The sequence below is a fragment of the Streptomyces sp. M92 genome, from assembly GCF_028473745.1.
Classification (GTDB): domain Bacteria; phylum Actinomycetota; class Actinomycetes; order Streptomycetales; family Streptomycetaceae; genus Streptomyces.
Genome location: NZ_CP101137.1, coordinates 740123 through 796928, shown reverse-complemented (window position 1 = coordinate 796928; position 56806 = coordinate 740123). Strand labels below are relative to the sequence as shown.

Annotated in this window: 50 protein-coding genes and 1 pseudogene (1 of these 51 only partly in view); 24 read left to right on the top strand and 27 right to left on the bottom strand. The window is 72.2% G+C overall.

Annotation, left to right across the window (positions count from 1 at the left end):
• The 4 genes from M6G08_RS03630 to M6G08_RS03615 form a co-directional block, all read left to right on the top strand.
• Window positions 1–1694 carry the 3' portion of a S41 family peptidase gene (locus M6G08_RS03630; RefSeq protein ID WP_272585744.1) on the top strand. It extends 1522 nt beyond the left edge of the window, so only the last 1694 of its 3216 coding nucleotides appear in the window; the start codon falls outside the window, past its left edge; it ends in the stop codon at window positions 1692–1694.
• 76 nt (window positions 1695–1770) lie between these two features.
• Window positions 1771–2124, top strand: a complete 354-nt coding sequence (locus tag M6G08_RS03625) for a histidine triad nucleotide-binding protein (RefSeq protein WP_272585743.1) — start codon at window positions 1771–1773, stop codon at window positions 2122–2124.
• Window positions 2125–2139: 15 nt separating this feature from the next.
• Window positions 2140–3045, top strand: coding sequence for a ribonuclease Z (locus tag M6G08_RS03620; RefSeq protein ID WP_272585742.1), 906 nt, complete (start codon window positions 2140–2142; stop codon window positions 3043–3045).
• A gap of 20 nt (window positions 3046–3065) precedes the next feature.
• Window positions 3066–4064, top strand: a complete 999-nt coding sequence (locus tag M6G08_RS03615) for an adenosine deaminase (RefSeq protein ID WP_272585741.1) — start codon at window positions 3066–3068, stop codon at window positions 4062–4064.
• Between the two features lie 3 nt (window positions 4065–4067).
• Here the strand turns inward: M6G08_RS03615 and M6G08_RS03610 are convergent, their stop codons facing one another.
• On the bottom strand, window positions 4068–5447 hold the full coding sequence (locus tag M6G08_RS03610; RefSeq protein ID WP_272585740.1) for an MFS transporter: 1380 nt from the start codon (window positions 5445–5447) through the stop codon (window positions 4068–4070).
• Between the two features lie 375 nt (window positions 5448–5822).
• Between M6G08_RS03610 and M6G08_RS03605 the strand changes: the two genes are divergently transcribed.
• A complete protein-coding gene (locus M6G08_RS03605; protein WP_272591246.1) occupies window positions 5823–6959 on the top strand; it encodes a carbohydrate kinase family protein in 1137 nt (378 codons plus the stop codon).
• A 178-nt stretch (window positions 6960–7137) separates the two neighbouring features.
• Here M6G08_RS03605 and era read toward each other — a convergent pair whose 3' ends face one another.
• The 9 genes from era to M6G08_RS03560 form a co-directional block, all read right to left on the bottom strand.
• On the bottom strand, window positions 7138–8091 hold the full coding sequence (gene era, locus M6G08_RS03600) for a GTPase Era (protein ID WP_272585739.1): 954 nt from the start codon (window positions 8089–8091) through the stop codon (window positions 7138–7140).
• A 116-nt stretch (window positions 8092–8207) separates the two neighbouring features.
• Window positions 8208–8561, bottom strand: coding sequence for a cytidine deaminase-like protein (locus M6G08_RS03595; protein WP_272585738.1), 354 nt, complete (start codon window positions 8559–8561; stop codon window positions 8208–8210).
• Window positions 8562–8598: 37 nt separating this feature from the next.
• A complete protein-coding gene (locus M6G08_RS03590; RefSeq protein WP_272585737.1) occupies window positions 8599–8970 on the bottom strand; it encodes an MmcQ/YjbR family DNA-binding protein in 372 nt (123 codons plus the stop codon).
• Window positions 8967–10271 carry a hemolysin family protein gene (locus M6G08_RS03585; RefSeq protein WP_272585736.1) on the bottom strand — a complete coding sequence of 435 codons (1305 nt, stop codon included), beginning with the start codon at window positions 10269–10271 and terminating at the stop codon, window positions 8967–8969. The genes M6G08_RS03590 and M6G08_RS03585 overlap by 4 nt, the downstream gene beginning before the upstream one ends.
• The gene (ybeY, locus tag M6G08_RS03580; protein WP_073722939.1) at window positions 10268–10765 is read right to left on the bottom strand and encodes an rRNA maturation RNase YbeY; all 498 of its coding nucleotides are present in this window, start codon (window positions 10763–10765) and stop codon (window positions 10268–10270) included. The genes M6G08_RS03585 and ybeY overlap by 4 nt, the downstream gene beginning before the upstream one ends.
• Window positions 10766–10777: 12 nt before the next feature.
• Window positions 10778–11857, bottom strand: coding sequence for a PhoH family protein (locus M6G08_RS03575; protein ID WP_272585734.1), 1080 nt, complete (start codon window positions 11855–11857; stop codon window positions 10778–10780).
• Window positions 11858–11978: 121 nt separating this feature from the next.
• Window positions 11979–13295 carry a GH1 family beta-glucosidase gene (locus tag M6G08_RS03570; protein ID WP_272585733.1) on the bottom strand — a complete coding sequence of 439 codons (1317 nt, stop codon included), beginning with the start codon at window positions 13293–13295 and terminating at the stop codon, window positions 11979–11981.
• 57 nt (window positions 13296–13352) lie between these two features.
• On the bottom strand, window positions 13353–13619 hold the full coding sequence (locus M6G08_RS03565) for a protealysin inhibitor emfourin (protein WP_272585732.1): 267 nt from the start codon (window positions 13617–13619) through the stop codon (window positions 13353–13355).
• Between the two features lie 21 nt (window positions 13620–13640).
• On the bottom strand, window positions 13641–14717 hold the full coding sequence (locus tag M6G08_RS03560; protein WP_272585731.1) for a M4 family metallopeptidase: 1077 nt from the start codon (window positions 14715–14717) through the stop codon (window positions 13641–13643).
• Window positions 14718–15051: 334 nt separating this feature from the next.
• Here M6G08_RS03560 and leuA point away from each other — a divergent pair, with 334 nt between their 5' ends.
• Window positions 15052–16773, top strand: a complete 1722-nt coding sequence (leuA, locus tag M6G08_RS03555; RefSeq protein ID WP_272585730.1) for a 2-isopropylmalate synthase — start codon at window positions 15052–15054, stop codon at window positions 16771–16773.
• A gap of 184 nt (window positions 16774–16957) precedes the next feature.
• Complete coding sequence (locus tag M6G08_RS03550; protein ID WP_272585729.1) at window positions 16958–17653, top strand: TerB family tellurite resistance protein; 696 nt, start codon at window positions 16958–16960, stop codon at window positions 17651–17653.
• Here M6G08_RS03550 and M6G08_RS03545 read toward each other — a convergent pair.
• Window positions 17650–18219 carry a GNAT family N-acetyltransferase gene (locus tag M6G08_RS03545; protein ID WP_272585728.1) on the bottom strand — a complete coding sequence of 190 codons (570 nt, stop codon included), beginning with the start codon at window positions 18217–18219 and terminating at the stop codon, window positions 17650–17652. The genes M6G08_RS03550 and M6G08_RS03545 overlap by 4 nt on opposite strands.
• Before the next feature lie 274 nt (window positions 18220–18493).
• On the opposite strand from M6G08_RS03545, the gene M6G08_RS03540 reads away from it, so the two are divergent.
• The 6 genes from M6G08_RS03540 to M6G08_RS03515 all read left to right on the top strand — a co-directional run bounded on the left by M6G08_RS03540 (window position 18494) and on the right by M6G08_RS03515 (window position 25233).
• Window positions 18494–19264 carry an SCO2525 family SAM-dependent methyltransferase gene (locus M6G08_RS03540; protein ID WP_272585726.1) on the top strand — a complete coding sequence of 257 codons (771 nt, stop codon included), beginning with the start codon at window positions 18494–18496 and terminating at the stop codon, window positions 19262–19264.
• A 53-nt stretch (window positions 19265–19317) separates the two neighbouring features.
• Window positions 19318–21162, top strand: a complete 1845-nt coding sequence (locus M6G08_RS03535) for an SCO2524 family protein (RefSeq protein WP_272585724.1) — start codon at window positions 19318–19320, stop codon at window positions 21160–21162.
• Between the two features lie 2 nt (window positions 21163–21164).
• Complete coding sequence (locus M6G08_RS03530; RefSeq protein ID WP_073722919.1) at window positions 21165–22082, top strand: SCO2523 family variant P-loop protein; 918 nt, start codon at window positions 21165–21167, stop codon at window positions 22080–22082.
• Window positions 22079–23044 carry an SCO2522 family protein gene (locus M6G08_RS03525; RefSeq protein ID WP_272585723.1) on the top strand — a complete coding sequence of 322 codons (966 nt, stop codon included), beginning with the start codon at window positions 22079–22081 and terminating at the stop codon, window positions 23042–23044. The genes M6G08_RS03530 and M6G08_RS03525 overlap by 4 nt, the downstream gene beginning before the upstream one ends.
• A 1-nt stretch (window position 23045) precedes the next feature.
• The gene (locus M6G08_RS03520; RefSeq protein WP_272585722.1) at window positions 23046–24026 is read left to right on the top strand and encodes an SCO2521 family protein; all 981 of its coding nucleotides are present in this window, start codon (window positions 23046–23048) and stop codon (window positions 24024–24026) included.
• A gap of 91 nt (window positions 24027–24117) precedes the next feature.
• The gene (locus M6G08_RS03515) at window positions 24118–25233 is read left to right on the top strand and encodes a hypothetical protein (RefSeq protein ID WP_272585721.1); all 1116 of its coding nucleotides are present in this window, start codon (window positions 24118–24120) and stop codon (window positions 25231–25233) included.
• A 40-nt stretch (window positions 25234–25273) separates the two neighbouring features.
• Here the strand turns inward: M6G08_RS03515 and M6G08_RS03510 are convergent, their stop codons facing one another.
• The 3 genes and pseudogenes from M6G08_RS03510 to M6G08_RS03500 form a co-directional block, all read right to left on the bottom strand.
• Entirely contained in the window at window positions 25274–25753 is a 480-nt protein-coding gene (locus M6G08_RS03510; protein WP_272585719.1) for a cupin domain-containing protein, read from the bottom strand.
• A 773-nt stretch (window positions 25754–26526) separates the two neighbouring features.
• On the bottom strand, window positions 26527–26838 hold the full coding sequence (locus M6G08_RS03505; RefSeq protein WP_272585718.1) for a DUF397 domain-containing protein: 312 nt from the start codon (window positions 26836–26838) through the stop codon (window positions 26527–26529).
• Window positions 26820–27652 (bottom strand): annotated as a pseudogene (locus M6G08_RS03500) (helix-turn-helix domain-containing protein). Before M6G08_RS03500 ends, M6G08_RS03505 begins: the two are co-directional and overlap by 19 nt.
• Before the next feature lie 115 nt (window positions 27653–27767).
• Between M6G08_RS03500 and M6G08_RS03495 the strand changes: the two are divergent.
• From M6G08_RS03495 to M6G08_RS03475, 5 genes are all read left to right on the top strand, one after another.
• Window positions 27768–27974: a hypothetical protein gene (locus tag M6G08_RS03495; protein ID WP_272585717.1), complete on the top strand. Its 207-nt coding sequence runs from the start codon at window positions 27768–27770 to the stop codon at window positions 27972–27974.
• Complete coding sequence (locus tag M6G08_RS03490; RefSeq protein WP_217252033.1) at window positions 27971–28201, top strand: hypothetical protein; 231 nt, start codon at window positions 27971–27973, stop codon at window positions 28199–28201. Before M6G08_RS03495 ends, M6G08_RS03490 begins: the two co-directional genes overlap by 4 nt.
• 22 nt (window positions 28202–28223) lie before the next feature.
• Window positions 28224–28970: a DNA repair protein RecO gene (recO, locus tag M6G08_RS03485; RefSeq protein WP_073723916.1), complete on the top strand. Its 747-nt coding sequence runs from the start codon at window positions 28224–28226 to the stop codon at window positions 28968–28970.
• Between the two features lie 25 nt (window positions 28971–28995).
• Window positions 28996–29826 carry an isoprenyl transferase gene (locus M6G08_RS03480; protein ID WP_272585716.1) on the top strand — a complete coding sequence of 277 codons (831 nt, stop codon included), beginning with the start codon at window positions 28996–28998 and terminating at the stop codon, window positions 29824–29826.
• An 88-nt stretch (window positions 29827–29914) separates the two neighbouring features.
• The gene (locus M6G08_RS03475) at window positions 29915–30646 is read left to right on the top strand and encodes a YoaK family protein (protein WP_272585715.1); all 732 of its coding nucleotides are present in this window, start codon (window positions 29915–29917) and stop codon (window positions 30644–30646) included.
• On the opposite strand, the gene M6G08_RS03470 is transcribed toward M6G08_RS03475, so the two are convergent.
• The 4 genes from M6G08_RS03470 to M6G08_RS03455 form a co-directional block, all read right to left on the bottom strand.
• Window positions 30643–31065 (bottom strand): Fur family transcriptional regulator, encoded by a 423-nt coding sequence (locus tag M6G08_RS03470; RefSeq protein WP_272585714.1) that lies wholly within the window; start codon window positions 31063–31065, stop codon window positions 30643–30645. The genes M6G08_RS03475 and M6G08_RS03470 overlap by 4 nt on opposite strands.
• 61 nt (window positions 31066–31126) lie before the next feature.
• A complete protein-coding gene (locus tag M6G08_RS03465) occupies window positions 31127–32029 on the bottom strand; it encodes a metal ABC transporter permease (RefSeq protein ID WP_272585713.1) in 903 nt (300 codons plus the stop codon).
• On the bottom strand, window positions 32029–32799 hold the full coding sequence (locus M6G08_RS03460; RefSeq protein WP_272585712.1) for a metal ABC transporter ATP-binding protein: 771 nt from the start codon (window positions 32797–32799) through the stop codon (window positions 32029–32031). The genes M6G08_RS03465 and M6G08_RS03460 overlap by 1 nt, the downstream gene beginning before the upstream one ends.
• Window positions 32800–32836: 37 nt before the next feature.
• The gene (locus tag M6G08_RS03455; protein WP_272585711.1) at window positions 32837–33832 is read right to left on the bottom strand and encodes a zinc ABC transporter substrate-binding protein; all 996 of its coding nucleotides are present in this window, start codon (window positions 33830–33832) and stop codon (window positions 32837–32839) included.
• Between the two features lie 226 nt (window positions 33833–34058).
• Between M6G08_RS03455 and M6G08_RS03450 the strand changes: the two genes are divergently transcribed.
• Window positions 34059–35441 (top strand): glycine--tRNA ligase, encoded by a 1383-nt coding sequence (locus M6G08_RS03450; protein ID WP_272585710.1) that lies wholly within the window; start codon window positions 34059–34061, stop codon window positions 35439–35441.
• A gap of 103 nt (window positions 35442–35544) precedes the next feature.
• Here the strand turns inward: M6G08_RS03450 and M6G08_RS03445 are convergent, their stop codons facing one another.
• Both M6G08_RS03445 and M6G08_RS03440 read right to left on the bottom strand, forming a co-directional pair.
• Entirely contained in the window at window positions 35545–36621 is a 1077-nt protein-coding gene (locus tag M6G08_RS03445; protein ID WP_272585709.1) for a chitinase, read from the bottom strand.
• A gap of 119 nt (window positions 36622–36740) precedes the next feature.
• Entirely contained in the window at window positions 36741–37097 is a 357-nt protein-coding gene (locus M6G08_RS03440; protein WP_443049001.1) for a VOC family protein, read from the bottom strand.
• 153 nt (window positions 37098–37250) lie between these two features.
• On the opposite strand from M6G08_RS03440, the gene M6G08_RS35835 reads away from it, so the two are divergent.
• The 3 genes from M6G08_RS35835 to dusB all read left to right on the top strand — a co-directional run bounded on the left by M6G08_RS35835 (window position 37251) and on the right by dusB (window position 43695).
• Complete coding sequence (locus tag M6G08_RS35835; protein WP_336298979.1) at window positions 37251–37958, top strand: hypothetical protein; 708 nt, start codon at window positions 37251–37253, stop codon at window positions 37956–37958.
• Between the two features lie 9 nt (window positions 37959–37967).
• Entirely contained in the window at window positions 37968–42344 is a 4377-nt protein-coding gene (locus M6G08_RS03430) for a cation-translocating P-type ATPase (protein WP_272585707.1), read from the top strand.
• Window positions 42345–42561: 217 nt separating this feature from the next.
• A complete protein-coding gene (gene dusB, locus M6G08_RS03425) occupies window positions 42562–43695 on the top strand; it encodes a tRNA dihydrouridine synthase DusB (protein WP_272585706.1) in 1134 nt (377 codons plus the stop codon).
• Here the strand turns inward: dusB and M6G08_RS03420 are convergent, their stop codons facing one another.
• Window positions 43696–45480: an alkaline phosphatase family protein gene (locus tag M6G08_RS03420; RefSeq protein ID WP_272585705.1), complete on the bottom strand. Its 1785-nt coding sequence runs from the start codon at window positions 45478–45480 to the stop codon at window positions 43696–43698. It lies immediately after the preceding gene.
• Window positions 45481–45962: 482 nt separating this feature from the next.
• Between M6G08_RS03420 and ppdK the strand changes: the two genes are divergently transcribed.
• Window positions 45963–48692, top strand: a complete 2730-nt coding sequence (ppdK, locus tag M6G08_RS03415) for a pyruvate, phosphate dikinase (protein ID WP_272585704.1) — start codon at window positions 45963–45965, stop codon at window positions 48690–48692.
• Between the two features lie 169 nt (window positions 48693–48861).
• Here ppdK and M6G08_RS03410 read toward each other — a convergent pair whose 3' ends face one another.
• The 5 genes from M6G08_RS03410 to M6G08_RS03390 all read right to left on the bottom strand — a co-directional run bounded on the left by M6G08_RS03410 (window position 48862) and on the right by M6G08_RS03390 (window position 55042).
• A complete protein-coding gene (locus M6G08_RS03410) occupies window positions 48862–49329 on the bottom strand; it encodes an excalibur calcium-binding domain-containing protein (protein ID WP_272585703.1) in 468 nt (155 codons plus the stop codon).
• A 151-nt stretch (window positions 49330–49480) separates the two neighbouring features.
• Window positions 49481–50635, bottom strand: a complete 1155-nt coding sequence (locus M6G08_RS03405) for an alkaline phosphatase PhoX (protein WP_272585702.1) — start codon at window positions 50633–50635, stop codon at window positions 49481–49483.
• A gap of 215 nt (window positions 50636–50850) precedes the next feature.
• Window positions 50851–51216, bottom strand: coding sequence for a nitrite reductase small subunit NirD (gene nirD / locus M6G08_RS03400; protein WP_272585701.1), 366 nt, complete (start codon window positions 51214–51216; stop codon window positions 50851–50853).
• Entirely contained in the window at window positions 51213–53825 is a 2613-nt protein-coding gene (nirB, locus tag M6G08_RS03395; protein WP_272585700.1) for a nitrite reductase large subunit NirB, read from the bottom strand. Before nirB ends, nirD begins: the two co-directional genes overlap by 4 nt.
• Window positions 53825–55042: an NAD(P)/FAD-dependent oxidoreductase gene (locus M6G08_RS03390; protein ID WP_272585699.1), complete on the bottom strand. Its 1218-nt coding sequence runs from the start codon at window positions 55040–55042 to the stop codon at window positions 53825–53827. Before M6G08_RS03390 ends, nirB begins: the two co-directional genes overlap by 1 nt.
• A gap of 165 nt (window positions 55043–55207) precedes the next feature.
• Here M6G08_RS03390 and M6G08_RS03385 point away from each other — a divergent pair, with 165 nt between their 5' ends.
• Window positions 55208–55990 carry a sulfite exporter TauE/SafE family protein gene (locus tag M6G08_RS03385; protein WP_272585697.1) on the top strand — a complete coding sequence of 261 codons (783 nt, stop codon included), beginning with the start codon at window positions 55208–55210 and terminating at the stop codon, window positions 55988–55990.
• An 11-nt stretch (window positions 55991–56001) separates the two neighbouring features.
• Here the strand turns inward: M6G08_RS03385 and M6G08_RS03380 are convergent, their stop codons facing one another.
• Window positions 56002–56241, bottom strand: a complete 240-nt coding sequence (locus M6G08_RS03380) for a hypothetical protein (RefSeq protein ID WP_272585696.1) — start codon at window positions 56239–56241, stop codon at window positions 56002–56004.
• Window positions 56242–56806 lie beyond the last annotated feature (565 nt).

The following is a 56806-nucleotide window of genomic DNA, read 5'->3' as shown; positions in this document are numbered from 1 at the left end:
CGTACCTGATCACGCTCGCCGCGACCACCCCGTCGCCCTTCGGCCCGCAGCGCCACGGCCGCCCCTTCGAGACCCCGGACCGGGACGAGACCCCCGACAGCGAGGGCGCCCCCGCCACCCGGATCGACATCGAGGGCCTCGCCGACCGCATCGTGCCCTTCCCGGTGGAGGCCGCCCGCTACTCCGGGCTGCGTGCCGCCAAGGACGGCGTGCTGTGGCTGCGCCATCCCGTCACCGGTGTCCTCGGCGCCTCCCGCGCCACCCCGGACGACCCCGACCCGCACACCGAGCTGGAGCGCTACGACCTCGCCCAGCAGCGGATCGAGCACCTGGCCGCCGACGCCGACCACTTCGAGGTCAGCGGCGACGGCAAGCGGGTGCTGCTGTGGACCGACGGCCGGCTCAAGGTCGTGCCCAGCGACCGGCGGGCCTCCGGCGACGAGGACAGCGACACCAACATCACCGTCGACCTGGCCCGGGTCCGGCAGACCGTCACCCCGGCAGCCGAGTGGCGCCAGATGTTCGACGAGACCGGCCGCATCATGCGGGACCACTTCTGGCGGCCCGACATGAACGGCGTCGACTGGGACGGCGTACTCGACCGCTACCGCCCCGTCCTCGACCGCCTCGCCACCCACGACGACCTCGTCGACCTCCTGTGGGAGGTGCACGGCGAACTCGGCACCTCCCACGCCTACGTCACCCCGCGCGGCGGACACGGCTCCGGCGCCCGGCAGGGACTGCTCGGCGCCGACCTCTCCCGCCACGAGGACGGCACCTGGCGCGTCGACCGCGTCCTGCCCTCGGAGACCTCCGACCCCGAGGCCCGCTCCCCGCTCGCCGCGCCCGGTGTCGCCGTGCGCGCCGGGGACGCGATCCTCGCGGTCGCCGGTCAGCCCGTGGACCCGGTCACCGGACCCGGCCCGCTGCTGGTCGGCACGGCGGGCAAGCCGGTCGAGCTGACCGTCTCCCCGTCCGGCGGCGGTGAACCCCGGCACGCCGTCGTCGTCCCCCTCGCCGACGAGGAGCCGCTGCGCTACCACGCCTGGGTCGCCGACCGCCGCGCCTACGTCCACGAGCGGTCCGGCGGCCGGCTCGGCTACCTGCACGTCCCCGACATGGTGGGCGCCGGCTGGGCCCAGCTCCACCGCGACCTGCGCGTCGAGGTGGCCCGCGAGGGCCTGGTCGTCGACGTCCGCGAGAACCGCGGCGGCCACACCTCCCAGCTGGTGGTGGAGAAGCTGGCCCGGCGGATCGTCGGCTGGGACCTGCCGCGCGGCATGCGGCCGGCCAGCTACCCGCTGGACGCGCCCCGCGGGCCGGTCGTGGCCGTCGCCAACGAGTTCTCCGGCTCCGACGGCGACATCGTCAACGCGGCGATCAAGGCGCTCGGCATCGGCCCGGTCGTCGGCACCCGCACCTGGGGCGGCGTCATCGGCATCGACAGCCGCTACCGGCTGGTCGACGGCACGCTGATCACGCAGCCCAAGTACGCCTTCTGGCTGGAGGGCTACGGGTGGGGCGTGGAGAACCACGGCGTCGACCCGGACGTGGAGGTACCGCAGCGCCCGCAGGACCACGCGGCGGGCCGCGACCCCCAGCTGGACGAGGCGGTCCGGCTGGCGCTGGCGGCGTTGGAGGAGACGCCGGCGAAGACCCCGCCGAGCTTGCCGGAGCTGCCGCCGACCGACTGACACACCGGTCGATACGATGCCCGACAGAAGATCACCGGTGACCCGGTGGTCCCGTGTTCCAGTGTGAGGAGGCCCCATGGCGGGCGAGCCACAGGACGACTGCCTGTTCTGCAAGATCGTCGCAGGCCAGATCCCCGCGACGATCGTCCGCGAGACGGAGACGACCGTCGCCTTCCGCGACATAAACCCCCAGGCCCCCACCCACGTCCTGGTGATCCCCAAGGCCCACTACCGGGACGCCGCCGCCCTCGCGGCCGGCGCCCCGGAGGCCGCCGCCGACGTGCTGCGCGAGACCCAGGCGGTCGCCGACGACGAGAAGCTGGACAGCTACCGCATCATCTTCAACACCGGTTCCGGCGCGGGCCAGACCGTCTGGCACACCCACGCCCACGTCCTGGGCGGCCGCGGCCTCGAATGGCCCCCCGGATAGCGCGGCGCGACCACCATGTCCGTACGTGAACTCGTCGTCCTCGGCACCGCCAGCCAGGTCCCGACCCGGCACCGTAACCACAACGGCTACCTGCTCCGCTGGGACGGCGAGGGCATCCTCTTCGACCCCGGCGAGGGCACGCAGCGCCAGATGCTGCGCGCCGGGGTCGCCGCCCACGACCTGAACCGGATCTGCGTCACCCACTTCCACGGCGACCACAGCCTCGGCCTCGCGGGCGTCATCCAGCGCATCAACCTCGACCAGGTCCCGCACGAGGTCACCGCCCACTACCCGCGCTCCGGGCAGCGCTTCTTCGACCGCCTGCGCTACGCCACCGCCTACCGCGAGACGGTCGCCCTCACCGAGGCCCCGGTCGCCGCCGACGGCCCCCTGGCCGTCACCCCCGCCTACACCCTCGACGCCCGCAAGCTCTCCCACCCCGTCGAGTCCTACGGCTACCGCCTCACCGAGCCGGACGGCCGGCGCATGCTGCCCGACCGCCTGGCCGCGCACGGCATCAAGGGCCCCGACGTGGGCCGCGTCCAGCGCGAGGGCGTCCTGAACGGCGTACCGCTGGACGAGGTCAGCGAGGTCCGCCGCGGCCAGCGGTTCGCGTTCGTCATGGACACCCGGCTGTGCGAGGGCGTGCACGCGCTCGCGGAGGGCTGCGACCTGCTGGTCATCGAGTCGACCTTCCTCGACGAGGACGAGACCCTGGCCACCGACCACGGCCACCTCACGGCGGGCCAGGCCGCACGCGTCGCCCGGGACGCGGGCGTGCGCCACCTGGTCCTGACCCACTTCAGCCAGCGCTACTCCGACCCGGAGGAGTTCGAGCGGCAGGCGAGGGCGGCCGGCTACGAGGGCGAGCTGACCGTGGCCCGCGACCTCACCCGCGTCCCCGTTCCGAAACGTCGGTGAGACCGCCGTACGATGCTCTGATGCCCCTGCCCAAAGCTGAACTGCACCTCCACATCGAAGGCACCCTGGAACCGGAGCTGGCCTTCGAGCTGGCCGCCCGCAACGGCGTGTCCCTGCCGTACGCGGACGAGGACGCCCTGCGCGAGGCGTACCGCTTCGAGGACCTGCAGTCCTTCCTGAACCTGTACTACGAGCTGATGGCCGTCCTGCGCACCGAGCGGGACTTCGAGGACCTCGCGGGCGCCTACCTGGCCCGCGCCGCCGCGCAGGGCGTGCGGCACGCGGAGATCTTCTTCGACCCGCAGGCACACCTGGCCCGGGGTGTGCAGATGGGCACGGTCGTCGAGGGCCTGTGGCGGGCGCTGAGCACCAGCCAGGAGAAGCACGGCGTCTCGACCCGCCTGATCATGTGCTTCCTGCGCGACGAGTCCGCCGAGTCGGCGATGGAGACCCTGGACGCCGCCAAGCCGTACCTCGACCGCATCACCGGTGTCGGCCTGGACTCCGCCGAGGTCGGGCACCCGCCGGTGAAGTTCCGCGAGGTGTACGAGGCCGCCGCCGCCCTCGGGCTGCGCCGCGTCGCGCACGCCGGCGAGGAGGGGCCGCCCGCGTACGTCGTCGAGGCCCTGGACGTCCTCGGCGTCGAGCGGATCGACCACGGCCTGCGCTCGACGGAGGACCCGGCGCTGGTCGAGCGGCTGGTCCGCGACCGCGTCCCGCTGACCCTGTGCCCCCTGTCCAACGTCCGCCTGCGCACGGTCGACACCCTCGCCGACCACCCGCTGCCCGCGATGCTCGACGCCGGGCTGATGTGCACGGTCAACTCCGACGACCCGGCCTACTTCGGCGGCTACGCCGGCGACAACTTCGACGCCGTGCGCCAAGCCCTCGGCCTCACCGAGGACCGGCTGCGGCAGCTGGCCCGCAACTCGTTCCTCGCCTCCTTCCTGGAGGACGACGAGGAACTGCGGGCGCGCTGCCTCGCGGAGGTGGACGCGTACGAGTTCCCGGCGGCGTAGGACTCAGCCCGTCCCGGACCCCGGTGTGGCCGCGGCCTGCCGGGGTCCCGCCGTGTCGTAGGCGCGCTGGACGGCCACCGCCGGGGTGTCCACGTCGATCTCCACGACCGGCTGCTCCACCGCCCCGACCTCCGGGACGGCACCGCTCGGCGTGCCCGTGGCGGCGGCGACCAGCGCGGCCGGGGTGCCGCCGCGGCGGCGGATCGCGCCGGGCAGCAGCGGGCGCCCGCCGGTGTGCAGGGCGACGGCGGTCATCGGCGCGGCGACCAGCAGCAGGCCGGCGGCCAGCACCAGGCCCATGCCCGCGTAACCGGCCTGTGCCGACAGCACCGTCCCGGCCAGCGGCCCGGCAGCCGCCCCCAGCGACGACGCCGAGCCGACGAGCACCGCCCACCGGCCGCGCGCGTCCAGCGAGGCGGCGAGGCCGATCAGGTACGACAGCACCACCGGGTACAGCGTGTTCCAGGCGATCTCCCCGGTCGCGAAGGCGGCGGGGGAGGTCGCCGACGCGGTGAGGGCGATGCAGACGGCGATGACCACGGTCCCCGCCCCGATGGGCATCGCCCGCCCCAGCCGGGGCCCGAGCGCCCCGGCCGCCAGCACACCCACCAGTCCCGCGACCAGCGCGACGGCGAACACGACCCCCAGAGCGGCGTCGCCCAGACCGGCCTGCGTCAGCCCGATCCGGCCGCTGACGCCCCACAGGGAGTTCTGCGCCATGGACCAGCACAGCACCGCGCCGGCGAGGACCAGACCCGAGCGGCGCCGGGGAAGCGGGGCGTCGGTGCCGGTGCTGGTGTCGGTGCTGCTGTCGGTGCCGGTGTCGTGCGCGGCCGGCGAGGCGGCGGTCCCGCCCGGCAGCCGCCCGGTCAGCGGCCACACCGCGAGCGCCGTCAGCGCGATCGCGGCGAGCGGCAGCCCGTGCGCCCGCCCGAGGTGCGGCACCGTCAGGTACACCGCGCCTGCCAGCGCGGACACGGTCAGCAGCCCGGCGGTGGAGGCGCGGTGGGGGTCCTTCTCGGCGGCGATGCGGGTGGCGGCGACCGTCATGGCCGTGCCCGACCCGAAGCCGCCGAGCACCGCGCCGGCGACCACGGCGGGGACGGCGGTGGTGAGCGAGGCGGCGCCGTAGCCGAGGACGGCCAGCGCGAGACCGAGGCGGGCCAGCGTCCGGGCGCCGGTCCGCCGCACCCGGGAGGCGAGCAGGAAGCCCGCGCTCGCCGAACTCAGCAGCAGCGGGCTGCCGACGGCGCCCGCCTGAGTGGTGGTCAGGGGCAGGCTGGTGTCGAGTCTGCCGACGGTGGTGGGCAGCAGATACGGAGGCAGGTACCCGGCCGTGAAAAGGGCGACGAGGGGCCAGGGAGTGGTGCGGGGGGCGAACACGGGCGTTCCCAGGGCATGCGAAAGGAGGGTGGGAAGGGGAGGGGGCGACGACCGTCGACTGACCGGAACGCGCGGGCAATTTGTATCAAGCGCGGGCGGGCGGGAAACAGACGAGGGTGTGTGATCTGAGTCACAAAAGAGTTTGGCTGTTTCAGGGGTGGGTAGCGGAGGTTGCCCGGTCCGGCATACTCCGCCGGCGCCAACCTCCGTGCCGTGCCGGTGACCGAGCGCCCACGGGGGTGTGACGCCGGGGCCGGACACCGCCCCGGCTGTCGGCGGCGTGGTGCACACTGGCGGGGTCCGCACCATGCCAGGGAGCGCACCGTGACAGCGTCCGCCGTGTCCACCGCGTCCGACGTACCCGCCATGCCCGTCATGCCGGCCGACGAGAGGACGCACCGCCACGCCCCGCCCGAGGGGTCGCACCACCGGCCGCAGGTCGATCCGCTCGCCGCCCTGCGCACCCCGCAGGACCCGCCCTGGGACGTGTACCTGACCGGCACCGTCTTCCTCGACGTGATCTTCACCGGGCTCGACTCCGCCCCCGTGCGCGGGACCGAGTCCTGGGCCCGGGGGATGGGGTCGAGCCCGGGCGGCATCGCCAACATGGCGACCGCGCTGGCCCGCCTCGGCCTGCGCACCTCGCTGGCCGCCGCCTTCGGCGACGACCACTACGGCGACTACTGCTGGGACGCCCTGGCCCAGGGCGAGGGCATCGACCTGGGCCCCTCGCGCACCGTGCCCGGCTGGCACTCACCGGTGACGGTCTCGATGGCCTACGAGGGGGAGCGCACGATGGTCTCCCACGGCCACGAACCGCCCCCCGAGGAGCCGTCCCCCGACTGCCCGCCAGGCGCCCGCGCCGCCGTCGCCTCCCTCACGCCCGGCGTCAGCGCCCCCTGGATCGCCGGGGCCGCCGCCCGCGGTACCCGGGTCTTCGCCGACGTCGGCTGGGACGACACCGGAGCCTGGGACCTGGCCGCGCTGCCCGACCTCGCGCACTGCGAGGCGTTCCTGCCGAACGCGGAGGAGGCCATGCGCTACACCGGCGCCCGCTGCCCCCGCGCCGCCGCGCACGCCCTGACCGAGCACGTGCCGCTCGCCGTGGTCACCCTCGGCGCGGACGGCGCCTACGCGGTGGACCGGCGTACGGGGGAGAGCGCCGAGGTCCCGGCGATCGAGGTCGAGGCCCTGGACCCGACCGGTGCCGGGGACGTGTTCGTCGCCGGGTTCGTCACCGGCACCCTGGCCGGCTGGCCGCTCGCCGACCGCCTGGCCTTCGCCGGGCTGACCGCAGCGCTCTCCGTCCAGGAGTTCGGCGGCTCGCTGTCGGCGCCGGGCTGGTGCGAGATCGCCACCTGGTGGCGCAAGGTCCGGTCGCTGGAGGACCAGGACCCGGCTGCCCTCAGCCGCTACGCCTTCCTGGCCGGCCTGGTCCCGGACGACCCGGTGGCCCCCTGGCCCCTGCGCCGCGCGGTCCCGACCATCGGCTTCCGCCCCCCGACGCCCTGACCGCCGTACGGCCCCCCGGGTGTGTTCAGAACCCGAGCCGCCGCGGCTGTTTCGGGTCGCGCTGTCAGTCCTTGGTGACCTGCATGTGCAGGTCGAGGCTGTATCAGTGTGCGGCTGCCGCCGCGTGGCCGGTGTGTCGGTTGGTGCCGGACGTCGGGCGGGGAGGCCCCGGGCGGGTTCAGAACCCGAGCCGCCGCAGCTGTTTCGGGTCGCGCTGCCAGTCCTTGGCGACCTTCACGTGCAGGTCCAGGAAGACGGGCGTACCGAGCAGTGCCTCGATCTGCTTGCGGGACTTGATGCCGACGTCCTTCAGGCGCTTGCCCTTGGGGCCGATGATGATGCCCTTCTGGCTGGGGCGCTCGATGAAGACGTTGGCGTGGATGTCCAGGAGCGGCTTGTCGGCGGGACGGTCCTCGCGCGGGAGCATCTCCTCGACGACCACCGCGATGGAGTGCGGCAGCTCGTCCCGTACGCCCTCCAGCGCGGCCTCCCGGATCAGCTCGGCGACCATGACCTGCTCGGGCTCGTCGGTCAGGTCGCCCTCGGGGTAGAGCGCGGGGCCCTCGGGCAGCAGCGGGGTCAGCAGGTCGGCGAGCAGGTCCACCTGCTTGTTCCCGGTGGCCGACACCGGCACGATCTCCGCCCAGGTGATGCCGAGCTCCTGGCCGAGCTGGTCGACGGCGATCAGCTGCTCGGCCAGTGTCTTGCCGTCCACCAGGTCCGTCTTGGTGACGATCGCGACCTTCGGGGTCTTCTTGATCCCGGCCAGCTCCTTGGCGATGAAGCGGTCGCCGGGGCCCAGCTTCTCGTTGGCCGGCAGGCAGAAGCCGATGACGTCCACCTCGGCCCACGTGGTGCGCACCACGTCGTTGAGCCGCTCGCCCAACAGCGTGCGCGGCTTGTGCAGCCCCGGGGTGTCCACCAGGATCAGCTGGGCGTCCTCGCGGTGCACGATGCCCCGCACGGTGTGCCGGGTGGTCTGCGGACGGTTCGAGGTGATCGCCACCTTCTGCCCGACCAGAGCGTTCGTGAGGGTGGACTTGCCCGCGTTGGGGCGGCCCACGAAGCAGGCGAAGCCGGCCCGGTGAACAGCCTCGGCCGGTTCTTCGGATGACTGGGTACGAACGCTCATGGCGCCCATTGTCCCTGATCCCCGGAGCCCCGCCGCACCACCTCCGCGGCCGGGCCGACGGCACAGCGGTGCCGGCCCGGCGTTCGCCGGTGCGGCGGGCGGGCCCGGAACCGCCGTCAGCCCGCGACGACCGTCTCCCGTACCGTTCCGTCGGGCGCGGCCACCAGCACCGGCGTCCCCGGCCCTCCCAGGTCCCGCACCGCCGCCCGGTCCTCCTCCGAGGCGGTCTCCGCCTCCGTCACCACCGCCGCCGCCTCCAGCGACTTCGCGCCGGACGCCACCGCCATCGCCACCGCCGTACGCAGGGCGCTGAGCCTCAGGGAGTCCAGGGCGACCGTGCCGGCGACGTACGTGCGGCCGGTGTCGTCGCGTACGGCGGCGCCCTCGGGGACGCCGTTGCGGGCCCGGGCGGAGCGGGCCAGGGTGACGATCTTGCGGTCCTCGGGGTCGAGGTCGGGAGTCTCGGTCATGGGGTGAGCATACGTAGCACCGTGGCCCGCCCGGCCCTCAGGGACGGTCGAGACGGAGCCGGTCGGCGCGCGGCAGGCCGGCGGCCACCAGGTCGTACGAGTCCTCGACCAGCTCCCTCACGAGACGGTCCGGGAGCCCGCCGCCGGGTCCGCCGGCCACGGTGACCGTGTTCCAGTGCCGTTTGTTCATGTGCCAGCCCGGGACGATCAGCCCCGGGTGGTCGGCACGCAGCCGGATCGCGTCGTCCGGGTCGCACTTCAGATTGGCGGTGAGCGGGTCCCCGTCCAGGAAGGACAGCGCGAACATCTTCCCCAGCACCTTGAAGACCGAGATCTCCGGGCCGAAGGGGAAGTCCTCCACGGCGGCGTTGAAGGACAGGCAGAAGTCGCGCAGCTCCCCGGGGGTCATTCGGACGCGGCCTCCTCGGCGGGCCGCGCCGCGTCGACCGGCTCCACCAGCACCGTCACGATCTTGTTGCGGCGCCCCGCCGCGGCCTCTGCCGTCAGGCGCAGCTCACGCCCGTCGGGCAGCGCCACGATCGAGGAGGCACCGGCGATCGGCACCCGGCCCAGCGCCTTGGCGAGCAGACCGCCCACCGTCTCCACGTCCTCGTCGTCGAACTCCTCCAGGCCGTACAGCTCGCCCACGTCGCCGATGTCGAGGCGGGCGGTGACCCGGAAGCGGCCCTCGCCCAGCTCCTCGACCGGAGGGAGTTCCCGGTCGTACTCGTCGGTGATCTCGCCGACGATCTCCTCCAGGATGTCCTCGATGGTGACGATGCCGGCCGTGCCGCCGTACTCGTCGATGACGACGGCGACGTGATTGCGGTCCTTCTGCATCTCGCGCAGCAGGTCACCGGCGTTCTTGGTGTCGGGCACGAAGGACGCCGGGCGCATCGCTGTGGAGACCAGGTCGCTCTCCGCCTCCCGGCTGATGTGCGTCCGGCGGGCCAGGTCCTTCAGGTACACGATGCCGACGACGTCGTCCTCGCTGTCCCCGGTGACCGGGATGCGCGAGAAGCCGGAGCGCAGGGCCAGGGTGAGCGCCTGGCGGACGGTCTTGTACCGCTCGATGACGACGAGGTCGGTCCGCGGGACCATGACCTCCCGCACCAGGGTGTCGCCCAGCTCGAACACCGAGTGCACCATGCGGCGCTCCTCGGCCTCGATCAGCGACTCCTTCTCCGCGTAGTCCACCAGCGCCCGCAGCTCCGCCTCGGAGGCGAAGGGACCGCGCCTGAAGCCCTTGCCGGGCGTGAGCGCGTTGCCGATGAGGATCAGCAACGACGGGACGGGACCCATGATCCGGGCCAGCGGCACCAGCACGTACGCCGCCGCCGTCGCCGTGTTCATCGGGTGCTGGCGGCCGATGGTGCGCGGGGACACCCCGACCGCGACGTACGAGACGAGCACCATCACCGCGATGGCGATCAGCAGGGCCTCGGTGGTGTTGGCGAACTCCCTCAGGCAGGCGTACGTGACCAGCGCCGCGGCCGCCATCTCGCAGGCCACGCGGACCAGCAGCGCCACGTTCAGATAGCGCGTCGGGTCGGCGGCGACCTTGGCGAGCTTCGCGCTGCCGCGCCGCCCCGACCGCACGGCCTCCTCGGCGCGGAAGCTGGAGACCCTCGCGAGCCCCGCCTCCGCGCACGCGGCGAGCCAGGCGATCACCACCAGGGCCACCGCGCCGGCGACCAGGGGCAGGCTCATGAGACGGTCGGGGCCGGGGACGGGCCGGTCAGACCCTTCTCCGCGCGCCAGCCGTCCACGATGGCGGCCTGCAGTGAGAACATCTCGGCCTTCTCGTCCGGCTCCTCGTGGTCGTAGCCGAGCAGGTGCAGCACCCCGTGGACGGTGAGCAACTGGAGCTCCTCGTCCATGGAGTGCCCCGTCGGTGCCTCGGTCCCCTGCTTGGCGGCGACCTCCGGGCAGAGCACGATGTCGCCGAGCAGCCCCTGCGGCGGCTCGTCCTCGTCCTTGCCCGGCGGACGCAGCTCGTCCATCGGGAAGGACATGACGTCCGTCGGACCCGGCAGGTCCATCCACTGGATGTGCAGCTGCTCCATGGCGTCGGCGTCCACGACGATCACCGAGAGCTCGGAGAGCGGGTGGATGCGCATCCGCGCGAGCGCGTAGCGGGCGATGTCGAGGATCGCCTGCTCGTCGACCTCGGTTCCGGACTCGTTGTTGACGTCGATCGACATGGTGGTGCTGGTCTACTTCCCCTTGGTGCCCTTGGCACCGGACGCCCTGCCGTGCGGCTTGTGCGCGCCGTTCTCGGTGCCGTGGTCGCTGTCGTACTTCTCGTAGGCGTCGACGATACGGCCCACCAGCCGGTGCCGGACGACGTCCTGCGACGACAGCCGGGAGAAGTGGACGTCCTCGACGCCCTCCAGGATCTCCTGCACCTGCCGCAGTCCCGACTTGGTGCCGCCGGGCAGGTCGACCTGCGTCACGTCACCCGTGATGACGATCTTCGAGTCGAAGCCGAGCCGGGTCAGGAACATCTTCATCTGCTCGGGGCTGGTGTTCTGCGCCTCGTCCAGGATGATGAACGCGTCGTTCAGAGTGCGGCCGCGCATGTACGCCAGCGGCGCCACCTCGATCGTCCCCGCCGCCATCAGCCGCGGGATCGAGTCCGGGTCGAGCATGTCGTGCAGCGCGTCGTACAGCGGGCGCAGGTACGGGTCGATCTTCTCGTAGAGCGTGCCCGGCAGGAAGCCGAGCCGCTCGCCGGCCTCGACCGCCGGGCGGGTCAGGATGATGCGGTTGACCTGCTTGGACTGCAGGGCCTGCACCGCCTTGGCCATCGCCAGGTAGGTCTTGCCGGTGCCCGCGGGGCCGATGCCGAAGACGATGGTGTGCTTGTCGATCGCGTCGACGTACCGCTTCTGGTTCAGCGTCTTGGGGCGGATCGTGCGGCCGCGCGAGGACAGGATGTTCTGCGTGAGCACCTCGGCCGGGGTCTCCTGGCCGTCGCTCTCCCCGTTCTCGCTCGCCTTGAGCATGGCGATCGAGCGTTCCACTGCGTCCTCCGTCATCGGCTGCCCGGTGCGGAGCACCAGCATCATCTCGTCGAACACGCGCTGGACGAGGCCCACGTCGTGGGCGTCGCCGACCGCGCTGATCTCGTTTCCCCGGACATGGATGTCGGCCGCCGGGAAGGCCTTCTCGATCACGCGCAGGAGGGAGTCGCCGGAACCCAGTACGGTCACCATGGGGTGCTGGGCGGGGACGGTGATCTGTGCTCTCGCCTGCCCCTGCGCGGGAGTGTGGGCTGAGGGTGTCTGAGTCATGGGCCGGCGCTCTAGGCCTGCTCGTCCTCCTCTGCGGCATTCGCCGCGTGACGGATGTGTCTGCTGTCTCCAGCGTACGACTCCCCGCCGACAGCACCCAGGGCTTTTGTCGTACGGACGTTCACAGCCGGCCGCGGACCAGGTCCCGGTACCAGCCGTACGACGCCTTGGGCGTGCGTTCCAGCGTCGTGAAGTCCACGTGCACCAGCCCGAACCGGCGCGCGTACCCCTCGGCCCACTCGAAGTTGTCCAGCAGCGACCACACGAAGTAGCCCCGCACGTCCACCCCGGCCGCCAGCGCCCGGTGCAGGGCGCGCACGTGCCCGTCGAGGTAGGCGATCCGGGCGCGGTCGTCGAGCCCGTCGTAGGAGCAGCCGTTCTCGGTGATCACGACGGGCGGGAGCCGGTCGCCGTAGCGGTCGCGGAAGCCGGTCAGCAGCTCCGTCAGGCCCTCGGGGACGACCGGCCAGCCGAAGTCGGTCAGCGGCCGGCCCTCGACGGCGACCACCGAGAACGGCAGCTCCGCGGGCAGCGTCACGCCCCCGGACTCGATCTCCGCACCCCGCGGGGCGGCCACCCGCGTCGGCGCGTAGTAGTTCACGCCGTACCAGTCCAGCGGCTCGGCGATGACGTCCAGGTCGGCGTGCACGTCCCCGGGCATCAGCTCCTCGATGCCCTCCGGGTACCGGCCGGTGAGCACCGGGTCGGCGAACATCCGGTTCAGCAGGACGTCGTAGAACTCCGCCGCCTCCCGGTCGGCCGCCCCGTCGGAGGCGGGCCACGTGGGCCCGTGCGAGTTGGCGATCCCGATGTCGGTGGCGCCGCACGCGCGCAGGGCCCGTACCGCCAGGCCGTGCGCGAGGAGCTGGTGGTGGGCCACGGGCAGGGCGCCGAACAGCAGCCGCTCGCCCGGCGCGTGCACCCCGAGCGCGTGTCCCAGCAGGGTGTGCTCGGCGGGCTCGTTGAGGGTGATCCACTTGCCGACGCGGTCGCCGAGCCGGTCCGCGACCCGTGACACGTACTGCGCGAACCGCGACGCCGTGTCCCGCTCCCGCCAGTCCAGCCCGGCCGGCAGGTCCCAGTGGAAGAGCGTCGGCACCGGGCGGACGCCCGCCGCGCACAGCTCGTCCACCAGCCGGTCGTAGAAGCCGAGGCCGCCGGGGGAGTCCACCCGCGGCCAGGAGACCGAGAAGCGGTAGGCGCCCACGCCCAGGTCCGCCAGTAGCGCCACGTCCTCGCGGTAGCGGTGGTAGTGGTCGCAGGCCACCGCCGCCGTCGAGCCGTCCTTCACCCGCCCGGGTACGGCCGTGAACGCGTCCCACACGGACGGCCCCCGCAGACCGGCCGCGCCCTCGATCTGGTGCGCGGACGTCGACACGCCCCACAGGAAGCCCTCCGGGAACCGCGGCATCGCGTCCGTGCCCGACTCAGTCGCCATGCGCGGATCATCCGTACCGCCGACGAGGGAAGTCAACGCCCGTGCGCGGCAACGGCGTTACGCCCCCTCCTTCAGCACCCGCGAGATCAGCCGCCGCTGCTCCTCGGTCAGCCGGGGATCGGCGGCGTACACCGTCGCGCCGTCCACGGTGATCTGGTAGCTGAACCCGTCGGGCACCCCGACGGGCCGCGTGGTCCGCGCGTCGGCGACCGCCCGCTCGGCCAGGGCGTGCCACTCCGCCGCGTCGGGGCGGCCCGCGGTCTCGACCTCCGCGTGGCGTTCGACGCCCGCGAAGCCTCCTGTGCGCCTCACCTGAATCCGCATGGACCCGTGTCTAGTACGGAACTACAGCGTCCGCACCCCGACCTGTTCCCAGGCCTTGCGCACCGCCTCCAGCTCCTCCGCGTCCCCGTACCGCTCCCGGGCCGCCTTCACCGTGAGCGTCGCGAAGTCCGCGAACAGCGCGTCCTGGGCCAGCTCCCCGCCGGTCAGCACGTCGTACCAGACCAGTCCCGCCCGCTCCCAGGCGTGCCCGCCGAGCGCGGTGGCGACGAGGTAGAAGGCGTGGTTGGGGATGCCGGAGTTGATGTGGACGCCGCCGTTGTCGCGGCCGGTGCGCACGAAGTCGTCCATCGTCGCGGGCTGCGGGTCCTTGCCCAGCACGTCGTCGTCGTAGGCCGTGCCCGGCGCCTTCATGGAGCGCAGCGCCACGCCCGTCACGCGCGGGGCGAGCAGCCCGGCGCCGATCAGCCAGTCGGCCTCGGCGGCGGTCTGGCCGAGCGAGTACTGCTTGATGAGGGCGCCGAAGACGTCGGACACCGACTCGTTGAGGGCGCCCGGCTGGCCGTAGTAGGTCAGGTTGGCGGTGTGCTGGGTGACGCCGTGGGTCAGCTCGTGGCCGATGACGTCGAGGGGGATGGTGAAGTCGAGGAAGATCTCCCCGTCCCCGTCGCCGAAGACCATCTGCTCGCCGTTCCAGAAGGCGTTGTTGTACTCGCGGTCGTAGTGGACCGTGGCGTCCAGCGGCAGTCCGGCGCCGTCGATGGAGTCACGTCCGTACACCTTCAGGAAGTGCTCGAAGGTGGCGCCCAGGCCCGCGTAGGCGCGGTTCACGGTGGCGTCCTTGCCGGGCTCCTCGCCCTCGCCGCGGACCTTCCTGCCCGGCAGGTCGGTGCCGTGCCGGGCGTCGAAGACGGTGCGCTGCGGCTGCCCGGCCTCGGCACCGGCGCCGGGGCGCGGGGCGACGGTGGGGGCGCCGATGACCGTGGTCAGCGACCGGTGGGTGCGCTCGAAGGCGTCGCGCTGGAGGGTGCGGCGGGCGGGTCCGGCGAGCACGGGGTCCTCGTGCTGGGCGAGCTTGTCGAGGACGTGGGGCGGCACGATGGTGCAGAAGACGGGCTCGAAGCCCCCGTATGTCGTCATGTCCGGCACCCTTGCACTGCGTGACACCGCTGTCACGACCCGCAACCGTGATTGGTGAAATCCGCCGCTCGGGCGTCCCTCCAGCCGGGCGCGAGTGGTATGGGGCACTTTTTGTCCCGGTTCTCCCCGTGGTCCCGCATACTGATACGGACCCGCGTGACCGGCGTGACTCGGCTAAGGTGCTGTGCACCATGCGTTTCGGGCTGCTTCTCCTTAGCTGCCGCGGCGAGGGCCTGCAATAGGCCGACTCCCTCCCCGCGGTGCTGAGTGGTGCGCGTCGGCCGTCCTGCCGGACACGCGGACACCGCGTACATCACGAGGAGCCCACGCCATCATGGCCAACCGCCAGCAGCCCAGCCCCATGCCGATCGGCAAGTACCGAGGCTACGAGCAGGTCGACATCGCCGACCGCACCTGGCCGGACCAGCGCATCACCACCGCTCCCCGCTGGCTCTCCACCGACCTGCGCGACGGCAACCAGGCGTTGATCGACCCCATGTCGCCCGCCCGCAAGCGCGCGATGTTCGACCTGCTGGTCAAGATGGGCTACAAGGAGATCGAGGTCGGTTTCCCCGCCTCCGGCCAGACCGACTACGACTTCGTACGCTCCATCATCGAGGAGCCGGGCGCCATCCCCGACGACGTCACCATCTCCGTGCTGACCCAGGCCCGCGAGGACCTGATCGAGCGCACGGTGGAGTCCCTGAAGGGCGCCAAGAGGGCCACCGTCCACCTGTACAACGCGACCGCCCCGGTCTTCCGCCGCGTCGTCTTCCGCGGCTCGCGCGACGACATCAAGCAGATCGCGGTCGACGGCACCCGCCTGGTCATGGAGTACGCCGAGAAACTGCTGGGCCCGGAGACGGCGTTCGGCTACCAGTACAGCCCCGAAATCTTCACCGACACCGAGCTGGACTTCGCCCTGGAGGTCTGCGAGGCGGTGATGGACACCTACCAGCCCGGCCCCGGCCGCGAGATCATCCTCAACCTGCCCGCCACGGTGGAGCGTTCCACGCCGTCCACGCACGCCGACCGCTTCGAGTGGATGGGCCGCAACCTGTCCCGCCGCGAGTACGTCTGCCTGTCCGTCCACCCGCACAACGACCGCGGTACGGCGGTCGCGGCGGCCGAGCTGGCGGTCATGGCCGGCGCCGACCGCGTCGAGGGCTGCCTGTTCGGGCAGGGCGAGCGCACCGGCAACGTCGACCTGGTCACCCTGGGCATGAACCTGTTCTCCCAGGGCGTCGACCCGCAGATCGACTTCTCCGACATCGACGAGATCCGCCGCACGTGGGAGTACTGCAACCAGATGGAGGTCCACCCGCGCCACCCGTACGTGGGCGACCTGGTCTACACGTCCTTCTCCGGCTCCCACCAGGACGCCATCAAGAAGGGCTTCGACGCCATGGAGGCCGACGCGGCGGCTCGCGGGGTCACGGTCGACGACATCGAGTGGGCCGTCCCGTACCTGCCCATCGACCCCAAGGACGTCGGCCGCTCCTACGAGGCGGTCATCCGCGTCAACTCGCAGTCCGGCAAGGGCGGCATCGCCTACGTCCTGAAGAACGACCACAAGCTGGACCTGCCGCGCCGGATGCAGATCGAGTTCTCCAAGCTGATCCAGGCCAAGACGGACGCCGAGGGCGGCGAGATCACGCCCACCGCCATCTGGGACGTCTTCCAGGACGAGTACCTGCCCAACCCCGACAACCCCTGGGGCCGCATCCAGGTCGCCAACGGCCAGACCACCACCGACCGCGACGGCGTCGACACCCTCACCGTCGACGCCACGGTCGACGGCGTCGAGACCACCCTGGTCGGCACCGGCAACGGCCCGATCTCGGCGTTCTTCCACGCGCTGCAGGGCGTCGGCATCGACGTACGGCTGCTGGACTACCAGGAGCACACGATGAGTGAGGGCGCCTCCGCGCAGGCCGCCTCCTACATCGAGTGCGCCATCGGCGACAAGGTGCTGTGGGGCATCGGAATCGACGCGAACACCACGCGCGCGTCGCTGAAGGCGGTCGTCTCCGCCGTCAACCGCGCTACCCGCTGACCAGCCGAAACGGTGGTTCGAGGCCCCGCTCGCCGGAAAACGGCGGGCGGGGCCCCGTCGCATACCGGCCATCTCCCCGTGCAGGTCACGGAAAGGTCTCTTCCCGGGTACTGACTCCACACCGGTGATGTGGCTAACATCACGCAAGCGCGACGATGCTGTCGCGCGGTTACGGAGGTGCGACGTGCTGCCAGGACGGGGACGAAACGGCCGAGCTGCCCGGCTGCCACGCATCCTGGGCACCCGCACCGCGTGGACGCCCGTCGGCGACGGCGAGTTCTTCTGCCCCGGCTGCGGGGGCGACCGCAACTACCAGCGACTGGCAGGCCGCCGCCGCTTCACCTTCCTCGGCGTCCCCGTGCTGCCGCGCGGCGAGTCCGCGCCGACCGTCGAGTGCGCCGCCTGCCGCCGCCACTACGGCACCGACGTCCTCGACCACCCCACCACCACCCGCTTCTCCGCCATGCTCCGCGACGCCGTGCACACCGTCGCCCTCGCCGTCCTCACCGCGGGCGGCACCTGCTCGCGCACCTCGCTGGAGACGGCCGCCGCCGCGGTGCGCGCGGCCGGCTTCGAGGACTGCGACGAGGACCAGCTGAACGCGCTGGTCCAGGCGCTGGAGGCGGACACCGGCCGGGTCCGCGGCGAGCCCTGCGTGCCCGGCCTGGCCATAGAGCTGCACGAGGCGCTGGACCCGCTGGCCCCGCACCTCGCCGCCGTCGGCCGCGAGTCCATCCTGCTCCAGGGCGCCCGCATCGCGCTCGCCGACGGCCCCTACACCCCCGCCGAACGCGACGCCCTGGCGACGGTCGGCGCGGCCCTGACCATCTGCTCCGACGACGTGACCCGGCTGCTGGAGTCGGCGGGCACGCCCTCCTAGGGAAGAGCCCCCTCCGGTATCACCGAATCGAGGTCCAGCCGCATGATCTGGCGGTGCGCCCCCGGTCCGAAGTAGTCCGGACGCAGACCGCCGTCGGGCTCCTCCGGGCGGAAGCCGAGCCCCCGGTAGAGGAAGATGGCCGCGAGGTTGGCGGGCTCCACGGTCAGGCGCACCACCCGTATGCCGTCCCGGCGCAGCCGGTCCAGCACCTCCGTCATCAGCTCCCGGCCCAGCCCGTGGCGCCGGCGGTCCGGCGTCACGCACAGCCCGAGTATCCAGCTGTCCGCGCCCAGCGCCCGGGTGCCCGCCAGTACGTAGCCGCGCAGCCGGCCGGTGCCGTCGTCCAGCACCAGGAAGTGCTCCTCGTACATGTCGAAAAGCTGGCGCAGCAGGAAACCGGGGTAGGCGAACTCCTGGAAGACCTCCTCGTCCAGCCGCCGCAGCTCGGGCAGGTCTGCCTCGCCGGCCGTGCGCAGGACCAGGGGCGGGTCGTCCGGACGGCGAGTACCGGGGTCCGTGAGCCGGTCGTGGTGGTCGAGGGAACGTTCCAGCGGTTCGGCGGTCATGCAACCCCCCAGTCGGGACACGCGAGGTCAACTCGACGGATGCGCTGTTCATACGTTGGAGTACGGGCCTTCGTCTGGCGGCCGGAGACCCCTTCTGGCTACAGTGAGCGTCCAACTTCCCCCGTGCAAGGGCGAGTTAGGGTGTGCGACGATGCGCCCGACGTGCGCCCGGCGGACAGGGCTCGCGTGTTTCAGGCTCCTCGGCATGTCCTGTGGCTTATCTTGCACATCACTGGAGCTTGTCCGGAATCGGAAGAAATGCGGCAGGGTGACTATGGATCGCAACGCCGACGCACCGTGGTCGAAGTTCGATCCAGAGGTGTACGTCGACAACAACTACCGGACGCCGCTCCAGGTCGACCTGCTCATCGTCCGGCTGATGCGCGACTGGTTCAGCCGCTGCTTCACGCAAGCCGGCAGCGAAGCCGCGGCCGTCCCCGGTGCCGTCCGGGGCATCGACGTCGGTGCCGGCGCCAACCTGTACCCCGCGCTCGCCATGCTCCCCTGGTGCGAGAAGGTGCTGCTGCTGGAGTACGCGCGTCCCAACGTCGAGTACCTGGAGCGGCAGGCCTCCTCCGGCGGCTACGACACGGCGTGGGACGCGTTCTGGAACGAGCTGCGCGAGGCCCCGGCGTACGCCGCGACCGAACCCAGGAGCCGGTTCGGCGAGATCGTCCGGGTCGAACGCGGCAACCTCTTCGACCTGGCGGACGGCAGCCGCCGCTGGGACCTGGGCACGATGTTCTTCGTCGCCGACTCGATGTCCGAGTGCGCCGACGAGTTCCACCGGGGCGTGCGCTGCTTCATGAACGCGCTGAGCGACGGCGCCCCGTTCGCCACCGCCTTCATGAAGGAATCGGTCGGCTACCGCGTCGGAGACCACGACTACCCGGCCTACCGGGTGAACGAGGACCAGGTCAGGGAGAGCCTGGAGCCGTTCACGGGAGAGCTGGAGATCCACGACCTGCACCACATGGTGCGGCCGGGACACGAGGGAATGATCCTCGCCCTGGGACGGCGCAATGCGGTGGTTGCCGCCCCGTAGGAACGGGGACATGCTGAACACAGGGCAAGCGGATCTGTACGAGGGGTGCGGGGATGCAGATCAAGCCACGCCAGCATCTGCTGGACATCTGGCAGGCCATGGCTCGTCACTCGTTCGACGACGGGAAGCTCGTGTGGGGGGACACCGACGGGCTGAGCAGCGTCGCGGACGCCGAACGCCTGCTGTGTCTGCTCTATCCGGCCACCGAGGTACCCGCCTTCCGGCTCGACCAGCCGGACACCACCGAACGTGACGTGCTGCGCGCCCTCGACCGGATCGGCAGCCGCCTGGAGATCCCGCCCAACCTGATCACCGCGCTGACCCAGTTCATGCGCACCCACACCGGCACGGACGACAGCCCCACCTTCTCCGGCGGGCACTACTTCCGCCCCGCCGAACCCGACGGCAGGATCACCCACGAACAGGCCCAGCTGGGCGTGGTCGACTCCTACTCCATGTCCGTCACGCTCTGCCTCGCCACCCTCGGCTTCCTCAAGGTCTACGAGACCACCACCACCCGCCCCGAGGTGCACCGGTCGATCGCCGAGCTGCGCGAGGCCACCAACGCCCGGCTGACCTCCGCCATGGTCAGCCTGCTGCGCTCCTTCACCGTCAACGTCTTCGACGCCGAGTCCGAGCAGGGCAGGAGACTGATCCAGGTCGTCGGCCAGGGCAGACAGTCCGACCGGGCCGTCCTCCAGCAGTTCTCCCGCCGGTTACGTCCCCTGCGCGCCACCATCATCGAGAGCCTCTCGCGCGGCATCGAGGTCGACGAGGGCATCCGCGACGAGAGCCAGCTCTTCGAGTGCGGCTGGGCCTGGGGCATCGTGCAGGACGCCCCCGAGGTCACCCACCTGACCGCACCGGTCCCCGGCCAGCCCGTCGGGATCGCCGACCGGCTGCCGTACGTGTACTTCACCGTCGTCGCCCTCGACGGCATCCAGGACCTGTTCTCCGAGCGCACCCTCACCCTCGGCCTGCTCGACGAGGACCAGCAGAAACTCGCCGAGATGCTGCGCCTGCGCTGGGAACTCAGCCAGCAGTACTGGTCCGCGATCGCCCGCTTCGGCACCGAACGCTGGCCCCTGGAGGACCTGCCCTGGCAGACCACCGGACTGCAACTGGAGTCCGAGTACTTCTCCCTCACCGTCGCCGCCATCCTCGTCCACGACCTGGTCCGCCGGAAGGCCACCGACGACGACCTCACCCGCACCGTCGCCGTCATGGAACGCCTCGCCGACCGCGGCCGGGTCACCAGCCGGATGACCCGGAACGACCCCACCATCACGCTGCACAACCCGGGCGTCACCATGCCGCTCGCCGGGTCCGAGCGCAGCGGCGGGCAACTGATGTGGCGGATGCGGGACTTCTCCGCCCAGCTCCTCAAGCGGATCATCCAGCTCGCCGAACTCTCCCGGAACATCGGCGCGCAGGACCGGCTGCTGCGCCTCGCCGAGCAGGCCTTCGAGCACCTGTGGGCCCGGCGGATCGACGACGAGGACGGCGCCGGCCTCTGGGACGACGTCCAGGCCGTCTACCCCGACGCGCACCACGCCGAGCTGCGCATGTCGTGGAGCATGACCGAGCGCGTCACCGAGTGCCTGGTCGCCGCCCGCAACCTGTACGAACAGCAGCCCAACCGCAGCCCCGAACTCGCCGAACTCGCCCGGGAGCTGCTCAGCGAGGCCACCCACCTGTTCGGCAAGGAACAGCTGGAGGCCTCCGCCGCCGCCGACGGAAGCAGAGCCCGGGCCATGCGCAGCATCGAGAACCGCCTGGACCACGCCCGCGGCCTCGTCGACGAGAGGCCCGCCACCGCCTTCGCCCTCGCCCTGCCCGTCCTCCGGGAACTCGACACCCTGGCGCAGGCCCGGGGCGCCGCCGCACAGGAGGTGTGAGCGTGCTCGTCTTCGCGGCCTCCGACAAGGGAGGCACCGGACGCTCGGTGACCAGCGCCAACCTGGCCTACCAGCGCGCCCTCACCGGCGACCACGTGGCCTACGTCGACTTCGACTTCGGCTCGCCCACCGCCGCCGCCGTCTTCGACGTGCCCGGCGCGATGCGCGGCACCGAGGAACACGGCCTGCACTCCTACCTGGAGGGCGAGGTCGCCGAACCGGCCCGGATCGACGTCTGGCGGCAGACCGAGCACCCGCTGCTGCGTGCCCGCCCCAACCAGTCCGGCCGCCTGGTCCTGCTGCCCGGCGACGCGGGCGGCGGCGAGTTCGCCATCGGCGAGGAGTCGCTCCAGCGGTGCATCGACCTGCTGCTGCGGCTCAACGGCGAGTTCGACGTCACCGTCGTCGACCTCAGCGCCGGCCGCAGCTACGCCGTCGACATGGTCCTCGCGGCCACCTCCCACCCCCGGATGCGCAACGTCCCCTTCCGCTGGCTGGTCTTCCACCGCTGGACGCGGCAGCACGTCATCGCCGCCTCCGGCCTGGTCCACGCCCCGCACGGCATCGTCGGCGGCGGCGTCGAACGCGGCCACGACAAGGCGACCCTCCAGGCCGCGATCCGCTTCGTTCGGGCTGCCGTACCCGACCCCGAGTCGCCGCTGTGGTCCCAGGGCTCGCCCGCCCAGGCCGCCTGGATGCAGGCCTGCGACGAGGCACTGCGCCGGCTCGCCGCCGAACAGGGCATCGGAGACAGCGTGGTCCTCGGCACCGTGCCCCTCGAACCCATACTCCAGTGGCGCGAGCAGCTGATCACCGAGGAGGACGTCCTCGCCACCCAGATCGCCAACAAGGAGACCCTGGAGGCGCTGGAGGAGATCGCCCGGCGCCTGACGGACGACGCGCACTGGGGGCGGCCGTGACCGACGCAGTCTTCCACGAGACGGCCGCCGAGCCGCGCAACCGGTCGGTGCCGCTGGCCCACCTCTCCCTGGAGCTGGGCCACCTCTACATGGAGGACTTCGAGGCCGGACCGGAACGCCTGCGCCGGCACTTCGCCGAAGTACGCCCGTGGGCGGAGGCGGCCCGCGCCGCCGCCACCGCCCGCACCGGCGGCAAACGCGCCCGGATCAGCACCTGCTTCCTCATCGACGACTACTTCACCCGCTTTTCCACCCCCGCCGAAGTCGTCCCCATGCTCCTCGCCGAGGCCGAGCGGGCCGGGCTGAGCGTCGACTACCTGGCCCGCGAGTCCGGGTGCGCCGTCACCGGAAAGGTGCCCGTCGCCGAGGCCGTCGCCGGCCGCATCGTCGAGTCGCCGCCGCCCGGCAGCCACGGCCTGCGCCCACCCGCCGCCCAGACCGGCTGGCTGGCCAACGGCGAGCGCAGCCCCGTCGCCCGCGCCCCGCAGGCCATGAAACGGGCCGCCCCCTGGCAGCCGCCGCACGAGACGGCCGCCCGCCGCCACTCCGTCTTCCTCGACGTCGAACTGTGGAGCGACGACGCCGAAGAGCACCGCACCTGGTCCTGCCCGTTCCTCGCCGCCGTCTGGCAGCTCGCCCGCCTCGGTCTCCTGCGCAACGACGGCGAGCCCGTCCTCGTCCCCCAGCCGCACACCACCACCGGCTATCCCGACCAGTGGGACGAGCTGCCCACCCTGCTGAAGCTGAACGACCGCGCCGACCCCTTCGCCGCCTACCGCACCTGCTCCGTCCTGCCCACCCGCTTCCTCCCCGTGGAGCACGCCGTCCGCGTGATCCTCGACCAGACCGAGGTCGACCCCGGGGCCCTGGAACAGGTCGCCGAGCGCTCCGGCCGTGAACGCACTCCCGTCCCCGACTCGGTCGCCGACCGTGTCTCCTACGTCTTCTACCCGGGGCACTGACATGGCGCCGCGGCAGAGCACCCCGCGCGCCGTACTCGCCTGCGGCGAGATCCGCACCTGCCTGCTGCCCGCCCGGCAGGCCCTCGACGTCCGGGCCGCCGCCCAGCTCCTGGCCCTGCGCGCCGACGAACGGGTCCTGACCTCCGAGCGCCCCGGCCTCTACGCGCGTTCCCCCGACACCCTCACCGGCGTCGACTGCCCGCTGCCCAGCGCCAACGGCGCCCGCGTCCGCGCCGTCGGCACCGTCGCCGCCCGCGCCGCGCTCACCGAGGGCCGCGTCGTGCAGGCCTCCGCCCGCCTCCAACTGCCCGCCACCGGCCCCGACCAGCGACGCCCCTGGGGCGAGTACCTGGTGCGCCCGTCAGTCGTCGAACCGCTCGGCAAGCTCCCCCACGAGGCGGTCGCGCAGGGCGTGCTCGACGGGCCGCGCCACGGCGACCTCGACGCCGGACTGATCGCCGACGGCCTGCTCACCCGCCTGCTGCGCCACCCCCTGCTCGACCAGAACCCGCCCTTCCGCTCCCGCCCCACCCGCCTGCGCTGGGCCGCCCTGCCCGCGCACCCCGGCGAGGGCCCCGCACTCGAACGCTTCACCCTCGCCGAGGACGAAGTGCGCACCGTCCGCCTCCGCGCCCCCGAGGACACCCCCGCCGCCGACCTCGCCGTGCTCTGCGAGGACCTCGCCCTGCACGACTGGCTGCTCACCACCGTCGTCCGCATGCTCGACGGCGTCCGCCTGGGCACCGGCACCGCCCGGGACACCACCGCCGTGGTCCGCACCCTGGGCCCGGCCGTCGACCACCTGCTGCACCTGTGGATGCCCCGCGCCAGGGTCTGTGCCGAACTGGCCCCGCTGTGGGACCCGCTGGAGGAACGCCCCGGCTTCACCCGGCAGTGGCGCACGCTGGTCCAGCGCATCCGCGACCAGCTCACCCTGCACGCCATTCCCGCACCGCACCGGGAGGTGGAAGCGGTCCCCTGACCGGCCGCCGGCGCCTCCCACGCACATCCCCGCACCCGGGCCACCCGGTCCATCCCGACCCGACGCGTATCCCAACGGGGGGAGAAGCGAGATGAGCACGGCACAGTCACCCCGCCCCGACGACAACGACACGAACCGGCCGCCCGGCCCGAGGGCCGAGCCCCCCTGGGCGCGCATGCTGCTGACCGCCCTGGCCGTCGGCGGCCTCTTCTGGAGCGTCACGGCCCTGCTGGGCCTCGGCGACGACCCTGTGCGGCAGTTCGCGGCCGCCGTCCTCTGCGCGGGCGCGGCACTGCTCGTCCAGTACGTCACCGGCCCGGCCCCGCGCCCCGGACACCCACGGCTGGAGGAGCACACCAGGCGGGTGGAGAGCGCCCTCGCCGAGAACACCGCCGCCGTACGGGAGGGCCTGACCCGCTACGACGACGAACTGAAGACCGGCCTGACCCGGCACACCGAGGACGTGAAGCAACTCGTCGAGACCCACGTCACCCAGGTCGACCACGGACCGGCGCCCACCGAGCCCCGCCGCCTGGACCCGGTCCGCATCGACAGCGTGCCCGACCTGGCCAAGGGCTTCGCCGACGTCCTGCTGCCGGAACCGTCCATCCTGCACACCTTCGTCCACCTGGAGATGGCGCGGGTCGTCGGCCACATGGCCGACCTCACCAACCTCAGCGCCGAGTGCCCCGGCGAGAACCACGACTGGATGCTCACCCTCACCCGCGCCGCCGAGCACTCGATCTGCGCCACCAGCACCTCCGTCGACCGGTTGTTCTGGAACAGCGAACCGGCCGGCCGCTACCTCGACGCGCAGCAGGCCGCGATCGACGAACAGGGCGTGACCGTACGCCGTCTGTTCCTCCTGGAGAGCGCCCGGGAACTCGACGACCGGCTGCTGCGCCTGTGCGAGGAGCAGGAACTGCGCCGCATCGACGTACGCGCCGCCGTCCTGCCCGAACTGCCCCCGCACCTCCAGCGCGGCACCACCAACGACTTCATCCTCTACGACGAGGAGGTGTCCTTCGAGATCGAGCAGGACCTGCGCGACGTCAACGTCCGCACCCGGCTCACCGCCCGCCAGGAGTACGTACGGGACCGGCTCAAACGCTTCCGGGAACTCTGGGACGCGGGCATGGGCCTGCGCGAGCTGGAGGTACGGGTGGACGCCGAGGAGGACGGCAACTGGATGGTCGACCGGGCCTGACCGACCCCCGTCTTCCGAGTCAGGGTCCACCCCGAACCGGTCAGACGAAGAAGCTGTCGTGCTTCACCTGGAACTCCCGCAGTTCCTCGCCGCCCCGCTGCGCGAACTCGGCGACGCGCTCGAAGTACTCCTCGCGCGGGGCGCCCGGCGAGAAGAGCATCAGCATGGAGACGGGGTCGTCACTGTCGTTCCTGAAGGCGTGCAGTCCGCCGACCGGGACGTACAGGAAGTCTCCCTGGCGTCCGGTGACCCAGCGCTCGCCGTTGTAGAGCTCCACCTCGCCGGAGAGGACGTAGAAGGACTCGGAGATGCTGCGGTGGAAGTGCGTCTTGGCGCCGGGCGCCTTGGGCCCCATGTCCACCTTGTACAGCCCGAACTCTCCCCCGGTGGAGGCGTGGCTCGCGAGGTAGTGGGTGGTCGTGCCGTTGGGGGCCACGATGTCGGGCGGGGTGTCGGCCGCCCTGAACACGGCGTTGATCTCGCCCTTCTCGCCGAGGTAGCGCGGCTCCGGGTACGACATGGGTTGCCCCCTTTGCTGGTTGCGGGTCTGAGGGGCAAGTCTTCCGCACACGGACGTTGTTGGGTGGCCGTGGGGCCGCCCGCTTCTTGGTCAGTGTCGTGTTTCCGCGAGCCGAGTAAAGGGCGCTCCCTGCGGTCGCGTCGCCTTCGGCGATGACCCTTCGGGTCACCCTTGACTCGGCTCGCTCCAGCACGGGTGAGAAGCGTGCGGGCGGCCGGAGGGGAACGGGTGGCCGGCGTACGTCGGTCCCTTCCGCCGGTTGCGTACGCGTCCGGCGTGTGGGGGCGCGTCCGCGTCTCGCCAGCACGCCGGGTCGGTTTAGCGGCGACCGGTGGGTGCGTGGTGCGGCGGTGCGCCCTGGCTCCGGTGGCGGCACGCCACGCCGTCTCGGCGACTGACGGTCGGGGGGGTGGTCTCGGAAATGGATGACACTTTGGGTCGAAGTGTCATCCATTTTGGGAGGGTGGTCGGGGGCGGTGGCCCGAGTGGACCCTGCTGGGGCCGTTCGGGTTGGCCGCCGAGACGGCGTGGCGTGCCGCTACGGCGCTGGGGCGCACCCCCCACGGCCGTGAAGCCGCTGAGCCGAGGCGGCGTGCTGGCGAGGCGGGAGCGCGTTCCGCCGTCGCCGGGTGCGTACGCAGGGGGCGGCTGCCCGTGAACCGGGCTCGGCCACCCGTTCTTCCGGGCCGCTCGCTCGCTTCTGACCCGTGGTGGAGCGAGCCGAGTCAAGGGTCGGCCGCAGGCCGATCGCCGAAGGCGACGCGTAGCGCCCTTTACTCGGGTCGCGGAGGCACGACACTGGCAAGGAAGCGGGCGGCCCCAACGGTACGTACGAACTCCGTCCAGGCCACCGACCCCACGACGACCACCGGCCCGGCGGCCACCTTGCTGTCCCGGACCGGTACGACGCCGGGCACTCCGTCAGCGACCTCAACGCAGTTGCCGCCCTCGCCGTTGCTGTAGCTGCTCTTGCGCCAGCGGGCAGCGCCCGGGAAGTCGTACGCGACCTCGACGCAGTCGCCGCCGTTACCGTCGCTGTGGCTGCTCTTGCGCCAGCGGGCGTTGCTCAGCTCGTACTCGCGCATCGTCTGTGGTCCTCCACCGCCGACTTGATCCGGGCCAGGGACGCCGTGGGTGACAGCGCGGCGGCCCTGATCAGATCGTATGCCGAGCGGACACGCTGCACCACGGCTGGATCGTCTAGCAGGGTCCCCGAATACACTGCTTCTGTATAGGCCGTTGGGGGAGCGTCCTCGAACTCCATGAGCTTCAGCGATCCCGTCATGGCCGGGTGCGCTCCGGCCGCCAGCGGCAGTACCTGGACCATCACCGTACGTGCACGTGCCAGCGCGGCGATGTGCTCCAGTTGCTCGGCCATGGCTGACGGACCGCCGACGGGGATCTGCAGCACGTTCTCGTGCAGAACCACCCAATACACGGGCCGTGTAGCGTCTGCGAGGATTCTTGACCTGTCGATGCGGCCGGACACCTTTTCCTCGATGTACTCGTCCGGAGCGAAGGGGTTCATGGCGAGCGTGACCGCTCGCGCGTAGTCCGTGGTCTGCAGTAGCCCCGGGACCAGCGCGGGAGCGAACTCGCAGATCGTTGTCGCCAGCCCCTCCAGTTCCGCCACCTTGGCGAAGTAGCTCGCATACCTCGGATCATCAATCAGCTTCCGGCACAGCCGCTCGAAAATACCGTCGGTTTGCAGCGCCTCGTCAATCCGCTGCGCAACGTCCAGCTGCGGCTTGCGAATTGCCTGTTCGAACTGGCCGATGTATCCCCCGGACACGAAAACCCGCGCCCCAAGCTCGACTTGCGTGATTCCCGCGTCCTCGCGCCGGCGTTTCAGTTCCGCCCGAAGAACTCCCACGCCGCTTGCCGTGAACCATTGGCCATAACCAACCCCCTGGCACTGACCCGCACTTGTAGTGCAGAGACTCCGACCGAGTGTAGTCACGACAGGGCATTCTGGGGACACGAAGAGTGAAACCGTAAAGGCAAGGGGAACACGGTGAAGGCACCACACTCGGCGCCCTGCGTCGAAGAAGCGGAGGACACGGTGAAAGAATTGCGCGCGGCGCTCGCGAAGGCCGGAATTACTCTTCCCTCCCTCGGGCTCGACCCGGTGAGTCTTGCGCGGGAGGCACCTTGTCCACTCGTCGAATTGGGACGGTGTTCCGTCGAGACCGCGCAGCGCCTCGCGGCGGCGCTCCGATGACGTACCCGTACCCGTACCCGCCCGTCGGGGCCTACGCCATCGACACCCGCACCGGACGCGTCGGCCTCGTCATGGGCCACGAGGGCCCGTACGTGCAGATGCGGCCGTACGGCGGCGGACGGGAGTGGGACGCCGAGCCGGGTGACGTACGCCACGCCACCCCGGCGGAGCGCCTCAGCGCGGCGACGGCGTACACGAACGCCAGAAGCCGGGGCGAGGTGCCCTGACGCATGGGCGAGAATGGTCCGCATGAGTCTGTTCCGCGACGACGGCATCGTGCTGCGCACCCAGAAGCTGGGTGAGGCGGACCGGATCATCACGCTGCTCACGCGCGGTCACGGACGCGTACGCGCCGTGGCGCGCGGGGTGCGGCGGACGAAGTCGAAGTTCGGGGCGCGGCTGGAGCCGTTCTCGCACGTGGACGTGCAGTTCTTCTCGAAGGGCAGCGAGCTGGTCGGGCGCGGGCTGCCGCTGTGCACGCAGAGCGAGACCATCGCGCCGTACGGCGGCGGGATCGTGAGCGACTACGCGCGGTACACCGCCGGGACGGCCATGCTGGAGACGGCCGAGCGGTTCACCGACCACGAGGGCGAGCCGGCGGTGCAGCAGTACCTGCTGCTGGTCGGCGGGCTGCGGACCCTCGCCCGGGGCGAGCACGCGCCGAACCTGGTGCTCGACGCGTTCCTGCTGCGCTCGCTGGCGGTGAACGGCTATGCGCCGACCTTCGGGGACTGCGCGAAGTGCGGCCTGCCCGGTCCGAACCGGTTCTTCTCGGTCGGATCGGGCGGTTCCGTCTGCGCCGACTGCCGGGTGCCCGGCAGCGTCGTACCCTCGCCGCAGGCCCTGGAACTGCTCGGCGCGCTGCTTGCGGGAGACTGGGGCACGGCGGACGCGGCCGAGCCGCGCTACGTCCGGGAGGGGAGCGGACTGGTCTCCGCCTACCTGCACTGGCACCTGGAGCGGGGACTGCGTTCCCTGCGGTACGTCGAGAAATAGAAGTAGAAGGCAGGAGAGAACTGAGATGGCCGTACGCGGGATTCTGGGGCGGCAGCGCCGGGAGTACAGGACGCCGGAGCCGCACCCGTCCGGCGCGCGGCCTCCGAAGCTCGGCGAGCTGGTCCCGGAGCACGTGGCGATCGTCATGGACGGCAACGGGCGCTGGGCCAAGGATCGCGGGCTGCCGCGCACCGAGGGGCACAAGGTCGGCGCCGAGCGGGTGCTGGACGTGCTCCAGGGAGGCATCGAGATGGGCGTGAAGAACATCTCGCTGTACGCGTTCTCCACCGAGAACTGGAAGCGGTCGCCGGACGAGGTGCGCTTCCTGATGAACTTCAACCGGGACTTCATCCGCAAGACCCGGGACCAGCTCGACGAGCTGGGCATCCGGGTGCGCTGGGTGGGGCGGATGCCCAAGCTGTGGAAGTCCGTGGCCAAGGAGCTTCAGGTCGCGCAGGAGCAGACCAAGGACAACGACCTGCTCACGCTGTACTTCTGCATGAACTACGGCGGGCGGGCCGAGATCGCCGACGCGGCGCAGGCGCTGGCGGAGGACGTGCGGGCCGGGCGGCTCGATCCGTCGAAGGTGAACGAGAAGACGCTGGCGAAGTACCTGTACTACCCGGACATGCCGGACGTGGACCTGTTCCTGCGGCCGAGCGGCGAGCAGCGGACGTCGAACTACCTGCTGTGGCAGAGCGCGTACGCCGAGATGGTCTTCCAGGACGTCCTGTGGCCCGACTTCGACCGGCGCGACCTGTGGCGGGCCTGCCTGGAGTTCGCCTCCCGGGACCGGCGGTTCGGCGGAGCCATCCCGAACGAGGAGCTGCTCGCCATGGAGGGCAAGCAGGCGTAACCACGTCCGGTGCGGCGGCCGGGTGCTTCGGGGGCGTGTCACGCGCGGGGTGCGATGGCCGTCCGGGCCCGCTGCTCATGCTGGCGCCATGCCCGAGTCCTCCGCCGCCCCGCCCGACGTCCGGCGTACGGCGGTCATGACCGTGCTCACGGTGCTCGCGGGCGCCGTGGACGCCGTGAGTTTCCTGACCATGGGCAAGGTCTTCTGCGCGCTGGCGACCGGCAACGTGCTCTTTCTGTCGTTCGCGCTCGCGGGGGAGGGGGACGTGCCGGTGGCGCGGCCCGCCACGGCCATCGGCGCGTTCGTGGTGGGGGCCGCGCTGGGCGCCGTGCTGCTGGCGTGGCTCGCGGGGCGCGGGCGGGCCTGGTTCGCGGCCGGGCTGGCCGGTGAGGGGCTGCTGCTGGTCCTGGCCGGTGCGGTGGCCCTCGGGCGGCACGGCACCGGGCCCGCGGGAGCCGGCGGGTCGGACCTCGTGGTCGTCGGGACGGTCGCGCTCGCCATGGGGCTGCGCGCCTCCACCGCGCTGCGCGTGCACGTGCCGGGGATGCCGACGCTGCTGAGCCAGACCGCGATCGCGCAGCTGGTCAACGACGTGCTGCGGGTCCCGCACGCGGTGCTGCGCGGGGTGTCCGGGCCGCAGCGGCTCGCTCGGGCCCGGTGGACGGCCACCGTGGCCGGGATCTTCGCGGGCGGGGTGCTGGGCACCCTGCTGCTGGTGCCGCTGGGCACCGGACGGGCGCTGCTCGTGATCGCCGCGGTGGTGCTGCTGCTCGCGGCGGGGAGTCTGGCGGCACCGTGGAAGGTGCCGGTCTCGTCCTAGGCCTTCCGTTCCTTGGCCGCGCACTCGGCGCAGGTGCCGAAGATCTCCACCGTGTGCGCCACGTTGACGTAGCCGTGCTCGGCGGCGATGGCCTCCGCCCACTTCTCCACCGCGGGGCCCTCGACCTCGACGGCCTTGCCGCAGGTGCGGCAGACCAGGTGGTGGTGATGGTCGTCGGTGGAGCAGCGGCGGTAGACGGACTCGCCCTCGGCGGTGCGCAGGACGTCGACCTCGCCGGCGTCGGCGAGGGACTGCAGGGTGCGGTAGACCGTGGTGAGCCCGACCGAGTCGCCCTTGTGCTTGAGCATGTCGTGGAGCTCCTGCGCACTGCGGAACTCCTCGACCTCCTGCAGTGCCGCCGACACGGCGGCCCGCTGCCGGGTGGCGCGGCCCTTCACGGGCGGTCCAGCGGTCGTCACCGGGTTCCTCCTCACGTCTGCGGCTTGCCGGGGCCATTGTGCCAGCCCGGCCCGCCGGCAGTCAGACGCCGATCTCGTCCCCGGCCCCCCGAGTGGCCGGAATCTTGCACTCCGCCGGATCGGCGGTGGACAGTGCCGTGGTGGCGGCCCGCGCGCGTCGCCTGGCCAGCGGTGCGGCCAGCGCGGTCAGCAGGACGAACGCGCCGATGGTGAGCAGCACGATCGTCGCGCCGGGCGGCACGTCCTGGTAGTACGACGTGACCGTGCCGCTGATCGTCACGGTGACGCCGACGGCGACGGAGACCGCGAAGGTGGCGGCGAAGGAGCGGGTGAGCTGCTGGGCGGCGGCCACCGGGACCACCATCAGCGCCGACACCAGCAGCAGCCCGACGACGCGCATCGCGACCGTCACGGTCACGGCGGCGGTGACGGCGGTGAGCAGGTTCAGCGCACGCACCGGCAGGCCGGTGACCCGGGCGAACTCCTCGTCCTGGCTGACCGCGAACAGCTGGCGGCGCAGGCCGAGGGTGACCAGGACCACGAAGGCCGCCAGCAGGCAGATCGCGGTGACGTCGGACTCGCTGACCGTCGACAGGGAGCCGAAGAGGTAAGAGGTGAGGTTGGCGTTGGAGCCCGTCGGCGCGAGGTTGATGAACATCACGCCGCCGGCCATGCCGCCGTAGAAGAGCATGGCGAGGGCGATGTCGCCGCGGGTCTTGCCGTACCAGCGGATCAGTTCCATGAGGACCGCGCCGAGGACGGAGACCAGGGTCGCCATCCACACCGGGGACCAGGTGAGCAGGAAACCCAGGCCGACGCCGGTCATCGCCACGTGGCCGATGCCGTCGCCCATGAGGGCCTGGCGGCGCTGGACCAGGTAGATGCCGACGGCGGGGGCGGTGATGCCGACCAGGACGGCCGCCAGCAGCGCCCGCTGCATGAAGGCGTAGTTCAGGATTTCCATCAGCTCAGCAGTCCCGTGCGGATCGGTTCGGCGCCCGCCGGTGCGTGCGGGTGTACGTGGTCGTGGCCGGGCAGCGCGTGCTGGCCGACGGCCTTCGGGGGCGGGCCGTCGTGCAGGACGCAGCCGTCGCGGAGGACGACCGCCCGGTCGATCAGGGGCTCCAGCGGGCCCAGCTCGTGCAGGACGAGGAGGACGGTGGTGCCGGCGGCGACCTGGTCGCGCAGGGTGGAGGCCAGGACCTCCTGGCTGGCCAGGTCGACGCCGGCCATCGGCTCGTCCATGATCAGCAGCTCGGGTTCGGCGGCGAGCGCGCGGGCGATCAGCACCCGCTGGTGCTGGCCGCCGGAGAGGGCGTTCACCGAGTCCTTGGCGCGGTCCGCCATGCCGACCAGGTCGAGGGCGCGGCGTACGGCCTCGCGGTCGGCCTTGCGCAGCACGCCGAAGCGGGCGCGGGAGAGACGGCCGGAGGAGACCACCTCGGTCACCGTGGCGGGGACGCCGCCCGCGGCCGTGGTGCGCTGCGGGACGTAGCCCACGCGCGCCCAGTCGCGGAAGCGGCGCCGCGGGGTGCCGAACAGGTCGACCTCGCCGGCCGTGACGGGCACCTGGCCGATGACCGTGCGCACGGCCGTGGACTTGCCCGAGCCGTTGGCACCGAGCAGCGCCACGACCTCGCCGCGGCCCACGGTGAGGTCGATGCCGCGCAGGACGGGGCGAGAGCCCAGCTCGGCGCGGACGCCGCGCAGGGAGATGACAGGCTCGTCGCTCACGATGCCTCCGTAACGATCGGAACGCTCGGCGGAGCGCTCACTTGGCGCCGAGGGCGGCCTCGAGCGCCTTGAGGTTGGACTGCATGACCTCGAAGTAGTCGTCGCCCTTCGACTTGTCGGTGATGCCTTCCAGCGGGTCGAGCACGTCGGTCTTCAGGCCGGCGTCCTTGGCGAGGGTCTTCGCGGTCTTGCCGGACACCAGTGTCTCGTAGAAGACGGTGGTGACGCCGTCGGCCTTGGCCTCGTCCTGGAGTTCCTTGATCCGGGCGGGGCTGGGCTCGCTCTCCGGGTCCAGGCCGTTGATGGCCTCCTGCGTCAGGCCGTAGCGCTCGGCGAGGTAGCCGAAGGCGGCGTGGTTGGTGAAGAAGACCTTGGTGTCGGTGTCCGCCAGGCCGTCCTTGAACGAGGTGTTCAGGTCCGCGAGCTTCTTGGTCAGCGTCTCCGCGTTCTCGCGGTAGTCGGCGGCGTGGTCCGGGTCGGCCTTCTCGAAGGCCTTGGCGACGCCCTCGGCGACCTCGGCGTACTTCACCGGGTCCAGCCAGATGTGCGGGTCGCGGGCGTGCTCCTCCTCTTCGGAGTGCGCCTCTTCGGAGTGCTCCTCGGCCGCGTGCTCCTCGCCCTCGTGGCCGTGGTCGTGGTCGTGCTCGACGTTCCCGTGGTCCTCGAGCGTGGTCAGCGTGGCCGCGTCGATCTTGGTCTTGACGTCGGACTGGGCGATCGCCTCGTCCACGGCGGGCTGGAGGGCCTTCAGGTAGAGCACCGCGTCCGCCTCGCCCATCTGCGCGGTCTGCTTGGCGCTCAGCTCCAGGTCGTGCGGCTCCTGGCCGGGCTCGGTGAGGGTGGTGACGTTCACGTGGTCCCCGCCGATCTGCTCGGCGAGGAACTGCATCGGGTAGAACGACGCGACGACGTCGAACTTGTCCGTGTTGCCCGCCGCCGCGCTGTCGCTGGAGCAGGCCGAGAGGGTCCCGAGACCGAGGGCGGCGGCCGCGGTGACTGCTATGCCGGATATGCGGCGTCGTCGTACGTTCATGGGATTCATTTTCAACAAATATGGAAACCGTTGTCAACTAACGGCCGGTACGTCGGGAGATCGTCGAAGGGGAGCCCCGATTTGGCCGAGGGGCGGCCCACGCCGGTAACCTGAAGCATTCTCTGGAAGCATCTCGCTTCGCCCGCCCGTCTCCCGACCACCACCCCCCAACGAGGCGCTCCGCGCCGCACCAGTCAGTCAACGTCGTCGTAATGAAGAGAGCACCGTGGCCGCCGACAAGATCGACACCATCGTCAGCCTGAGCAAGCGCCGTGGCTTCGTATTCCCCTGCAGTGAGATCTACGGCGGTCAGCGCGCCGCCTGGGACTACGGTCCGCTGGGTGTCGAGCTCAAGGAGAACCTCAAGCGCCAGTGGTGGCGCTACATGGTCACCTCGCGCGAGGACGTCGTCGGTCTCGACTCGTCCGTGATCCTGGCCCCCGAGGTCTGGGTGGCCTCGGGCCACGTCGCCACCTTCACGGACCCGCTGACCGAGTGCACCTCCTGCCACAAGCGGTTCCGCGCGGACCACCTGGAGGAGGCCTACGAGGAGAAGAAGGGCAAGGCCCCGGAGAACGGCCTCGCCGACCTCAACTGCCCCAACTGCGGCAACAAGGGCACCTTCACCGAGCCCAAGCAGTTCTCCGGTCTGCTCTCCACCCACCTCGGCCCGACCCAGGACAGCGGCTCCGTCGCCTACCTGCGGCCCGAGACCGCGCAGGGCATCTTCACCAACTTCGCCCAGGTGCAGACCACCTCGCGCCGCAAGCCGCCGTTCGGCATCGCCCAGATGGGCAAGTCCTTCCGCAACGAGATCACGCCCGGCAACTTCATCTTCCGCACCCGCGAGTTCGAGCAGATGGAGATGGAGTTCTTCGTCAAGCCGGGCGAGGACGAGAAGTGGCAGGAGTACTGGATGGAGCAGCGCTGGAACTGGTACACGGGCCTTGGTCTCCGTGAGGAGAACATGCGCTGGTACGAGCACCCGGCCGAGAAGCTCTCCCACTACTCCAAGCGCACCGCCGACATCGAGTACCGCTTCCAGTTCGGCGGCAGCGAGTGGGGCGAGCTGGAGGGTGTCGCCAACCGGACCGACTACGACCTCTCCTCGCACGCCAAGGCCTCCGGCCAGGACCTCTCCTACTTCGACCAGGAGGCCGGCGAGCGCTGGACGCCGTACGTCATCGAGCCGGCGGCCGGTGTCGGGCGCGCGATGCTCGCCTTCCTGCTCGACGCGTACATCGAGGACGAGGCGCCGAACGCCAAGGGCAAGCTGGAGAAGCGGACCGTGCTGCGGCTCGACCCGCGCCTGTCGCCGGTGAAGGTCGCGGTGCTGCCGCTGTCCCGCAACCCGGAGCTGTCGCCGAAGGCCAAGGGGCTGGCGCAGGCGCTGCGGCAGAACTGGAACATCGAGTTCGACGACGCCGGGGCGATCGGGCGCCGGTACCGGCGTCAGGACGAGATCGGTACGCCGTTCTGCGTGACGGTGGACTTCGACACGCTGGACGACAACGCGGTGACCGTGCGGGAGCGGGACACGATGAAGCAGGAGCGGGTGTCGCTGGACCAGATCGAGGGGTACCTGGCTTCTCGGCTCGTGGGCTGCTGAACGTCCGGTTCGGTCGAGGTACCAGGGGGCTGCGCCCCCTGACCCCCGGGCCTTTGCCCACCCACCACCCGACTCGGTCGGCTGGTGGGTGGGCGTTTTCGTGTCAGCGGTTCTGCAGGGACTTCACGTTGTCGCCGAAGGTCCAGTTCTTCGAGCCGTCCCAGTTGAGGGACCAGGTCATCAGGCCCTTGAGCGCGCCGTCGTAGTGGTTCCAGGCCTGGGAGACCAGGGACGGGGACATGTGGCCGCCGCCCGCGCCGGGCTGGGCGGGCAGGCCCGGGACCTGCTTGTCGTAGGGGACGCGGATCGTGGTGCCCTGGACGACCAGGCCCTTGTCCAGGCAGTCGGTCTGGGCGGTGAAGCCCCGCACCGTGCCGGCGGAGTAGGAGTCGCCGGAGCAGCCGTACATGCTGCCGTTGTAGTACTGCATGTTCAGCCACCACAGGCGGCCGTTGTCGGCGTACTTCTTGATGATCGGCAGGTAGGCGCCCCAGATCGAGCCGTAGACCACGCTGCCGCCGGTGACGTAGGCGGTCTCCGGGGCCATGGTGAGGCCGAAGTTCGACGGCATGCGGGCCAGGACGCCGTCGATGATGCGGATCAGGTTGGCCTGGGAGGCGGACAGCTGGTTGATGTTGCCGCTGCCGGTCAGGCCGGTCTCGATGTCTATGTCGATGCCGTCGAAGTTGTACTTCTTCAGGACCGGGACGATCGTCTCGACGAAACGGTCGGCGACGGCGGTCGAGTTGAGGTCGATGCCGGCCGTCGCGCCGCCGATCGAGAGCAGGATCGTCTGCCCGGACGCCTTGGCCGCGCACATCTCCTCGGGCGTCGCCACCTTCACGCCCCGGTCCATGCCGTCCTCCCACAGGGCCGTTCCGTCGGGGAGGATCACCGGGAAGGCCGCGTTCAGCACGTTGTAGCCGTGTGCGCCGATCTGGGGGTTGGTGATCGGGGTCCAGCCGAAGGGCGGGTGGACGCCGTTGGCGGCGCCGTCCCAGTTCTCCCAGTAGCCCTGGAGGACCTTTCCGGCGGGCTTCGACTTCACGGCGCAGGTGTCGGCGGCGGCGGCGGTTGCGGGTGCGGTCGGGGGAGCGGCGGAGGCCGTGGTGACGCCGAGCGGGGTCAGGACGGTGGCCGCGAGCGCGGTGGCGAGCAGGCGGACCTTGCGGCGGATCATGCGGGGCCTCCCGGTGGGGTCGGTGAGGTGGCGTGTGTCGGGGCGCGAGGGCGTTGTCGTAGACATGACAGTGATCTGGTCCAGACCTTTCGTCAAGAGGTCTGGACCAGAAACGGTGCTCAGCGCAGGATGCAGAAGGGGTGCCCGACCGGATCGGTGAGGACCCGCGCCCTGTCCCCGTGGGGCTGGTGATCGGGCCTGTGCGCACCCGACTCCAGCAGCCGGGCCTCGGCTGCGTCCAGGTCCCCCTCGACCCGGAAGCAGAGGTGCAGCTGCTGGGGAACGGTCTGGCCGGGCCAGCTCGGTGCGCGGTAGCCGTCGACGCGCTGGAAACCAAGGAGCAGGCCGTGCTCGCCGCACAGGCCCGCGAAGTCGGGATTCGAGTCGGGGTGCCGTTCCAGGCCGGTGGCCTGCTCGTAGAACGCGGCCAGAGCCGGCGGATCGGGGCAGTCGAGCGTTATCGCGACCAACTTCATCGACGGGTGCACGGCGTCTCCGGTCTCTCGGTGGTGGATCTCGGCCACGAAACCACTTCGCCGGGATGAGCGCTCGAAGTGCGGGAACCCGGAGATGTGCGGAAGGTGATGTTCCAGGGTTTCGACAGCACGCACAGGCGAGGACGAACAGTCATGGCTGAGCAGAAGTCGGCGCAGACGCTCCCGCGGCCGTTGCACGCGGCCGCCTCTGTGGTGCGGAAGGTGCCGGGCGCCGGGACGGTCGGGAGGGCCGCCGAAGGCGCCCTCGACAGGATCGGTGCGGTGTCGCCGCGCGGGCGGCGCGCGGTCGTGTACACGGGGGCCGGGGTGCTGGGCATCGCCGGACTGGTGGAGTGGCCGGTGGCGCTCACCGCGGGCGCGGTGGCGTGGCTGACCCGGCCGCGGCCGCAGGAGTCGCCGGAGGCGGACGCCGCTCGGGCGCTCCAGGACGGGGGCGCCGGGGAGGAGAAGACCCCCGCTCGGCGGAGTACCGCCAAGAAGACCGCCGGCACGCAGACAGCCGCCCGGAAGAGCCCCGCCACGAAGTCGGGTGCCGCCAAGTCGGGTACGGCCGGGACGAGCGCCGCGAAGGCCGGTACCGCCAAGAAGAGCACCTCGAAGACGACCGCGGCGAAGAAGAGCACCGCCGGGACCGCGAAGAAGAGCGCCGCCGGGAAGAGCACGTCGGCCGCCAAGAGCACCGCCGGCCGCCGGCCCGCCAAGAAGAGCGCCTCCGCCACCAGCCCCGCCAAGAAGGCCGCCAAGAAGACGACCGCCGGGGCCTCGAAGAGCAAGGCAGCAGCCGGTTCCGGGGGCGCCCGGAGCCGGAAGTCGACCACGTCCACGCGGAAGGCGGGCTGAGGGACAACGATGGCCGGTGCAGGACTTCTGACGCGGTCCCAGGCCGCCGTCACCGGATTCGTGCTGGCCGGACCCCGGCTGCTCGCCCGCGGCACCGCCCCCGCGGTGGGTGCCGCGGCCGGCGCCGTGGCGGGCACCGCGCGGGCCGGTGTGCGCGGCGCGGACTTCACGGCGCGGGCGGCCCGGGTCGCCCGCGCCGCGCTGCCCGGCGGCACCAGCACCCGTGAATGGCGGGCCGGGAACCGCGCGCACCTCGCGCTGCGGCCGGCCGCGACGGAGAAGGTGCGCCGCGCGGGCGGCACCGAACGCGTCGCGCGGCGGGTCGCGGCGGCCCTGGCCGAGCACCCGGACGTGGCACTCGCCTACTGGGACACCGGCCTGGCCCGCCTGGTGGTGACCGCCACCGAGGACGCGCTCACCGACCGGGTGGTGGACCGTGCCACCGAACTCGCCGAACGGCACGGACTGACCCGGACGGAGCAGTCCGGTCCCGGCGATCCGGTGGAGGAGCTGGCCCACCCCGGCGACCCGGCCTCCGTACGCGTCGCGGCGAGCGCGCTCGGCGCCGACGCGCTGGGCATCGCCGCCGCCATGACCGGCGCCCGCCTGCGGCTGCCGCCCTCGCCGCGCCTGGTGACGGCCGTGGCGACGCTGCTGCGCGAGAACCCCACCTTCCGCGCCTGGCTGCGCGAACGCCTCGGCGCCCACGGCATGGACGTGGCCCTGGCCGCCGCCAACGCGGCCGTCCACGGCGCCGGTCAGAGCCCCACCTCGCTGTGGCTCGACGGGGCGCTGCGGGTGTGCCAGCTGACGGAGGCGGTGACCCGGACGGCGGCCTTCGAGGTGGTGCACGACGGGCTGTGCGTCCCGGAGCGCGGCAGCCTGCCCGCCGACCCCGCCCTGCGCCCGCCGCTGCGCAGCTCCCCGGCCCAGGACTACGCCGCCCACGCCTCCACCGGCAGCGTCGCGGGCGCGGCGGCCACGCTGCTGGTCAAGCACGACGTCGCGGAGGCCGCCGAGGCGGTCCTCGCCGGGTCGCCCAAGGCCGCGCGCTACGGGCCCGCCGCCTTCCACGCCGTACTGGGCGCCGCGCTGTCCCGCACCGGAGTGCTCGTGCGCGACCCCGAGCGGCTGCGGCAGCTGGAGATGGCCGCCACGGTCGTCCTGCACCCCAGCGCGCTGCGGGCGGCCGAGGCGGGCGCGGACCCGTGGACCGAGGACGTGCTGGACGCGGCGCGCCGCGCGGGCCTGCGCGTGGTGATGGTGCAGGACCCCGCGCTCGCCGACTTCACCGGCCTCGCGGACCAAGTGGTCAGCGGGAAGCGGCCGTTGCGGGAGGTCGTGGACGAACTGCGCGCCGAGGGCGGCGTCATCACCGTCGTACGGCCCCGGCCCGGCGACGACGGCTCGGTGCTGGCCGGGCTGCTCGGCGGGGACGTGGCCGTCGCGCTGGCCGACGGGGACGCCCCGGTGGCCTGGGGCGCGGACGTGCTCGCCCCGCAGGGCCTGCCCGACGTGTGGCGGCTGCTGCGGGCGGTGCCCGCGGCCCGCGGGGTCGGGCGGCGGTCGCAGACACTGGCCCGGTCCGGGGCCGCGCTCTCCGGGCTGCTGGTGGCGGTCGGCGAGGCGCGCGGCAAGGGCAAGCAGGGGGGAGGGGGTTCCTCGTTGCCGGGGCTGCGGCACGCGCCCGTCGACGTGAGCGCGGCGGCGGCCCTCTTCTCCGGTACGCGCGCCGCGCTGGGCGTGGCGGGGGCCCGTGCCCCGCACCCCCGGGCACGGGTGCCGTGGCACACGCTGGACCCCGTGGGCGTGCGGGACCGCCTGGCGCGGGAGAAGGAGCCCGATCCGTCCCTCGGCGAGCAGCTGACGGCGCGGATGAAGGCGGCGGCCGACCGGGCGGGCCGGGTGCCCGTGCTCGCGCCGGTGAAGTGGACGTGGCAGCTGGGGCAGGCGGTACGGGGTGAGCTGGACGATCCGCTCACGCCGGTGCTGGCGGTGGGCTCGGCGGCCGAGGCGATCCTCGGCTCCGTCATGGACGCGCTGCTCGTCGTCGGCGCCCTCGACCTGAACGCCCTGGTCGGCGGCTTCCAGCGGCTGCGCGCGGAGCGGGCGCTGTCGGGGCTGCTCGCGCAGCAGAAGCAGAAGGCGCGGGTCGCTCAGGAGGAGACGCACGACCCGGCCGCCGAGCCGCGCGTCGTGGACGCCGCCAAACTCCACCCGGGCCACATCGTCGACCTCAAGGCGGACGACGTCGTGCCCGCCGACGCCCGGCTGCTGTGGGAGGACGGCCTGGAGGTCGACGAGTCCGCCCTGACCGGCGAGTCGCTGCCGGTGGACAAGAGCGTGGACGCGGTGACGAACGCGCCCGTGGCCGAGCGGCACTGCATGGTCTTCGAGGGCACGACCGTGGTGGCCGGACGCGCCCAGGCCGTCGTCGTGGACACCGGCGAGCACACCGAGGCCGCGCGGGCGGTCTCGCTGGCGGCGCGTACGCCCTCGGCGGCCGGTGTGCAGGCCCGGCTCCAGGAGCTGACCCGCAAGGCGCTGCCGCTGACGCTGGCGGGCGGCGCCGCGGTGACCGGCCTCTCGCTGCTGCGCGGGACACCGATCCGGCAGGCCGTCTCCGGCGGTGTGTCGGTGGCGGTGGCCGCCGTGCCCGAGGGGCTGCCGCTGGTGGCGACGGTGGCGCAGCTCGCGGCGGCCCGCAGGCTCAGCCGGCACGGTGTCCTCGTGCGCACCCCGCGCACCCTGGAGGCGCTGGGCCGCATGGACACCATCTGCTTCGACAAGACCGGCACGCTCACCGAGAACAGGCTGCGGCTGACCCGCGTCGCGGGCCCAGACGGCACGGTCCGCAAGGTGGGCGACCCGGACGCCGCCGACGCCGTACGGATCGCCGCCCGGGCCTGCCCCCGCCTCAACGGAGACGGCACCCGCCCCACCCACGCCACCGACGAGGCCGTGCTCGACGCCGCCGGTCCCGACCCCGAGTGGACGCAGGAGGAGGGCCTGCCCTTCGAGACCTCGCGCGGTTACGCCGCCGCCGTCGGCCGCGACGGCGACGGGGCGCCGGTGCTGGTGGTCAAGGGCGCCCCGGAGACCGTGCTGCCCGCCTGCGCCGACCTGCCCTCGCACGCCACCGAGGTGGCGCACGGGATGGCCCGCGACGGACTGCGCATCATCGCGGTGGCCAGCCGGCCCCTGCGCCGGGGCGAGAAGGCGGCCGACGTCCTCGAACAGGAGCCGGAGAAGCTGGAGTTCACCGGGATGCTCGGGCTGGCCGACGTGCCGCGCGAGACGTCCCCGGCGCTGGTGCGCGGGCTGCGCGAGGCGGGCGTACGGCCCGTGGTGCTGACCGGCGACCACCCGCAGACCGCCCACGCCATCGCCGTCGACCTGGGCTGGCCCGAGGAGGCGGTCGTCGTCACCGGCGACGAGATCGCCGCCGCCGACCGCACGGCACGCTCCCGGATGCTGCGCGACGCGGACGTCGTGGCCCGGGTGGCGCCCGAGCAGAAGCTCCAGGTCGTCGAGTCGCTGCGGGACGCCGGACGCGTCGTCGGCATGGTCGGCGACGGGGCCAACGACGCCGCCGCCATCCGCGCCGCCGACATCGGCGTCGGCATCAGCGCCCGCGGCTCGGCCGCCGCCCGCAACGCCGCGGACCTGGTCGTCACGGGCGACGACCTGCTGGTCCTGGTGGAGGCGGTACGGGAGGGCCGGGCGCTGTGGCACAGCGTCGCCGACGCCATCGCCATCCTGATCGGCGGCAACGCGGGCGAGGTCGGCTTCGGCATCCTCGGCACGGTGCTGGGCGGTTCCGCCCCGCTGTCCACCCGTCAGATGCTGCTGGTCAACCTCTTCACGGACCTGTTCCCCGCGATGGCGGTGGCGGTGACGGAGACGGGCGACCCCGAGCAGGCCGAGGACGACGCCGGGGCTCCGCTCGGTACGGCCGTGCTGGGTGAGCCCCTGATCCGCCAGATCCGGCACCGGGCGATGACCACGGCACTCGGCGCGACCGCGGCCTGGCTCTTCGGCCGCTTCACGCCGGGCACGGGCCGGCGCTCGACGACGATGGCCCTGTGCGCCGTGGTCGGCACCCAGCTCGCCCAGACCCTCGCCGACCGCCGGGGCAGCCGCCTGGTCCAGGTCACCTCGCTGGGCTCCGCCGCCGCACTGGTCGCCCTGGTCCAGACCCCGGGCGCCAGCCAGCTCTTCGGCTGCACACCGCTGGGGCCCCTCGCCTGGGCGGGCGTGGCGGCGGCGATCGTCCTGGCGCTGGCGGGGCAGCGGGCGCTGCCGGCGGTGGAGGGGGCGGTCGTGAAGTACTGGCCGAAGGTGTCGGAGCGGCTGCCGGAGCTCGCGCGGGGCGCTTCGGCGTGAGGGCCGGCCCGGGGGCCGGTGGTGTGCCGGGGGCGGGTGGGTGGGGGGCTGGTCGCGCGGTTTCCCCGCGCCCCTGGGGGCGTGCTCCCTGGCCCGGCTCGACGCGTGGTCGCTCTGTCGGACGGCCGACCGGGCCGTCTGCCGTCCCTCGTAGCCGATGTCAATAGTGTGCCTAACTAAAGAATTGTGCCGGGTCATCGCACGGCACAATGGAGGTATGTCCACGCCCCTTCAGATCGGTCCGCACACCGTCCAGCCGCCCGTCGTCCTCGCCCCCATGGCCGGGATCACCAACGCTCCTTTCCGCACGCTGTGCAGGGAGTTCAGTGGTGGCAAGGGCCTGTTCGTGAGCGAGATGATCACGACGCGGGCGCTGGTCGAGCGCAACGAGAAGACCATGCAGCTGATCCACTTCGACGCGACCGAGAAGCCGCGCTCGATCCAGCTGTACGGCGTCGACCCGGCGACCGTCGGCAAGGCCGTCCGCATGATCGCGGAGGAGGGCCTGGCCGACCACATCGACCTGAACTTCGGCTGCCCCGTCCCCAAGGTGACCCGCAAGGGCGGCGGCTCCGCCCTCCCGTACAAGCGGAACCTGCTGCGCGCCATCGTCCGCGAGGCCGTCACCGGCGCCGGCGACCTGCCCGTCACCATGAAGATGCGCAAGGGCATCGACGACGACCACCTGACCTTCCTCGACGCCGGGCGGATCGCCGTGGAGGAGGGCGTCACCGCCATCGCCCTGCACGGCCGCACCACCGCCCAGCACTACGGCGGCACCGCCGACTGGGACGCCATCGCGCGGCTGAAGGAGCACGTCCCGGAGATCCCCGTGCTCGGCAACGGCGACATCTGGTCCGCCGAGGACGCGCTGCGCATGGTGCGGGAGACCGGCTGCGACGGCGTCGTGGTCGGGCGCGGCTGCCTGGGGCGGCCGTGGCTCTTCGCCGATCTCGTCGCCGCCTTCGAGGGGCGTACGGACGACTACGTGCGGCCCACCCTGCGCGAGGTCGCCGACGTGATGGTGCGGCACGCCACCCTGCTCGGGGAGTGGATCGGCGACGAGGCGCGCGGCGTCATCGACTTCCGCAAGCACGTCGCCTGGTACCTCAAGGGCTTCGCGGTCGGCTCCGAGATGCGTAAGCGGCTCGCGATCACCTCCTCCCTGGAGGCACTGCGTGCCGGACTGGACGAGCTGGACCTCGACCAGCCCTGGCCCACCGGCGCCGACGGCCCCCGCGGCCGCACCTCCGGCAACAACCGCGTCGTCCTGCCCGACGGCTGGCTGAAGGACCCCTACGACTGCGCGGGCGTCGGCGAGGACGCGGAGCTGGACACCTCCGGCGGCTGATCAGTCGCCGGTCCCGGTGGGGTGCGGGGTGGAGCCGTAGGCCGTCAGGAAGCGGTCGCGGAAGGAGTCCATCTTCCACACCGGGGCGTCCTCGGCGGGTTCGAGCCCCTCCGTCCAGTTCCAGTCGTCGATCGCGTCGAGCACCTCCGGGTCCCTGGCGACGATCGAGACGGGGACGTCCCGGCTCGCCTTGTCGCCGCTGACCCGGGCGAGCGGCTGGTGGTCGCCGAGGAAGACGAGGACGGTGTCGTCGGTGCCGTAGCGCTCCAGCCACTGGGTGAGGCTCGTGACCGAGTACTCGACCGACTTGCCGTACTCCTCCTTCGACCGGGTGGAGTCGGCGATGACGTCGGCCGCCTCCACGCCCGACGCCTCGATGCCCTCGTACACCGAGCCGTCGCCGATCTCGTCCCAGCCGACCATGCTCGGGATCGGCGCCCACGGCTGGTGACTGGAGGTGAGAACGACCTCCGCCATCAGCGGCCTCTCCCGCGCCCTGCCGTGCTCCAAGCGCTGGAACGCCTCCAGCGCGTACTGGTCCGGCATGGTCGACCAGCTGAACTTGGGTCCCCGGTAACCGACGTCGAACGCGTCGTAGACCTTGTCCAGCCCGTACCACTCGGCCTCCGGCCACGCCTTCTGCACGCCCGGCATGACACCGACCGTGTCCCAGTGACCGGTCTTGCCGAACGCCTTGGTGAGGGTGAGGTGGTCGCTCGCGGTGACGGTGCGGTAGCGCTGCTGGTTGTCCACCCACAGGCCGGACATGAAGGTGGAGTGGCCGAGCCAGCTGCTGCCGCCGAACGTGGCGGACGTCAGCCAGCCGCTGCGCGCCCGGAAGCCCGCCTCGCCCAGGGCCTTCGTGCCGGTGTCGAGGGCGCGGCCGACGCCGGGCGCCGTCACCGGGTCCTCGATGGCGCTGCGGCCGTAGCTCTCGATGAACGTGAAGATCACGTCCTTGCCCCGCAGGTCCGGCACGAGCTGGTCGCCGGGCGTCGCGCCGAACCGGTCCGACTCCGCCTCCTTCGCGAACGCCGCCTCGTCCCGCAGCGTGTCCGTCACCCGGTGCGCCTGCGCCTGGAGCAGGGCGGACGCGTTCGTCGTGGCGACCCGCGTCCCGAAGGTCTGCACGCCCAGTGCCACGCAGGTCATCCACACGGTGGCCGCCATCAGGGCGCCCCGCGCCGCCCGTTCCCGGTGCGCGGCGAGCAGCTCGCCGAGCCGTACCGCCGCCAGCGCCGTCACCACCAGCAGCGCGAGGGCCAGCCCGACCGCGCCCACGGCGGCCCAGGTCGCCGCCGCCCCGCCCATCGAGTCCGCCAGGTACGACTGGGCGTCGTCCAGCAGGCCCCAGTCCAGGACGACGTTGAAGCCCCGCCCCAGGTACTCGGTGAAGCCCATGTCGAGCAGGTTCAGCACCGTCAGCGCCCCGAGGGCGGTGCCGAAGAGGGCCGACGCGGCCAGCCGCGCGGGGCGGGGCAGGCAGAGCAGCAGGACCGCGCCGACGACGGCCTCCGCCGGGATGCGCGCGAACCGGTTGGGTTCGAGGGCGGCGAAGGTGTTCGGCAGCAGCAGGGCGCCGAGCACGAGCGCGGCGGCGAGGACGGTCGTGGCGCGGCGGACGACCAGGGCGGTGCGCGGGTGCCGGGTGCGCCAGGCGCGCCAGTGGGCCCTCCGGGCCCGGAGGGCCAGGAGGCGCGTATGTGCGGCTGGGGCGGGTGTGTCGGGCGTGGCGGGAGCGTCGGCGTTCTGCGGTGGCCGGCGGAAAGGCGTGCTGACAGGCACCCGGAGGTCCTTCCGTACGAAACCCGGTGGTCGGCGGACCCGGCGAGGGGGCCGGGTCCGCCGCACCCTGTCGTACGTGCGTCGCGAGCGGTCCGTTCACCGGTCCGCATGGTGAAATCCGGCGGCCTGTGGCAGCGTGATTCTCGCCACCTCTGATAGGGGTGACGCTCAGATGAGCGGATCTTGGGCGATTCCACTTCTCCAAGGGGTGGCACTGAGTGCCATGTCATGATCGTTCATCGATCGAACTCAAACGTAGTGATTGGCGCTCAGGTGAGCGGCGCTTGCGGGATTCGTGAGTCCATTCGTTCAAGAAGTGAAAACACCAGGCGGCGGTCGCTTGCCAAGCCTTGACTTTCGATCCGCTGGCGGACGACTGGTTACGGGCGCATGTCGCGCAAGTGGACGTACCCAGGTGCCTTTGATCTGGGTACATTCCTCGCCGTCAGGGCAGCCACCGCGTCCTCGAGGAGTCGAGACCCGTGTCGGAAAACAAAGAACCTCAGGTAACGAACGCACCCAAGTTCGTTTACGACTTCACCGAGGGCAACAAGGACCTCAAGGACCTCCTCGGTGGCAAGGGCGCCAACCTCGCCGAGATGACCAACCTGGGTCTTCCGGTCCCTCCCGGCTTCACCATCACCACCGAGGCCTGCAAGACCTACCTCGACAGCGGCGAGGAGCCGACGGCACTGCGCGACGAGGTGAGTGCGCACCTCGACGCCCTCGAAGCGCGGATGGGCAAGAAGCTCGGCCAGGCCGACAACCCCCTCCTCGTGTCGGTCCGCTCCGGAGCCAAGTTCTCCATGCCCGGCATGATGGACACGGTCCTCAACATCGGCCTCTCCGACAAGTCGGTGCAGGGCCTGGCCAAGCAGGCCGGTGACGACCGCTTCGCCTGGGACTCCTACCGCCGCCTGATCCAGATGTTCGGCAAGACCGTCCTCGGCGTCGACGGCGACCTCTTCGAGGAGGCGCTGGAGGCGGCGAAGACGGCCAAGAAGGTCACGGTCGACACCGAGCTGGAGGCCGCCGACCTCAAGAAGCTCGTCACCAAGTTCAAGAAGATCGTCAAGACCGAGGCCGGCCGGGACTTCCCGCAGGACCCGCGCGAGCAGATGGACCTCGCCATCAAGGCCGTCTTCGACTCCTGGAACGGCGAGCGCGCCAAGCTCTACCGCCGCCAGGAGCGCATCCCGCACGACCTCGGCACCGCCGTCAACGTCTGCTCCATGGTCTTCGGCAACCTGGGCCCCGACTCCGGCACCGGCGTCGCCTTCACCCGCGACCCCGCCTCCGGCCACCAGGGCGTCTACGGCGACTACCTTCAGAACGCCCAGGGCGAGGACGTCGTCGCCGGCATCCGCAACACCGTCCCGCTGGCGGAGCTGGAGCAGATCGACAAGAAGTCGTACGACCAGCTGATGCAGATCATGGAGACGCTGGAGAACCACTACCTGGACCTCTGCGACATCGAGTTCACCATCGAGCGCGGCCAGCTGTGGATGCTCCAGACCCGCGTCGGCAAGCGCACGGCGGGCGCGGCCTTCCGCATCGCCACCCAGCTCGTCGACCAGGGCCTGATCGACGAGGCCGAGGCCCTCCAGCGCGTCAACGGCGCCCAGCTCGCCCAGCTGATGTTCCCCCGCTTCGACGAGGACGCCAAGGTCGAGAAGGTCGGCCGGGGCATCGCGGCCTCGCCGGGCGCGGCGGTCGGCAAGGCGGTCTTCGACTCGTACACCGCCGTCAAGTGGTCCCGCTCGGGCGAGAAGGTCATCCTGGTGCGCCGCGAGACCAACCCCGACGACCTGGACGGCATGATCGCCGCCGAGGGCATCCTGACCTCGCGCGGCGGCAAGACCTCCCACGCGGCCGTCGTCGCGCGCGGCATGGGCAAGACCTGTGTCTGCGGCGCCGAGGAGCTGGAGGTCGACACCAAGCGCCGCCGGATGACGGTGCCCGGCGGGCACGTCGTCGAGGAGGGCGACGTCATCTCCATCGACGGCTCCAGCGGCAAGGTGTACCTGGGTGAGGTCCCGGTCGTGCCGTCGCCGGTCGTCGAGTACTTCGAGGGCCGCATGCACGCGGGTGCCGAGGACGCCGACGAGCTGGTCGAGGCCGTGCACCGCATCATGGCCTTCGCCGACCGCAAGCGCCGGCTGCGGGTGCGCGCCAACGCCGACAACGCCGAGGACGCGCTGCGCGCCCGCCGCTTCGGCGCCCAGGGCATCGGCCTGTGCCGCACCGAGCACATGTTCCTCGGCGACCGGCGCGAGCTGGTCGAGCGGCTGATCCTGGCCGACACCGAGGCCGAGCGCGAGGAGTCCCTGAAGGAGCTGCTGCCGCTCCAGAAGCAGGACTTCGTCCAGCTCTTCGAGTCCATGGACGGCCTGCCGGTCACGGTCCGCCTCCTGGACCCGCCGCTGCACGAGTTCCTGCCCGACATCACCGAGCTGTCGGTGCGCGTCGCGCTCGCCGAGTCCCGCCAGGAGCCGCACGAGAACGAGCTGCGCCTGCTCCAGGCCGTGCACCGGCTGCACGAGCAGAACCCGATGCTGGGCCTGCGCGGCGTCCGTCTCGGCCTGGTCATCCCCGGCCTGTTCACCATGCAGGTACGGGCCATCGCCGAGGCGGCGGCCGAGCGCAAGGCCGCCAAGGGCGACCCGCGCGCCGAGATCATGATCCCGCTCGTCGGCACCGTCCAGGAGCTGGAGCTCGTCCGCGACGAGGCCGACCAGGTCATCGCCGAGGTCGAGGCCGCCACCGGCGCCAAGCTCAAGCTGTCCATCGGCACGATGATCGAGCTGCCGCGCGCCGCGCTGACCGCCGGTCAGATCGCCGAGGCCGCCGAGTTCTTCTCCTTCGGTACCAACGACCTCACCCAGACCGTGTGGGGCTTCAGCCGCGACGACGTGGAGGCCAGCTTCTTCACGGCCTACCTGGAGAAGGGCATCTTCGGCGTCTCCCCGTTCGAGACCATCGACAAGGACGGCGTCGGCTCCCTGGTCGCCGCCGCCGCGAAGGCCGGCCGCGAGACCCGCCCCGACCTGAAGCTCGGCGTCTGCGGCGAGCACGGCGGCGACCCCGAGTCCGTCCACTTCTTCCACGAGGTGGGCCTGGACTACGTCTCCTGCTCCCCGTTCCGGATTCCGGTGGCGCGGCTGGAGGCGGGCCGGGCGGCGTCGCAGTCGAAGGGCAGCGACCACCGGTAAGCCCCCGAGCGGGGCACAACAGCCCCTGTGTGGGGCGCAAGGCCCCGGAGCCGCCGTCTGTCACCCGACCACCCTCACCGATCGGCGGCGGCTCCGGTCCACGGGAAAAGGCGGCACCCTTGTGCGGGGGTGCCGCCTTTCTCGTCAGCCGGTGCCTGCCCCTCCCGGGTCAGCCGGCGCCGTTGCTCCGGCGGCGGCGCGAGGCCAGCAGCAGTCCGCCGCCGGCGAGCACGACGGCCGCTCCACCCGCCGCGATGTACGGCGTGGTGTCGTCGCCGCCGGTCTCGGCGAGATCGGCGCCCTGCTGCCCGGCGGCCTGCTCGCCGCCGCCGGAGTTCTCCGCGTTCCCGGAGTCCTTGTAACCGGCCGCTTCGTCGGAGTCCTTGTCGCCGGAGTCCTTGTCGTCGGCGGGCACGAAGCCCGCGGGCGGCTTGTCGCAGCCGACGCCGTCCTTGTCGCGGTCGAGGTGGTCGCCGTAGTGCTTGTCGCCCTTCGGGATGTTGTGGTGCCCGGCGTCGTAGGCCTCGGTGCAGTTCTCGAACGGGTGGTTGCCGTCGTGCGCCTGGGCGGCGACAGGCAGGGCGGCCAGGGCCACCGCGGCCAGGGCGACGGCGGCGGGCTTGCGGAGCAGCTTCATCAAGAGTCCCGGGAATGGTGTGGTGGAGCGGATGTGAGATGACGAAGCTATTGAGGTGCGCGGGATGTAGTGGAGATATGAAGGAGTCGTGACGGGAACGTGATGTGACCGGACGGTAGCTCTCCGCTGTCCCTCGGCTGTCCGTGGCGCGCTACGCCCGGAACGGTCCGCGCACCTCGTAGGTGATCCCGCCGGAGGACCTCCCGCTCGTCCCCCGCTGGCTGGAGAAGTACAGCCGGGTGCCGTCGGGCGAGAAGGCGGGGCCCGTGATCTCCGAGCCGGACTGGCCGTCGATGCGCAGGAAGGGGGCGATCACGTCGCTCGGCGTGATCACGCAGATCTCCATGGTGCCGCCGTCCTCGGCCACGAACAGGTCGCCGGAGGAGCTGCCGGTGACGTTGTCCACGCCGGTCAGCGGGGCCGTGCCGGACGTCACCAGGGAGTCGTCGTAGGCGAGTTCGATGGTCTGGGCGGCGGTGTCGTACTGCCAGACGCGGTTGTCGCCCTTGGTGGTGAACCAGCAGGTGTCGTCGGCGTAGTAGCAGCCCTCACCGCCGTTGAACCGCTTGGCGCCGGAGACCTGGTGGCGGGTGGCCGTCGCGCCGGACGGGTCGGGGACCCTCGCCCAGGACACCGGGCCGCTCGTGGCCGAGCCCGCGACCAGGACCTCCAGCGTGCCGGAGGACAGGTCGCCCCAGGTCGTGGGGCGGAAGCGGTAGAAGCAGCCGTCGCTGACGTCCTCCGTCAGGTAGACGGCCCTGCGCACCGGGTCGGCCGCCGCCGCCTCGTGCTTGAAGCGGCCCATGGCGTCCCGGCGCACCGCGGCCTTCACGCCCCACGGGTCGGTCTCGTAGACGTACCCGCGGTCCACCTCCTCGCAGGACAGCCAGGTGTTCCACGGCGTCCGGCCGCCCGCGCAGTTCTGCCGGGTGCCGGAGAGCACGCGGTACGCCGAGGTGACCGCCCCGGTGGCCGAGAACTTCACCGCGCTCGCCCCGCCGGAGGGGTTGATCTCCGAGTTGGAGACGTAGATCCAGCCCGTGCCGTCCGCGTAGCAGGCGCCGCCGTCCGGGGCGTTGTGCCAGGTGTACGAGGTGCCCGCGACCTTCTGTCCAGAGCGGGCGATCACCCTGCTGGTGAAGCCGGCGGGCAGCCGGATGCCGTTGGCGTCGGGCGCTTTGAGTGCCCCGTACGGGCCGCTGCCGGGCTGGGCGGGGGCGGCGTGGGCGGCACCGCGCCACAGGGCTCCGCCGAGCACGGCCGAGCCGCCGACGACGGCCGTGCGCAGAAGGGTACGACGTTCCACTGCTGCCTCCGGGTGTCCTGACCGGGGCCCGCCGCCGGTCGGCGGCGGGGGCGTGCAGCTACGGACCCTAGAGCGCCACGGTTGACGGTGCATGGACAATCTGTGACGGCTGGACGGCGCGCTCCCCCAGCGGTTCGCCGCCACCACCACCGCCGAGCGCCGTACGCCGGGGCGGGCCGGCGTGGTCCCGGGCCGTGGTGCGACCGCCCGCAGCCCTACGCCGCCCTCACCTCGTACGTCTCCACCCGCACCGACTCGTCGTCCAGGCACACCCCGGTCGCCAGGTCGAAGCGCTGCTTGAGCAGCGGGGAGGCGACGAAGGGGCGGCCCCGGTGGGTGCCGGTCAGGCCGCGGGAGAGGACCGCCGCGCCGGTGAACGGGTCCCGGTTGCCGATGGCGTACAGCTCGCCCGACCGGTCGCGGAACAGGGCCACCTGGCCGCCGTCCGGCAGCAGGGCCGCGACGCCCCGGCCGGGCAGCAGGGCGCCGAGGTCGCAGGCCGTGAACCAGTCGTCCGTCAGCCGCAGCAGGACCTTCAGGCCGGTCGTCTCGGGTGCCGGGGACTCGGGTGCCAGGGTCATCGCCGGGTGCTTCCTTCCAGGAGGTCGTCTTCCGAGGGGCGCCGCAGGCCGATGTCCAGCAGCGGCAGGTCGGGCTTCATCTGGTCGCGCTCCGGCACGAAGCCCACGACCGGGTCGGGGGTGCCGGGGGCGTTCACGAAGGACACGAACCGGGCGAGCTTCTCCGGGTCGTCGACGGTCTCGGCCCACTCGTCGCGGTAGTGCGCGACATGGGCCCGCATCAGGGACTCCAGTTCGTCGCAGATGCCGAGCGAGTCGCGCACGACGACGTCCCGTACGTGGTCCAGGCCGCCGGGGATGCGCTCCAGCCAGGTGGAGGTGCGCTCCAGCTTGTCGGCGGTGCGGATGTAGAACATCAGGAACCGGTCGATCAGGCGGACCAGTTCGGCGTCCGAGAGGTCCTGCGCGAGCAGGTCCGCGTGGCGCGGGGTGGCGCCGCCGTTGCCGCCGACGTAGAGGTTCCAGCCGTTGGAGGTGGCGATCACGCCGAAGTCCTTGGACTGGGCCTCGGCGCACTCGCGGGCACACCCGGAGACCGCCGACTTCAGCTTGTGCGGGGACCTGAGCCCCCGGTAGCGCAGCTCCAGGTCGATCGCCATGCGCACCGAGTCCTGGACGCCGTAGCGGCACCAGGTCTGGCCCACGCAGGACTTCACCGTGCGCAGCGACTTGCCGTACGCGTGCCCGGACTCGAAGCCGGCGTCCACCAGCCGCGCCCAGATCACCGGCAGCTGCTCGACGCGGGCGCCGAACATGTCGATGCGCTGACCGCCGGTGATCTTCGTGTAGAGCCCGAAGTCCCGGGCGATCTCGCCGATGACGATCAGCTTCTCCGGCGCGATCTCGCCGCCGGGGATGCGCGGGACGACGGAGTACGAGCCGTTCCTCTGGAGGTTGGCCAGGAAGTGGTCGTTGGTGTCCTGGAGGGCCGCCTGCTCGCCGTCCAGGACGTAGCCGCTGGCGCCGATCGCCGGGGCGAGGGAGGCGATGATCGAGCCGACCGCCGGCTTGCACACCTCGCAGCCCTCGCCGCCCCGGGCGCCCTCGCGGCCGTGCCGGTCGAGCAGCTCGCGGTATGAGGTGATCCGCAGGGCGAGGACGATCTCGTACAGCTCCTCGCGGGTCTGCGCGAAGCAGCCGCACAGCCCCTTGTCGACCTCGACGCCGCTCGCCTCCAGCTCGGCGGTGACCAGCTGGCCGAGCACCTTCACGCAGGAGCCGCAGCCGGTGCCGGCCTTGGTGCACTTCTTCACCTCCGGCACGGTGGTGCAGGAGTGCTCGGTCACCGCGCCGCGGATGGTGCCCTTGGTGACGTTGTGGCAGGAGCAGATCACCGCGTCGTCGGGCAGGGCGGCCGGGCCGAGCTGGGCCGGGGCCCCGGCACCGGCGGGCAGGACGAGCGACTCGGGGGAGACCGGCGGGACCGAGCCGGTGAACGCGCGCAGCGTGCCGTACGCCTCCGCGTCGCCGACCAGGATGCCGCCGAGCAGCGTGCCGTCGCGGCCGACGACCAGCTTCTTGTACAGGCCCGCGCGGGAGTCGGAGTAGACGACGTCCAGGCAGCCCTCGGCGGTGCCGTGCGCGTCGCCGAAGGACGCCACGTCCACGCCGAGCAGCTTCAGCTTGGTGGACAGGTCGGCGCCGGTGAAGGAGGCCTCCCGGTCCGCGATGGTGGCGGCGGCCGTCTCGGCCTGCTCGTACCCGGGCGCGACCAGCCCGTACACCCGCCCGTCGGCGGCCAGCGCGCACTCGCCGATCGCGAAGACCCGCTCGTCGGTGACGGTCCGGCACCGCTCGTCGACGCTGATGCCGCCGCGCTCGCCGACCGCCAGTCCGCAGTCGCGGGCCAGCTGGTCGCGGGGGCGGACACCGGCGCTGAACACCACCAGGTCGGTGGCGAGTTCGGAGCCGTCGGAGAGCCTCATGCCGGTGACGGCGCCGTCCGCGCCGGTGACGATCTCCTGCGTGCCGACGCCCGTGTGCACGGACAGGCCCATCTCCTCGATGGTGCGCAGCAGCGCCGCGCCGCCGCCCTCGTCGACCTGTACCGGCATCAGCCGGGGCGCGAACTCCACGATGTGCGAGGTGAGTCCGAGCCCCTTGAGGGCGCCGGCCGCCTCCAGCCCGAGCAGTCCGCCGCCGACCACCGCGCCGGTCGTCGCGGTCTTCGCGTACGCCTCGATGGCGAGCAGGTCCTCGATCGTCCGGTAGACGAAGCAGCCCTCGGCGTCCTTGCCGGGGACCGGCGGGACGAAGGGGTAGGAGCCGGTGGCCAGCACCAGTACGTCGTAGTCGACGACCAGCCCCGAGCGGGCGGTCACCCTGCGCGCCTCGCGGTCGACGGTCTCGGCCGGGTCGCCGACGCGCAGCTCGATGCCGTGCTCCTCGATGAAGGCGAGGTCGGTCATCGACAGGTCTTCGGGGGTCCTCCCCGAGAAGTACGAGGTGAGCTGGACGCGGTCGTAGGCGGGGCGCGGTTCCTCGCACAGCACGACCACGCGGTGCGTGGCGGTCAGGCCGCGCTCGGCGAGCGCCTCCAGGAAGCGCTGGCCGACCATGCCGTGGCCGACGAGGACGATGGTGGGGGCGGGCCCCGGGGTGGCGGTCATCAGGAGCCTCCGTCGTGGGTGAGCAGGTGGAGCAGGGGGCCGCCGTCGGACGGGAGCGGCTCTGCTCCCTCCCAGGTGCGCGCGAGGGCGCCGACGGTGCCGAGGTCGCCGACCAGGACCCCGCCGACCAGCCGGTCGTCACGGACGACGACCTTGCGGTAGGTGCCCCGGGTGGCGTCGGCGAGCTGCACGACGTCGTCGCCGGGGCGGGGGTCGGTCTCGCCGAACGCGGCGAGGTCGAAGGGACTGTCCGGCCCGGTGAGGGTGAGCCGGGTGAGGGAGCGGGTGCCGGTGTAGCGGGCGGTGTCGCTCCCGGCGAGCAGCTCGGCCAGCGCGCCGGCCTGTTCCAGGGCGGGCGTGGCCAGCCCGTACACCCGGCCGGCGTGCTCGGCACAGTCGCCGATCGCGCGGATGCGCGGGTCACCGGTGCGCAGCTCGTCGTCGACCACCACGCCCGTGCGGACCTCCAGGCCCGCCTCCCGCGCCAGGCCCACGCGCGGGCGGACCCCGCAGGCCAGGACGACGACGTCGGCGCCCAGCGCGTACCCGTCCGCCATCTCCACCGACCGCACCGCCCCGCCGACGCTCCGCACGTCCCGCACCCGGCACTCGGTGTGCACCTCGACACCGAGGCTCTCCAGGTGGCGCCGGACGAGGGCGGAGGCGGCCGGGTCGAGCCGGCACTCCATGAGCCGCTCGGACTGCTGGGCGAGGACGACCTGCGCGCCGCGCACGGCCAGCGCCCGGGCGGCGGACACGCCGAGCAGCCCACCCCCGACGACGACCGCCCGCACCCCCGGCCGCAGCGCCTTGGACAGCGCCAGGCAGTCGTCCATCGTCCGGAACGCGTGCACGCCCTCGGGCAGCTCCCGGTCCGGGGTGAACAGGCCGCGCAGCGGCGGCAGTACGGCGTTGGAGCCGGTGGCGAGGACCAGCGTGTCGTACGCGATCACGGAGCCGTCGGCGCAGCGGACGGTCCGCCCGGCCCGGTCGATGCCGGTGGCCCGGGAGCGGACCAGCCCGGCCGGCGCGGGCAGGGTGATCACCTCGGGTCCGTACCGTCCGGCCAGCACCTCGGCGAGCAGCACCCGGTTGTACGGGCGGTGCTCCTCGTCGCCGACGACCAGCGCGGGCGTGCCTAGCTCACCGAGCCGCCGGGCGAGGGTGACGCCCGCGAGCCCGGCGCCGATCACCACCACACGCGTTTTCGAGGTCATGGCACCGAGCGTGCGCCGCGGGTGTTACCCGGTGGCATCACGACTGTTTCCCGGTGGGAACGCTGACCTCAGCGGGTGCGGCCGGCCCGTGTGAGGAGGACGGCAACCTCAGAAGACCCTCATCTCGATGGACGGCACAGCCGGCGTGTCCATAGGGTCACGATCATGCCCGACATATCACTGACCGCGGTCGTCCTGCTCTGCCTCGCCGCGCTCGCGGCCGGCTGGATCGACGCCGTGGTCGGCGGCGGCGGGCTCCTGCTGCTGCCCGCCCTGCTGCTCGGCCTGCCCGCCGGGACACCGGCCGCGCACGCGCTGGGCACCAACAAGGCGGTCGCCATCGTCGGCACCACGGGCGCGGCGGTCACCTACGCCCGCAAGGCGCCCGTGGACGTCGGCACCGCCGTACGGATCGGCCTCGCGGCGCTGGCCGGATCGTCGGGCGGGGCGTTCTTCGCGGCCGGGATGAGCACCGAGGTCCTCAAGCTCGTCATCATGGTGGTGCTGCTGGCGGTCGCGGCCTTCGTGATCCTGCGCCCCGCCTTCGGCACCGCCCCCGCCACCGGCCCCGCCACCCGCCGCCAGACCCTCGCCGCGATCGGCCTCGCGGGCCTCGGCATCGGCTTCTACGACGGGCTCATCGGCCCCGGCACCGGGACCTTCCTGGTGCTGGCCCTCACCGCCGTCCTCCACCTGGACCTGGTGACCGCCTCGGCCACCGCGAAGATCGTCAACTGCTGCACCAACGCGGGCGCCCTCGCGATGTTCGCCTGGCAGGGCGCGGTGCTGTGGCAGCTGGCGGCCCTGATGGCGGTGTTCAACCTGGCGGGCGGCACCCTCGGCGCGCACACGGCGCTGAAGCGGGGCAGCGGCTTCGTGCGGATCGTGCTGCTGACGGTGGTGTTCGCGCTGGTGGCGAACCTGGCGTGGGAGCAGTGGGGGGCCTAGGGCCGGTCCCCTCACCCGGCCTCGCCCATGGACGCGGTGTGCGGGGCGGCGGGTCCGGGCGTGGCTGCCCGGACGATGTCCTCGGCCGCCATGGTTCCGGCCGCCCAGATGATGTCGTTCGTGGCCGCGGTCCCGATGGTCTTGTCCGTGGGGTCCCAGAGCGCGCTGTCCGACGCCGTGGCGCTGATCGAGAGCAGGGCACCGGAGAGGGTGACGGCCGCGGTGGCACGGGCCAGACGGTGGCGCAGCATGTGAGGTTCCTTCCAGGAGTGCCGCTCTCTCCGGGCGTTTCGGCGTTCCGCGGTGACGCCGTGGCCGCTCCGAGCGGGCGAGGGGTTCGGACAGCGGGACCTACTCTGTTGGCCCGACGGAAGGGCCGGAAGGGTTTCCCGGCGGCCCCAAACGGTCCTGGCCGCTTTCGGCCACGGGGGCCGGGGGGCAGGGCAAGGGCGGGCCGGCGAAGAGCATCTCGTAGAACGGGGTGACCAGAGGCGCGGCCGCGGAGCGTACCGAGCACCCGTCGAGCCCCGGTGCTCCGGACAGGGCTCGCTCGCACAGAAGTGCCGCCTTGGTCTCGGCCGCGTCGAGTGTGTCGGCGACGATGTAGAGGCCGACCACGGGGTCGGGTCCGGCGTGCGGATGCAGGCACACGTGCTCCAACCCGTCGTCCTTCTGGGCGTGCGAAGAGATCAGCGTGTGCGCGTCGAGGGGGAGGTGACGGCCCGGCGGACCACACAGCCGGACGTGAACGAGATACATGGTGCCGACTGTCCCAACGTCGGCGCCTTGTAGGCCAGTTAGTCCGATTGGCCGGTC

What these genes read in the sequence shown, in the direction of transcription:
- M6G08_RS03625 (WP_272585743.1), top strand. Translation starts at nt 1,771, where the DNA reads ATGGCGGGCGAGCCACAGGACGACTGCCTGTTCTGCAAGATCGTCGCA.
- M6G08_RS03620 (WP_272585742.1), top strand. Translation starts at nt 2,140, where the DNA reads ATGTCCGTACGTGAACTCGTCGTCCTCGGCACCGCCAGCCAGGTCCCG.
- M6G08_RS03615 (WP_272585741.1), top strand. Translation starts at nt 3,066, where the DNA reads ATGCCCCTGCCCAAAGCTGAACTGCACCTCCACATCGAAGGCACCCTG.
- M6G08_RS03605 (WP_272591246.1), top strand. Translation starts at nt 5,823, where the DNA reads ATGCCGGCCGACGAGAGGACGCACCGCCACGCCCCGCCCGAGGGGTCG.
- era (WP_272585739.1), bottom strand. Translation starts at nt 8,091, where the DNA reads ATGAGCGTTCGTACCCAGTCATCCGAAGAACCGGCCGAGGCTGTTCAC.
- M6G08_RS03595 (WP_272585738.1), bottom strand. Translation starts at nt 8,561, where the DNA reads ATGACCGAGACTCCCGACCTCGACCCCGAGGACCGCAAGATCGTCACC.
- M6G08_RS03590 (WP_272585737.1), bottom strand. Translation starts at nt 8,970, where the DNA reads ATGACCCCCGGGGAGCTGCGCGACTTCTGCCTGTCCTTCAACGCCGCC.
- M6G08_RS03585 (WP_272585736.1), bottom strand. Translation starts at nt 10,271, where the DNA reads ATGAGCCTGCCCCTGGTCGCCGGCGCGGTGGCCCTGGTGGTGATCGCC.
- ybeY (WP_073722939.1), bottom strand. Translation starts at nt 10,765, where the DNA reads ATGTCGATCGACGTCAACAACGAGTCCGGAACCGAGGTCGACGAGCAG.
- M6G08_RS03575 (WP_272585734.1), bottom strand. Translation starts at nt 11,857, where the DNA reads ATGACTCAGACACCCTCAGCCCACACTCCCGCGCAGGGGCAGGCGAGA.
- M6G08_RS03570 (WP_272585733.1), bottom strand. Translation starts at nt 13,295, where the DNA reads ATGGCGACTGAGTCGGGCACGGACGCGATGCCGCGGTTCCCGGAGGGC.
- M6G08_RS03565 (WP_272585732.1), bottom strand. Translation starts at nt 13,619, where the DNA reads ATGCGGATTCAGGTGAGGCGCACAGGAGGCTTCGCGGGCGTCGAACGC.
- M6G08_RS03560 (WP_272585731.1), bottom strand. Translation starts at nt 14,717, where the DNA reads ATGACGACATACGGGGGCTTCGAGCCCGTCTTCTGCACCATCGTGCCG.
- leuA (WP_272585730.1), top strand. Translation starts at nt 15,052, where the DNA reads ATGGCCAACCGCCAGCAGCCCAGCCCCATGCCGATCGGCAAGTACCGA.
- M6G08_RS03545 (WP_272585728.1), bottom strand. Translation starts at nt 18,219, where the DNA reads ATGACCGCCGAACCGCTGGAACGTTCCCTCGACCACCACGACCGGCTC.
- M6G08_RS03540 (WP_272585726.1), top strand. Translation starts at nt 18,494, where the DNA reads ATGGATCGCAACGCCGACGCACCGTGGTCGAAGTTCGATCCAGAGGTG.
- M6G08_RS03535 (WP_272585724.1), top strand. Translation starts at nt 19,318, where the DNA reads ATGCAGATCAAGCCACGCCAGCATCTGCTGGACATCTGGCAGGCCATG.
- M6G08_RS03520 (WP_272585722.1), top strand. Translation starts at nt 23,046, where the DNA reads ATGGCGCCGCGGCAGAGCACCCCGCGCGCCGTACTCGCCTGCGGCGAG.
- M6G08_RS03515 (WP_272585721.1), top strand. Translation starts at nt 24,118, where the DNA reads ATGAGCACGGCACAGTCACCCCGCCCCGACGACAACGACACGAACCGG.
- M6G08_RS03510 (WP_272585719.1), bottom strand. Translation starts at nt 25,753, where the DNA reads ATGTCGTACCCGGAGCCGCGCTACCTCGGCGAGAAGGGCGAGATCAAC.
- M6G08_RS03505 (WP_272585718.1), bottom strand. Translation starts at nt 26,838, where the DNA reads ATGCGCGAGTACGAGCTGAGCAACGCCCGCTGGCGCAAGAGCAGCCAC.
- M6G08_RS03490 (WP_217252033.1), top strand. Translation starts at nt 27,971, where the DNA reads ATGACGTACCCGTACCCGTACCCGCCCGTCGGGGCCTACGCCATCGAC.
- recO (WP_073723916.1), top strand. Translation starts at nt 28,224, where the DNA reads ATGAGTCTGTTCCGCGACGACGGCATCGTGCTGCGCACCCAGAAGCTG.
- M6G08_RS03480 (WP_272585716.1), top strand. Translation starts at nt 28,996, where the DNA reads ATGGCCGTACGCGGGATTCTGGGGCGGCAGCGCCGGGAGTACAGGACG.
- M6G08_RS03475 (WP_272585715.1), top strand. Translation starts at nt 29,915, where the DNA reads ATGCCCGAGTCCTCCGCCGCCCCGCCCGACGTCCGGCGTACGGCGGTC.
- M6G08_RS03465 (WP_272585713.1), bottom strand. Translation starts at nt 32,029, where the DNA reads ATGGAAATCCTGAACTACGCCTTCATGCAGCGGGCGCTGCTGGCGGCC.
- M6G08_RS03455 (WP_272585711.1), bottom strand. Translation starts at nt 33,832, where the DNA reads ATGAACGTACGACGACGCCGCATATCCGGCATAGCAGTCACCGCGGCC.
- M6G08_RS03445 (WP_272585709.1), bottom strand. Translation starts at nt 36,621, where the DNA reads ATGATCCGCCGCAAGGTCCGCCTGCTCGCCACCGCGCTCGCGGCCACC.
- M6G08_RS03440 (WP_443049001.1), bottom strand. Translation starts at nt 37,097, where the DNA reads ATGAAGTTGGTCGCGATAACGCTCGACTGCCCCGATCCGCCGGCTCTG.
- M6G08_RS35835 (WP_336298979.1), top strand. Translation starts at nt 37,251, where the DNA reads ATGGCTGAGCAGAAGTCGGCGCAGACGCTCCCGCGGCCGTTGCACGCG.
- M6G08_RS03430 (WP_272585707.1), top strand. Translation starts at nt 37,968, where the DNA reads ATGGCCGGTGCAGGACTTCTGACGCGGTCCCAGGCCGCCGTCACCGGA.
- dusB (WP_272585706.1), top strand. Translation starts at nt 42,562, where the DNA reads ATGTCCACGCCCCTTCAGATCGGTCCGCACACCGTCCAGCCGCCCGTC.
- M6G08_RS03410 (WP_272585703.1), bottom strand. Translation starts at nt 49,329, where the DNA reads ATGAAGCTGCTCCGCAAGCCCGCCGCCGTCGCCCTGGCCGCGGTGGCC.
- nirD (WP_272585701.1), bottom strand. Translation starts at nt 51,216, where the DNA reads ATGACCCTGGCACCCGAGTCCCCGGCACCCGAGACGACCGGCCTGAAG.
- nirB (WP_272585700.1), bottom strand. Translation starts at nt 53,825, where the DNA reads ATGACCGCCACCCCGGGGCCCGCCCCCACCATCGTCCTCGTCGGCCAC.
- M6G08_RS03390 (WP_272585699.1), bottom strand. Translation starts at nt 55,042, where the DNA reads ATGACCTCGAAAACGCGTGTGGTGGTGATCGGCGCCGGGCTCGCGGGC.
- M6G08_RS03385 (WP_272585697.1), top strand. Translation starts at nt 55,208, where the DNA reads ATGCCCGACATATCACTGACCGCGGTCGTCCTGCTCTGCCTCGCCGCG.
- M6G08_RS03380 (WP_272585696.1), bottom strand. Translation starts at nt 56,241, where the DNA reads ATGCTGCGCCACCGTCTGGCCCGTGCCACCGCGGCCGTCACCCTCTCC.